Source organism: Paenibacillus sp. FSL M7-0896, assembly GCF_037975415.1.
Lineage (GTDB): Bacteria > Bacillota > Bacilli > Paenibacillales > Paenibacillaceae > Paenibacillus_AQ > Paenibacillus_AQ silagei.
Genome location: NZ_CP150250.1, coordinates 2,363,644 through 2,421,314, shown reverse-complemented (window position 1 = coordinate 2,421,314; position 57,671 = coordinate 2,363,644). Strand labels below are relative to the sequence as shown.

Here is a 57,671-nt window from a genome sequence, read left to right as displayed (position 1 = left end):
AGGTCGCGGCATCGAATACACTTGTGCCTTCTCCCGACAGCACCTTCTTGGTGAACGGGGAAGCATACTTTTCATATAAAGCTGTCATATCCTCAAGCTGGTCTGAATCGGCCAACTGCTTGAGCTGGGTGGCGTTGACCGGCGTTACATCCGGCAGATCCCCGGAGGCCAGGGTGACATTGATTTTCTGCAAGTATTGATCCGAGGTCTGGCTGCCCTTCACAATCCAGTTATATTTGATCTTGATGCCGAGCTGATCCTCATACAGCTTGGTCCAGCGGTTGTTATCAATCGTCTCATCCTTCAATACGCCAAGCACGTTATTCTCTACCACATCGCTCAGATCTCTGACGAACGATAGCTCAATCGGAGGATCGTATTTGCCGAGCGGACTCTCATCAACAGCTGCGCTTGGCTTCGGATCATTACTGGCTGCCGCTTCCTTGCCGCCGTTACCGGATTCCAGCTTGCCCGAGCAAGCGGACAACAGCAGTGCAGACAACAACAGGATGGAAGTACTCTTCAGTAAACTCTGACCTTTTCTTGTACCTGTGTTCATAGTCAACCCCCAGTTCAATTATTGTGGTCTTTATTTGGTTACGCTTTCATTATGGGGGAGGCACCTATTTATTGACAACGCTCACATTTTTACTTCACTTATCCGGCATTGACAAAAACACAAAAAAACCATGCTATAATTAAGCATGTTTGCCGGGAGGAGGATGGAAATGGCCCTTATTCACTATGTCGAGTGCAATACAACGCACGCTTCGAATTTCGTTGTAGATGTTCCAGCTGGTGCGCATTGGCTCCTGGTCATTACCAAGACTCCGGCGCTATTCTGGGTGCATGGCGGACTCAAGCAATACCCTGCGCACAGCGTAGTTCTCTACCAGCCGCAGCAGAAGGTCTATTATCAGGCCTGCACCGGCCAGTTCATCAATGACTGGATTCGTTTTGAATCAAGTGAGCCTTATATTACGGAATCACCGCTTCCCTTGGGCATTCCTTTTGCGCTTAGCGACCCTGATTATTGCCAAAAGCTGCTTGAGCTGCTGGCCAGCGAGCATCATATGGGCGGGGACTGTAAAGCCTCTTCCATCGATCTGCTCCTGCGCGCACTGTTCAACAAGCTGTGGGAATCCTATTTCCAGGACAATATTACCCCGCAATATTACAAGCTGCTGAAGCTGCGCACGTCTATTCAGACCAATCCCGGGGAGTACTGGACCGTAGCCAGGATGGCCGGTGTGCTGGAGATCAGTTCAGGCTATCTTCAGAATATCTACAAAAAAACCTTCGGACTCTCCTGTATGGAGGATGTCATTAACAGCCGCATCCGCATGGCCAAGGAATACCTCATCCACAGCACAGAGAGCATCGCTGATATCGCAGCACGGTGCGGCTATCCGAATGTAGAGCATTTCTGCCGGCAATTCAAGCAGGTGACCGGGTATACACCGCGAAATTACCAGCGGCAGGCCAAGGCCGGGGCTTCGCCGCCGTAACTCCAGAGCCTATCGGGGCTTCCGGCCGTTGCGTGGACCAGTCATAATGCTTGCTGAAAAACGGCCGCCAGCACTTGGCCAGCACCGGTGCGAACTCGTGTTCTTGCAGCACACCTTGCCGGTTCATGTCAAAAACCCTCTCCGCCCGGAGAGGGTCTAATTGAAAGGATTGTTAATAGCTACTGATTAGAAGACGAGGCTTCATCACTCTTCACACAATCAATGGCGACTACTATCGCGATGATGATCGCCTCCAGCTCCTCATTCCATACTTGCACGCTGTAGCTGTCGCCCCAGGTGAACCACTTCTTGCTCACTTCCCCGACGACCGCCCCGCGCTGCAAGACCTGGAAATCCATATCCCACCAGTTCCCGTGCACCTCAATATCCGCCGAATCTATCGAATAACGCGCCTTGAAGAACGACAGCTCCTTCTTAATGGTGAGCACCTCACGGCCATCCGCTTCCACGAAGAACTTGGGCAGGAAGCTGAACACCTTCTTCGTAATCTGTGCAACTTCCCTTCCGCCTGCATTCATAATCGAGAAGGTCTTTGGAATCCGCATGAAGCTGCCCTCCACGTAATACACATCCTGTTCCCGCTCATCCTTCACCGTGAACTTCTCGCCTATGCTGAATACCTTTTGCTTGATGTAGAGTTGTTTCATGGTGTGTCCTCCGCTATCGTAGTTTGGTAATTATATCAATCAGTTTCATTTTATCCATGTTTCCCAAACATGTTCCATATTCCCCAGACCGATACTCTATTCATTTTGGAGATCGCCTCCACAATCGGAATGTCCATGGGGCAAACTTCCTGGCAGGCAAGAGATTTGGAACAGCCATCATATACTCTTTGGGTATATTGTTTTTTATAGGCTTTGTCCTCACTTAATAAGGTCAGATTAGTCATCGACATCGCAGAGGACATTCCAGTAAATAACTCACCCAGGCTGTAATTGGGGCAGACCTCCAGACAACTGCCGCACATCAGACATTGGGACACTTCATATTGCAGCGTTAAATTGGCGGTTCTAACCTTTGCCGGTTCTTCCAGCCATAGCTTCATGTCCTTCATCACTTCGAACATTTGACTCCGGTCCACTGCCAGATCGCTTATGACCGGGAATTTACTTAGGGGATGAATCGTAATTTCATTGTTCTCTTGTACCAGATCATCGCAAAATAATTGGCAGGACAGTACCGGCTTCTCATTAACTACCATTGCACATGCTCCGCACAGTCCCTGTTCACAGCTGCAGTCAAAGCGGATCGGCCGTTCTCCCTCGTCCCTTTCCAGCATTTCACTATTCAGATTATTAATTAGAGTCCCTATGGATACATGTAATTCACCCGAGTATTCAAAGCTCTGCCAGTAGGCTTCCTTCGCCCCATTTTCCTGCCGCTTGATATTAATCCTGATACTCATAGTACTGCCTCTTTTCTTAATTAAACTCAATGCAGATACTATTATTCAGAAATACTGCATTCGTAGATTTCTTGAATTGTGTATCATTTTTTTCACTATAATCGATTCTCTGATGTGCCCCCCGGCTCTCTTTTCTGGCCAATGCCGACTCAACCATTCCCCTTGCCAATAAAATATTGGCTGATAATGTTTTGTATTCATAAAAATGATGATGATACCAGGACTCTGCGGTGTCGTTGTTCATTTCCTCCAGCCTTTTTTTGGCTTCCAGCAGCTGTCTCTCTTTTCTATATATACCCATGGCGCCATACATAAGCTCTGATAATTCTTGTTTGATCTGAAAATAGCCTTTTATAGAAGTATTCGCCCTCTTCTCCCAATGCTGCAGCTCCTGATTTGCTGTCTCCAGCTGCTGTTCACCTATTTTTTCTGCGGCAGCAGTATTCATTGGGCTGACCATTAGAGCGCTTTCGGCTGCAACCCATCCTCCACAAATCGCGCCTAATAACGAATTTCCGCCCAGTCTGTTTGCCCCATGATATTGAGCGGAGCATTCTCCTGCGGCAAAAAGTCTCGCTAGATTCGTTGTGTGATTCTTATCCGTCTTGATTCCCCCCATAAAGTAATGAATCCCTGGAGCAACTTGAATGGGTTCCTTATACGGGTTGACCTTTAAGAATTTCGAACAGATGCTGACAACTTCGTCTAACTGTACATCAATAATTTCCGGGGACAGATGAGAGACATCCAAATAAACCTCCTGGCTCCCGTTAATGCCCAGCTTCATCTCATTACATACTTTATAGATACTCTGACTCACCACATCACGCGGCATTAATGCCCCATATTCCGGAAACCACTCCTCCATGAAGTACCAGGGCTGCCCCTCTTTGATGACGTACAATCTTCCTCCGACGCCACGTGCAGCCTCCGTAATCAGCATACGTTTGGAAGGGGTATGTACTGTCGTAGGATGATATTGAATCATCTCCAGATTCGAAAATTCGACCCCTTGTTCAAGCAGCATTCCCGCGGCATAGCCGTCATTTAATCTGGAGCCGGTAGTTTTTCCGAAAACGCCATTCGGCCCTCCGACGGCCATAATCACAGCATCGGCAACCAGGCTTTGCAATTCGTTCGTGTTTTCGTGCAACAGAACAGCACCCGCACATTCCTTACCCTCTATTAACAGGGAGTGGAATCTCCATCCCGTCAGCCGCTTGATTTGGCCAGCAGCTTCATATTTCCGGGATTTAGCTATGATAGCTGTGGCAATTTGTTTACCGGTACGCGCACCGGCGTAGGCAGTACGTTTCTTTTTTTGTCCGCCGAAATTCCGTAGATCCACTCTGCCCTTCTCATCCCGGGTGAAATTCACACCGATTTCTTCAAGCCAGCGGATGATCTCCGGAGCCCTCTGTACCAGATTAGCCACGGCTTCAGGGTCATTAAGATCACTGCCTCCCCGCATAGTATCCGCAAAATGCTCATCTACCGAATCATTTTCTTGCTTGGTATTCAAAGCAGCATTAATTCCGCCCATGGCCATTACAGACTGTGCTCTCTCTGAATACGCCGGTGACACCAAGGTAACAGCTGCTCCTTCTTCCACAAGCTTCAGCGCTGCCGTCATTCCGGCCAGGCCACTGCCCATTACAAGTATATTCTTCATCCGAATGCTGACACTCCTCTCTCTCCCTCAGACAACAAGGTTCACCCGGCTGTCTATGCTGCCCAGAACATAATTTGGGAACCCATATACATCACCAGCACCAAGGCTAAGAAGACATAGGTCCCTCTGATGAAGAGCGGGTAATTTTCCCGTTTTTTAATGACTCCCATGGATATAAAGAGCTTGGGCACGCTGATGGCCATATGCAGACTTACAGTTAAGAGAAACAAAAACTCTGCTGAAACATAAATAATATTAAACACAGTCCCGTCTATCCTTTTACTTAATTCAATCACCAGGATATGCACCAATAAAAATATCCCTGTGAAAATACCTGTTGCGGACTGGATTACAGTGCCCATATTGAGCTGCGGATATTGCTTGGCTTGTTTATCTCTTTGGCGATTTTTCACCATCAGGAAGATAGCGGAAAGCATATGGACGGACATGACAATGGACAGAATGCCGCCGATGGTCATATGAATATATCCATACGGCATGATTCCTGCGTAATAGATACAGGCCACTATAAGATGTATCAAAAAAAACAAAGTGCTTAATGCTCCGGAAATCGCAACTATTTTCTTCATGCCAGGAACTCCTTACCAGATTTTATCCATTAACTTTCACTCATTAATATAGGCTACAAGGTCATGAAGTGATATTTTTTCCATATGGATAAGATCAGGTGTGCTTACACAAACGGCAAGCCTGTAATTATCCTGTAGCAAGTAACGGTGAAAATAAACTGTATGGTCTTCTTGGGAGCAGAGCTGTACGGTTTCTCCATTAATCATGAAATAAAATGAGTTCAGCGGCTTACTCAGCCCGACTCCCAAAAACTTAATATAACTTTCTTTTAACGTCCAGAAATCATACAGCGAATGAGCTTGCTCTCTTATTTCCCGAGAAATGATATCCTCATATTCTTTGACATGGAAGAAGCGTTTAGCAATATCCAGGTCAATGTCCCGAATTTCTTCAATATCTATTCCAATATCCTCAGTATCCAAGCCGCAGACTACATACTTTCCAGAATGAGATATATTGTAAAATATCTCATTCTGATCCTTTACATAAGGTTTTCCGTATGAATTTTTGTCAAATTCAATGTCTTTCATCGTTACTCCAGTTTTCTTTGTAATCATGAATCTGGCCAGCACTTCCCCGTACAAGGTTCTTTTCCGATCAGCCTCAAATCTGAATTTGTGTATGGCTTCCCTTTTGTCTGAGGCACATGTGCCCAGTAACGTCTGATAATCTTCAGCACTTATGGGGTCTTCGATATTCATATAATAGAGTTCTGCCATAGTTATATTCCTATCCTTGTCTAGTTGAATTAGTTGCCACTTAGGAAAGACTTCTGAATTTCTTTTCCCGCTTGCTGGTTATGATTACCGACACGGCTAGAATCACCGCTGCCATTCCGCCAAGTAAAAACGCGTTTCCAGCTATATCTCCCAAGGTTAATCCTTGCTGTAAATCCAGTATACTTCCCATTGCCCATCTTGCCGGTGAAATATAGGAAATGGCATTGATTAATTTAGGAAACAGCTCCACCTGAATAAAGCAACCGCCCAGGATAACAATCAGCAGGTTCGCAAAATTGGAAATCATTGAAGCCGCATCCGCCTCTTCCGTAATGGAAACATAGAACGTCCCCAAGGAGACCGCCACCAACGCCGTCAGGAAGAGAATCAGAAACAGCACACCGGGCTCCACGCCAATGGAGGTATTCGTGAAATATTCCATACTCAGGACTGCGGCCAGGATTTGAAAGGCGACGATGACCAGATTGCAGAGTACATTAGACAGATAATACATCCATACTTTGGCCGGAGAGAGGAAGATCCTGGCGTAAATATTGCGCTCCCTATCCGTATTGATTACATTCGCTATAGCTGATGAATTGAAGAAAATGAACAGAATCAAAAATCCGACAAAGATATTGGAATTGTTGTATTCCGTATACAAATCGTTAAGAGAGGTTTTCTCCACAAACTCAGAGCTGGCGATATAATTGCCTACCGCATTCTCGAATACAGCAGCATCCCCCCCAGAAATCTTGCCCAAGTTACGTAAATTCAACAAATGATTCTTGAGGATGGCCTGTAGCAGGGTATAGACGTTCTGCTCTTCATTTCCTTTCACTACTAGCTTCTCGATCGAATTATTTAACAATCCATTCTGGAATCCGCTGCGGATGACCAAAGCCGCATTGATTTTATTACTTTGAAAATTAGCCTCCACTTCATTCTCATCCATATAGAAGACCTTAATGCCCTCAAGACCGCCGACAATTTGGGTTACGGCTTCCGAGGCCCGGCTATGATCCCCATCCGCAATGCCTACGTTAACAAAGGTTGTGGAATAGCTGACCAGCTTACTGGCAATAATCAGGACGATGATCGGAGTAATGGTCATTAACAGAAAAGAAATCGGTTTATGCATTATCGAAATTCTTAAGTTATTTTTTATTAATGCATAAAATGTTCTCATGCTCTTAATTCCTCCTTCTTTTCTTTAGCAACCACAATAAAGAGACAGATGAATATTAAAAGGAGAAATATGGCAGAGCTTACCCAGATAAGTTGACTATCCTGCGCGTAGACACTTTTGAAAATGCCGACATTCACCCATCTTAACGGGGAGACCAGCAGGATCTTGCCGAAAACACCGCCCATATCGTAAGGGAAGGGTGTATACGATCCCCCGAGAAAGGAGAAAATCGGCAGGATAATCACAGACAGAATCACATCCACTTTGCCGCGGGCTTTTAATAACTGGGCCAATAACATGCCTAGCGCCACATTGAATATGGCAAATAAAACGATATACAAGTACATGAGCACAGAATAATTGCCCCAGTTTACTCCCAAGTATGTGATAGAGAAGATAAAGGCTGGAATGAACACCGCTAAGGCAAAAATGGAATACGCAGCCAACGAAGCGAAATAATACTTTACCCTGCTAAGTCCTGTAAGTAAAATTCTCTCTTTGATTTTGGTTCTTTTATCCGTAAACAGATCCCCAATGGGAATCAGCATCATATACATCACCATAAGCGTTAATTCCACCACTCCATAATAATCATAGGAGCTCATGGCACTTTTGGAGGGAATCAGCTCTACAGGCACTTCATACGTGGCATTATCCGCGCCAATCAATTCAATCGCTTTTTCCCCGTCTATTTTATAGGCTTCCTTAACCGTCTGAATGCTGCTGGCCACGCTGCGGAATAAGGCTACCACTCTCGCTGTATTTAACGGCTCCGATTCATTTCCGTAGACCAGGATCTTCTCCTTATCCAGGTGCACGAATACTTTTTTGTTCACCCGTGCCTCTTTTTTGCCTTCTTTCTCTGAGTCGGTGTAGCCCATTTTGATCCCGTAATCTTTTTCGATGGATACAGAAGCTGTGGTTAAGGCATCAATAACCTCGGCTGCCATTCCTTCCGATTGATTGAGCAACGCAACGTCAACCTTGGTCAGGTTTGATTTATCGGAGAAAGCACTCGTTAGAATCGAACCGATCAGAATCATTAAAAAGATAGGGAATATCATCAAGAATAATAACCACTTTGGATTTCTGATTTGATTTTTAATGATTTTCTTTATGATCTGAAACATATGATCTTCCTTTCCTCTAGACTCTATGGTCAGTCGCGTAATTTGCGCCCTGTCAATGTCAGGAATACGGTTTCCAACGTAACATCTGTGGTGCCGATACTTCTGATTTTCACATTTTTGTTGTTTACGTATGCAATAATTGCATTCAAATTATCATTTTCTTTTAACGACTCCACCTGGATCAGGTTGTCATTGATTTCCACATTAACCACGCCATCAATATGGGAGATTGCTTCCTTATCCAGTTCAAGAGCATCATCAACGGTTAACTGCAGAGATTTCTTATCACTGATCAGATCTGTTAATTCTTTCTTTGTACCCGAAGCAATGACCTGGCCTTTGTCAATAATGGCTATGCGATTACAGATCGCTTCAACTTCCTCCATATAATGTGTTGTGTAGACAATCGTCACGCCTTTCTCATTTAGCCGCTGGACAGACTTCAGGATGTGGTTTCTGGACTGCGGATCAATCCCGACCGTTGGCTCATCCATAATAAGAATCTGCGGTTGATGGACCAAAGCAGTGGCAATATTCAATCGTCTTAACATCCCGCCGGAGAATGTCTTCGCTTTTTTACGTTTAACATCGGACAGACCGGTGAATTCCAAGGCTTCATCAATTCCATTCTCCAATTCTTTCCCCTTCAGTCCATACAGCTCACCGAAGAACTTCACGTTCTCATACGCAGTGAAATTGTCATACAGGGCAATGTTTTGCGGGACAAAGCCAAGCTTTCTTTTCTCATCCTCCACCTTATTTCCGAATAGCCTGATGTTCCCCGATGTCGCATGCAGCAGGCCGCATACCAGATTAATCGTGGTACTCTTGCCGGCTCCATTCGGGCCTAACAGACCAAACACCTCACCTTTTTCAATGGACAGATTGAGTCCGTTTACTGCGGTATAGTCACCAAATTTTTTGACCAGGTTATCGATTTGAATTACATTCATCTTTCATCCTCCACTCTTTATGAGTTTGATCCGTAACCTTATTGCCTATATCCATTAATTTATTGCGCAGATGGAACAGAAGCATATTGGGATTATCCATGAAATAAAAATGGTTCCCCTGAAAGAGGGTGAGTGCATATTTTTGGGTGGTGTATTTCTTCCATCCCTCTAGTTCTTTCTTAGTAGCAATGCTATCGCGGTTCCCGCCATAGATATCAAATGACACCGGGACGGCTTGCGCATTCTCAGGATTATACGTTTCACACATTTTCATATCTTTTCTAAAGGTAGGCAGGATTAATTCCAGAAACTCTCTGTTTTCACTGAAAGCGTCCGGGATTCCGCCAAGACCGATGATTGTATCCATAAATTCAGCATTGCTCTTCAGATATAATTTGTCATTTCCGTCTTCGGTCAGACTCTCCGTGAACTTGTTCATATAGTTGGGTGCTTTCATGCTTGATATAATTACATATTCCGGTAAGTTAAGCCCCTGCTTATATATTTTTTGCGTCAGCTCATAGGAGACCAGCCCTCCCATGCTATGCCCGAACAACACGTAGGGCACATCCGTGTACTCTTTCATTTCCTGGAGCAATAGATCTGTAAGTATATCCACATTATCAATGGCCGGTTCCGTTATTCTGGCCCCTCTGCCCGGCAGCCTGACCAAGCAGGTCTCCACATCTCGCGGCATCTGCTCTTCCCAGTGCAGGAAGGTTGACACATCCCCGCCCGCAGGAGGGAACAAAAACAAGCGTAATCTGATTTCGGACTTTTCGGCGTTTCTTTTGAAAAAAAACCATGGTTTAACCTCTTGTTTCATGTTACCCTCCACTATTCTCATTAAGCTGCAAAATTCAGATAGGTGTTAAGGGTATGGAATACCCCAAAGGTAATGGCGATCCCCACTCCCAAATGATCCCCCAGCCATTTCTCTGCTAAAGCGAAATACACGGACGGGAAGATGGTCATCCCCATGAATACGAAAAAAGTCCCGCTGATCAAGGTATAGTCCATCCCGCCCGCAAAATAACGAATCCATAAAGCGTAATAGAGCAGTAAAAATACGGCCATTCCAAACACATACCTGCTTTGCAATGACGGGGAACTTTTATTTACGCGGAAAATTAATACAAGCATAAGTAACACTTGGCTAACACGTTCAATATAACTAATCATTTCAACCCTGTTGTTAAAGGCCGCCCCGGTTCCGGCAGTTCCGTTTATCGCAAATGCGTAAAATAGCAGATTAGGAAGCAATACCAACAAAAGAATAATAAGGCCTTTGAGAGAAAAACCGAGCCTGTTTTTAGTTAGGATGGGTTGCATGTGTTTATGCCGCACTCTTTTTTTGCTCCAGCAAGGCAGTCATGCTTTTTTCGAACTGCGCTTGATTCTTTCGCATATCAAAGAACATCCAGATGTGATACACAGCCCCCATAATACCGCCGAGGAGAGCCGTAATCTGCATAACAGTCATCTGACCGCCATCGAAATAAATGATTGTGTCCGTCATGGCAAAAACCATGGTGATGATCAAATCCAGTCCTACGATAATGCCCAAGATGTTGAGCTTGGAGGAGAACACCTGATTTCTTTTGGCCAACAGCGAAGTTACCAGATACCATAATCCAAAGCCGCCAAACATCCAGATAAAGTCAGGGTCGAGCGGGAAGGCTGCTACTTCCAAGGCTACCCGGTACATTTCATTGCCTGTGGAATACAAAGTCATAACCTTCATAATAAAAATTTCTCTCATCCACTCCAAGGACAGCAAGCCGGCGCCGCCATAACCAACAATGGTTACCCATTTGTAAAAGCCTTCCCATTCATAGCTTTTGGATCTCAATGTTGAAACTGCTGCCGATATCCAGTAGATGGACAAGAAGCCGATCGCTACGAAGATATATCTCCATAAATGCGGAATAAACGGATGGGCGGCAATTTGCTCATAGAATTCTGTTCCTCTGTATTTCTCCGCCGGATCAATAGGCATCAGAATACCTATTCCCACATAGAGCAAGCCTATGAGGAGAGAGACCCACATCCCGCTAGTGTACAGGCTCATTTTTTTTGCTGTCATTACATCCAATCTTTCCTTCATCATTGTTCCTCCTATAAAATCATATAATGTTAACTTTTCAGATCATTCACTTGCCCTCAGGGTGTTAACTGAAAATACTTTGTCTTCACAAAGTAATCCAAATAACGGTTGAACACCTCCTCTCCTACCTCTGGGCAAGTGATGGTGGTTTCACTCAAGCCTTTGGTAACATTGGTAGTGTCATACATAATTTCCACATCCCATTCACCCATATCTTCCGGAATGAACGGCAGCATAGCCTTGGTGGTATTCAGATTAGGATTCTCGGCAACTCTGTCCACCAATTCATCCTTCCACTGCTCATAGGGCATTTTTTCAACTTTGAACCCATACGAATTCATCCAGGTATACACTTGGTTTAGTGTGTTCATTTTACTGGCGACAATATGGAAGTTTTTGTTGCTTGATCCCGCTTGGAGGGACAATGCTACAATAGATTTGCTGACATAATCCACTGGAATAAATTCTATATTCACATTCTCCTCGAACAATACTCCTGCCTCTACACAGCTTTTGATCATAAGCCACATGATATCTCTGGTTTGACATGCCCCTGTGGTACTGGAGCCGGATATTCTGCCGACGCGGTAGATACTTAACGGAATGCCTCTCTCTTTGGCCAGAGCCATTATTCTCTCGCCAACCCACTTGCTTTGCTGATATCCCAGTACAAGCACCTCATGATCGGACGGAATGGTATCCTCGTATGCGATATAGCCGTTTTCGTGTGAGAGCGTAGAGAATACATAGTGAGTTGACACGTAATGTACCTGCTTTAACTTATGAGTGGATGCCAGACGTAAAATCTCCTGAACTCCCTGTACGTTAACATCTTTAATCTTGTTATACGGTTCCAGGAAATTAGTGATAGCGCCCGCATGATAGATGGAATCGATTCGGACTGCCAATTCGTTGAAATCCTGCAGCTGTTGTCCGAGCAAAGGTCTGGCAAGATCGCCCGTGCAGACTTCTATTCTGCTTCTGTAAGCTTCGTCCCATAAATTGTACATTTCCATATTAGCCACAACTCTCTCGTAGCCGCTCTGCACACTGTCCGCACGGACCAGCAGCACCATATGATAATCTGTCATAGCGATAAGCTCCTGCAGCAGAAATGCCCCCAGGAATCCCGTCACACCGGTCAAAAGGACGTTATGGATCCGGGTATGATCCCACGCTTGAAGTTCCTTTGCTCCGGTAATTTCCTCGTCCAGCCACACCTCATTTTTCAAGAATTCCCGGGTCTTATAGCGAAAATTACTTACCGCGGATTCATTGATATCCTGTTTATTTTGCTCGCTTTTGACCGCTTCAATATACATCGCCATTTGCTCAATGGACGAACTGTCGAAGAAAATCCGCACCGGCAGCATCATATCAAAGGCATTCTTGAACTTTACAATGAGCTGGGCCGCCATGATGGAGGTTCCGCCAAGTTCGAAAAAGTTATCCAAAACTCCTACTTTGTCAACGTTAAGAATATCTGCCCACAGGGCGGCAATTTTTTGCTCCGTTTCCGTTCTCGGCTGCAGATATTCAGCCTTAACGCCTGTTCTTGTTTTCATTTTCGAATCCGCAATCGCCCTCATTATTTCTTCAATAGACTTTGTATGACTAACCAGATCGTTAATTTGATCTTTTTCGGCTTCATCCAGCTTATTCCATCTGTTGAAAATGAACTGGTAGGGGTCGAAGCTGCGGTCTGCCTTGTGCGGTTTGTCTGGCATATCCGGTTCTTGGTCTGCTTTGTCAGGATGAAGTGCTTCATTCGCATAATCCTCGAGCTTTTTACAAGAAATTGTCAGGGCTTCACCTGTGTGAACACACTTCAAGTCGGTGCGGGTAATCCTGGCCAGAAATTGAGCCGCACTCTCATTCCTGCCGCTGGATTGATAGTGGAACACTATAGAGTCACACTGATGTTCTCTAATTCTATTGGCTAATTCCTTCATTAAATGATATTCAACATTTTTACCGAGCACCCGGCAATTTAAGAGCAGAGCGTCAACCTTGAAGCTCTTCTTATCAACTGTCCCAATGATGGTACCGGCCATGCCGTAATCTCCAAATCTGTCTTGTACCTTTACGGAATAAATCAATTGATTATCCCCGTTAAGCGCTCCGATGATTTCCTCCTGTGTCCATAGTAATCCTGTCAGGTTGAAATCTTTGGTATTATGGAGGATATGCTCGATCTGTTCGGCCTGCAGCTCATTGATTTCCCGTAGAGTGACTTCCAGCTGGATGGATTGAAGGAATTCCTCCAGACTGTATTCCTCAGTGTTGTCTGCCAAGACATCTTCGCCATTGCTGTAACGGGAAGCTTCAGCGGATATATAATCCAGAATCCCCGAGGCCTCTACGCTCTGCATCCAAAGTGTAGAATCCTCCGGCAGCAGCAGCTGGCGTATTCCGTTTAGGTACAGCTCTTTCGTATCCAGTACAATGAATTGATCCAGTAAAACGCCATGTTCTCTATGTATTTGCAGGATTGCTTCTGTTATCGTTTCACACTCACAGCTCATATACTTACATTCTTGCTTGGTGAGGATGAGATCTTCCCTGTCCAATATGGCATTCAATTGTCCTGGAGCGGATCTTGAACACAGCATGATTTCATTTCCCCAGCTTACAAGTTCCTGCAGATAGCGCTGAAATAAAAGGTAGGAATCATCCGTAACCACTCTTTGCTCATCCAATTCATGAAGAACTGCGTCTCCTGCTTGTTCCTCTTGCTCACACAATAGGACATCCGCATCAAAGACAAGGATATTGCGCTTATTGCTCAGATCCAGCTTGATGAGCCGGCTAATCTGTCTTGCAGCCTCTTTGTAGATGCTATTCACATAAGGAGCTTTGGCAAAAGCATACATGCCCATGTGATAGCTCTGATCTGCGCCGTATCTGCGGACCAGCTCTTCCCCGTCTGCCAGGTATATGCCTTCAACGAATCTAAGCTTATCCATCATAAACTTTCGCAGCATCATGGACGTTTCCATTGCACCGTACACAATTTGCAGGTCACCGACTCCCAGCGGTCTGTTCTCATAGACAGGAGGGAGCATAAAAATCAGCTTGCAGCGGAGTGCCGCCTTGGCCTGCAGAACGGCTTCGATCAACATCGACAGATCAGCCTTGCATGAATTAAAGCTCTCTTTCCGATAGAAATCTTTCCGGCCAATAATATCTTCCAACCGGGTCCAGATGACTAAATAATCCGGTTTCTTCTGAAATAATAAGCTGTCCGGGTCCATGCACTGGGATATGATCTGATTATAAGGTCCGGTTTCAATTTTGGACTGAAGCCCGAGTTCCTTGATATCTACTTCAAGATAGTCTTCCAGTAAATCAGCAGTGAAGCTGGACAATACATAAATATTGTGCGGCATGTCACTCACTCCATCCTCCTCCTTCACTCTCCACTTCCGGGCTCACACCTTACACATTGATCTCAAAATGTTCAAGCTTGCTCTTCAGCCGCGCCAAAAATTCGACCGCATAGAATCCGTTCACTACACGATGATCGTACGCCAGGCCAAGATTGATATAGCTTCTTTCTGCCACTGTCCCTTCTTTCAGGACCAATTCCTTCATTACAGCACCCACGGAGATCATCCCGGTCTGCCCCGGCAGAATGATGGGAATGACGCTGACAACATCGGCGCTTGTGTTCAGACTAATCGTTATCGTTCCGCCCATCAGATCCGTTTCGGCAAAACTGCTTCTTAAGGCTTTATATTTATATTCCATCATTATTTCTGCAGTATGCTCAATACTTCCAGCGTGTTCAGCTTTAATTACCGGAATGTAGAGACCTGTCCCCACATCGATGGTCACACCGACGTTGACTTCAGCAGCAGGAATAAATGTATCTTCATCCTTCAGCTTTCCGTACATTAACGGGAATTCATCCTTGATCGATACCAGCAGCACCGGTAATACTTCTCCAAACCCCACAATGACCTCAAGCTGCTCACCGATTTCCCGCATTCCGGTTAGAGCTTCATCACAATATACTTTCATTAATAAAAATGCGTTTGGAATAGTCGTATGCGATTCGGCTACTGTTTTAGAGACCTGTTTTTGATTCTTACTCAAGAGAATCCCGGCCTCATCCCCATCGATTCTTTGCTTCAGCAGCTCTTCCAAGTCACTTAATTTAATCAATTTCTTATTTAAGGCTGACAGCTCCTGCTGCGAAAATTGGTGCAATGCGGCAAACGCTTCTGCCTGATTGGAAAGTTTGTAACTGGCCGTGCTTTCTGCTGTGGCACTGCCCACGGATAATTCCTTGTATGTATTCATCTCTTGGAGGGACTCAAAAACAAAGGCAATAACCTCGCCGGTTCTCACATCGGTTTGTTCTTTAGCCGCAGGATAAAAATAGCCGTCTGCTTCACATTCGATATCAATAGCTGCCTTGGAGGTCTCCAGGGTGGTAATTAGATCACCGGAATGAATGAATTCGCCCTCCGCGCAATAATAGTTCTGGATCAAGCAGCTGTTATCATTCGCATTTAATTGTGGAACAACAATTGGTCTCATACCCGCCTCCGTTATCCTTCTTTAGCGATTTTCATCAGCTTCAGTACACTTTCATAAATGTCCTGTTCCCCTACCAGTACCTGGCTTTCGTAATACTTGGATGCAGGAATAATGCTGTCAGAAGAACTTAAGAGCTCAATGGCTCCATCCTTCTGCTTATTGAGATATGGATATAATTTGACCGCTATCCCTTCGCCCCAGGTATGCCCGCTGGTCCCCTCTTCCACAATGAGAATCTTGCCGGCTGCAACCGCATCTTCAATAATGGCCTCGATTCCGCAGGGATACAGCTTGGAAGGTACCGCTACCTTAACTTCAATTTCATCCGCCATAATCAGCTTTTCAGCCACTTTCATGCACATGGAAGCCAAGCCTCCGGGGCAAAGGATCAGAACATCCGGTACACTGTTTTCTTCTATACTGGCAACTGCCCAGTTCTCATGGTCACCTTTAAAGGAATAGTTGAAGAGTTCATCGATTACGCCATTTTCATACCTGTACTGGGAATATATTATTTTTTCTTCAAAAAAAATACAAGGATTTTTCTCACTAAACATCCGGTTAAACACATAATAATTATCATGAAAAGGAGACAGCTCATACACGCTTAGATTCGGAATGCCCATGAAGTATTTTTGCATGCTTTGGCTGTGTGTGGGTCCGTACCCCCTGTAACCGCCATTGGCACATCTGACAATCATGCTGAGATCCAGCTTGTCCCCGTACATGGTTACGGACTTGGACGCAAAATTGAGCAGAGGGTCAAATGACAATGTAGTGAAATCCGAAAACATCATATCCACGATCGGTTTGTGGCCCATGATTGCCATTCCGCTTGCCATGTTGACAAATCCCTCTTCACTTATCGGCGTGCCAATCACTCTGTCCGGAAAATCATCAGATAATCCCTTGTTGATTTTGAAGGCACCCCCATAAGGCTCACGTACATCTTCCCCGATTACAACGACTGCCTCGTCCTCACACATCAGTTGATGAATGGCATGTCTCAAATTCTCATTTATTTTTTCTTTTTTCATAGTCCACCCATTTGGCTCCCTCTCTGTGTATGACAAGTTCCTGCAGCGTTTGCATTTGATTCCGGACAGCTTCTTCAAGCTTTTCTACCCTTGCCTCATCGCTGGCTTTCATTTGGTTGTACCAGTAATTCTCCCGGACTCTTTCAAGCTCATCAGCACTTCTAGTATCATCACCTTTACTGTGGGACGCGACCCGATCTGTTATAAATTCAATGACCAGGGGTTTGGATTCTTTGCGGACACGGTGTATAGCGTCACCAGTCTGTTCTCTTATTTCATTAACAGCTTTGCTCCGGATGCACAGATAATCAAGATCGAACCCCCGTACCCGGCCTTCTATGCTTCCCGACATGCTGTAGCTTTGCTGGGTTGATATTGCTATTCCATTGTTCTCTACAACGATGACCATCGGGAGATTCCATATGCCGGCAAAGTTCAAGCTTTCGTACACGCAGCCCCTGCCAAAGGTTCCGTCTCCAATATAGACAAATACCAGATTATCTTGTTGCTTGTATTTATAACTCCAGGCGATGCCTGTGCCTACCGCTATGCCTTCGGCCTGAACCCCTGTAGATATAAAACGGTCTCTGCGAATGTGCTGGCTTCCTCCGATTCCATTGCATACGGCGCCTTGTTTGCCCATGACCTCTGCCAGCAAGCCCTGGGCATCCCCATATCTGGCAATATAATGCCCATGCCCCCGGTGATTGCTGATCACAAAGTCTTCTTCTTCAATGAACGGATTCAACGCTACCGGGATATATTCTTGTCCCATGCAGGTATGAGTGGTCCCTGTGACATGTCCGCTTGAAAAAAGCCCGAGGACCGATAGCTCATATTGACGGATCAACAGCATTCTTTCCAGATCATGATCACTAGTGCTTCCCGCCAGAACCGCCTGCCCGGCAATGGCATTATTCAAAGATTTCATTGCTTACTCCTTTGCTCTTCAAGACCGTTATAAAGGCGGCAAGATTTTTCAGGCTTTTTACTTCCTTGAAGGAGAACTTCACCTTATAGGTATCTTCAATAGTTGTGATTAACTTGATATGCTTCAGGCTTGTCCATTCTGGAGCATTTTGCGGTGACAAGTCTTCGTGAATCGTTTCTTTGTCCGGTATGGCCAGAATATCCGCAACAATCTCTTTTAATGTCATAACTTCAGCATCCTCTCATCATTCAGCCCGTTGACTGCAGTGCTGTATTGTAAATACTCATGACCAGTTCTGTGCCCATCGCCGTGTAATACTCTCTTAAATAAGGAACATGCCCTTCTTCATCACCAAGACCGTCGTTATACTCACTAAGCTTATATTTCACAGCGATTTCGTCTCCATGAAGTACAGAAATATTCCCGTTTTTCGCACATTCCGCAGCTATTTTTTGCTCCGACTGTTGAATGAGCCGCTTTGTTTCATTCATCTGATTGACTTTATCCGATGCCGGACACAGATATAGGATGACCTTGGACTGATGCTTGTTCACAAAGCTACAGGCATATTGGATGAACCGGTTCGCATTGTCCGTCAGCACGGCTTCAAGCCTAGCATCCTTAGCATCCATGCCTTGAATCCAGTCTTCCAAACGGAGTAACAGGATTCCGATGCCTTGACTGCCTCTGCATAAAAGTCCCGTATCATCAATCAATTGCTGGAACACCTGGCTATATGGTGCGAATTGCAGCTTATAGTCGATCCGGAGCTTATCCAGCCAGAATTCCATCGGCTCTCCTACCGGCCCGGATTCGAAGGAGGAGACGACCGTCATCACTACTTTCTTACGCGATAGAGAGGAGACGAATTCACCGATGGTCCGGTCAGGATTCTCAGTAATCAACTGGATTAATAGCTTGAAATCCTCAATCATCTGCAGAATGGTATCCTGGGCGAACAGATCCGTATTGTACTCGAACCCTGCAGATATTCCATTCTTCAGAATGGTTGCGTACAACGACAAATCGAATTGTGCCGTCTCTACCGACACTGGGAGTACTTCAACCTCAATTCCCGGAATACTAACACTCAGCATCGACTCCTCGGTCTGAACATATAGCACCTGGAACACTGGTGAATGCTGCATCTGACGTTCAATATCTAGGCCCGTTACCACTTGTTCAAACGGAATCTCCGCATGATTAAAGGCTTCCATGCAATGGTCTCTAACCTGGGTGAATAACTCTGCAAAGGTCATGCTGCTGGCTATTTCACTTTGGATCACTACCGTATTAATGAATAGGCCGATTAATTTCTCCAATTCAAGCTGGTTTCTGTTGGCAACCGGTGTTCCAATACAGAGCTTATTATCCAGACTGTAGCCATGCATCAGAAGGGTTAGCGCGGACATCATCATATGGTACATCGAGCCATTCATTTGCACACATCTGTCGCTCATTGCCTTCACTGCTTCTTTTTCAATGAAAAAGTATTCCGTCCTTCCCCGATAAGTCTGAGTGCTGCCTCTCTTATAATCGTAGGGTAAATGAATGTCCTTTGGTGCATCTTTAAGCTTGCCAATCCAATACTCCAGCTGATCATCCAGCTGGCCGCCTTCAATTCTTTTACGCTGCCATTCCGAATAATCGACATATTGTACCTGCAGCAATGAACGGGTAACTTGTCCGTGAAGCCTGTCCCGATAGGCACTGGCAATTTCATTCATGATTACACCAAAGGACCAGCCATCACAGATAATATGATGAAGGGAAAGGGTCAATACGATTTCTTCTTCAGACAATATCAACACATAGAACCGCCATAAAGGGCCTACGGTCAAATCAAAGGGCCGTCTTGCGATTTCGCTGTTCATCTCCTTGATCTTGGCAGCTCTCAAAGAAGGGTCGGGTTCTTCCAAATGAATAATATCCAGCCGGAATCTTTCATACGGTTTGATAATCTGTGACGGGATATAATCTATGGTGTTGAACACTGTCCTAAGACTTTCATGCTTCTCAACGACTGCATTGAGCACATCTTCCAGAATATCAAGTCTTATATCGCCTTTGAGCAGATAGGACTGCGGGACATTAAATACGCCACCGTTCATGAACTGCTCCATAAACCATTGTCTTTGCTGTGCAAAGGACTGGCTGAACGCATTTGAGGTTCTGGCGACCCGCTCAATATCACTTTTCTTGCTGTCTCTGGACTTTGTAATTAGTCCTGCGAGCTGTTCCCTTGATAAGGATTTGATTTTATCCTTCTTAGTCTCCATATAAGTACTCCTTACTTATCTTTTCAAAAGCTCCTTAAGGCGCTTCCTCTTTACCTTCATGGCTTCCTTCTCTGTCTCCATCACTTCACTTGCAGAAGCGACTTCGGCATAGCTGCTCGTTGTCTCCTCCAGATATTCACATAGGCTGCGGATGGTTGGGTATTTGAACATATCCACCACTGTAATATTCGTATCAAAGCTCTCCTTGATCTTGTAATAGACCTGAACCACAAGCAGCGAATGGCCGCCAATATCAAAAAAATTATCATTGACGCCAATGTTCCGGGCATTCAGGACGGCTTCCCATATTCGCTTGACCTTAGCTTCGTTGTCATTCGCTGCTTCTACAAATTCATTCATTACGCTTCTTCTTAACCTTCCAGGCTCCGGAAGCATCTTCTTATTCAGCTTGCCATTTGGCAATAACGGCATCTCAGGCAAGACAATAAAGAACGATGGAATCATATAATCCTGCAACTGACTTCTGATATGTTCTCTGATGACAGGAATGTACTTGTGGTTATCTTTCCACTCCAAAGGATTGGTGAAGTATACACTTTGGTCCTCATTGTAGCGGATGAAATTCGGCACTTCATAATCATAGGCACAGGTGTCCGCTCCATATCTATTCTTATGGAACAAGATCAGTTGATAATCTCCGCTCTCGCCATGACCATTCCACAAAGCGCGAAGCCGGTAATTTCCGCCATCCTGCACGAGCAAATCATATAAGCTTGGAGCATACAGTTGAAGGTCCTTAACGTCTTCTCTCAGCTCACGGACAGTTGCAGCTTGTATCGCATCGTCATTCAGCAGCGACTCAACCTTGTTCTCATGAACCAGCTTATCGAACTGGACATCATGGATTACAATAACGTCATCCTGCCGCCCGGTGAGTATATCCTGGAGCCCCTGCTCTGATTGTATATTCCGCCAGCTGAGCTGAACGATATTCTCCAGTTGCTCCGCTTCTTTCGTCCGGATCACTACCTGATAGCGGAATTTACTCATCTCATTCTCGAACTTTGTTACTTTAGGCAGAATGGAGACATGTTGAACCTGCTCCAGGGAATCCTTAAGACTCAAGAAATATTTGGAGTCTACCAGCAGCTCATTCTCCGCTGTAATGGAATTCTTAATCCGGTCGTTTAATTCTTGCACGGTAGTGTCCGCAGGAGCCTTATACCATTCCACTGAAGTATGATAGCTCTTCAGCAGCGGCAGAGAACGTACATCACCGATAAAAAGGGTTCCCTCTTTATTCAGCATGCCTAAAAGAGTAGTAATCACCTCATTCAGGTACGCTCCGCTCGGGAAGTACTGAATGACAGAGTTGATAATAATGGTGTCGAACGTCTCATTCTGCAGCTCGCCAAGCTCATCAGCCGATTTCTGATATAGTCTGACATTCATGGAGCTGTCCAAATTCCGTTCGATATAATCGAGGCCTATCCTCGATAGATCAATACCCACGTACTCTTCGCATAACGGGGCGATTTTGAACAGAATCATCCCTGTACCGCAACCGACCTCCAGTACTCTCCGCGGCTTAAAGCTCTTAATCAGATCTACGGAATCGGTAAGCCACTCTTCCATTTCCGGGATCCCAAGCTTCTCCCCGGTGTAGCTGCTGTTCCAGCTGATTGTATTTAAGCTGAAATCTTGAATCGTTTCCTCTTTGTTGTAGGCATTATCGAATATCGACTCCCACTGGGTGACCTGTTCCTTGCTCTCCTCCATGACATCCTGTTCTCTATAATTCACATCACGGACAATATAGGACACGATTCTTACATCATTTCCATCCTCTAGGTTTATAACTACGTTATCCTTAACGGAAGGATGGGACTGAATCACCTTTTCGATTTCCCCTAATTCAATGCGCAGTCCTCTTACTTTGACCTGATTGTCAGCGCGTCCTATGAAGTTGATGTTGCCGTCCGGCAGCAATTTGACAATGTCACCGGTCCGGTACATCCGTGCACCCACATATTTACTGAACGGATTCGGAATGAATTTCTCGGCTGTCAGGTCGTCCCGTTTGTAGTATCCTCTGGCCAGATTCACACCGGCAATGAATAGCTCTCCGCTCACATTGTAAGGAACGGGATTCATGTACTCGTCCAGTACATACAGCTGTACATTGGAAATGGGCTTGCCGATCGGCACTATCTCTTTATCCAGTTGCTCGCTGCAATCGAAGTAAGATACTTCAACGGAGGCTTCGGTAGGGCCATACAAGTTGTATAGACCTGCATCGAAGGTCTGGAAGAACTGTTCCTTTAACCGGTACGGCAATGCCTCCCCGCTGCAGAACACTTTTCTCAGGCTGCTTCCTGCCTGCTTGGCTCCGGGATGCTCCAGGAACAGCTTCAGGATGGAAGGTACGAAATGAGCGATGGTAATCTGTTCATCCCTGATCAGCTGAGCGAGATACTCCACGTCTTTATGCCCTTCCGGCTTCGCTATAACCAGACAGGCGCCTACCGTCAGCGCCCAAAAAATCTCGCTGCAGGATACATCGAAGCTGAAGGGCGTCTTCTGCACCTGCCGATCTCCCGGCTGCATCCCAAATTCTTTTTGGCCCCATACAATACGGTTTCGGATGCCGCTGTGAATATTAATCGTTCCCTTAGGCTTTCCTGTCGAACCTGAGGTATAAATCATGTATGCCGCGTGGGTACCTTCAACCTGTACTCCCGGATTATCTGTACTCATCGGCAGGAACAGTTCCTTATCCCGCAAATCCACCTTCCGGATTCCCGCAAGCGCATCGGTCTCGTCCATGCAGTACAGCACCAGCTTAACCTCAGAATCCTGTAGCATATAATCTACCCGGTCCCGGGGGTATGTTGGATCAATAGGGATATAGGCCGCGCCTGCTTTTAGAATCCCATAGACAGCTACCATCATTTCAATGGACCGGTCTGCGTACACACCAACGAAATCCTCGGTCCCTATTCCCTGCGCAATCAGATAATGGGCGACTTGGTTCACCCGCATATTAAATTCCCGATACGTAAGCGTGTCTCCCTGGAATCTCAGCGCCGGTGCATCCGGTCTTAAGGCAGTCTGTTCTTCAAATAATTCATGGATAAATAATTCATTCTCAAATGTATAATCCGTCTTATTGTGCTCATAGAGGATTTCATTGATTTCTTCTTTATCCATGAAATTGAACTGCCTGATTTTTTGATAGGGATCTGCGCATAGGCTGTTGATGATGTTCTCCAGATGCCGCATCATCTTCCGTATGGTGCCTGTTTTATAAATATCCGTATTGTATTCACATAAGGTGTGAACTCCGTCTTCCAGCTCTCTCATGGAAATCCAGAAATCGAACATTGCTGATTTATTGTCTGTTTCCACTCTGGTAATCGCAAGATTCGGCAGCTTGAAATCTGGCAGTGCCTCATTTTGAAGGGAGAACATCACTTGGAACAACGGGTTTCTGCTTAAATCGCGTTCCAGCTCCAATTCGTCCACCAGCATCTCGAACGGCATATCCTGCGCATCATAGGACTCCAGTGCACTTGTCTTTACCCGTTCAATCAATTCCAAGAAGGAAATATCTCCTGACAGATCATTGCGGAGCACCAGGGTGTTCACAAAGAAGCCGATCGTATTCTCTGTTTCCATCCGCGTACGGTTGGCAATCGGAGTTCCGATGGCGATATCCTCCTGTCCGGTATATCTTGCGAACAGGACATCGACCGCCGCCAGATAAATCATAAAGGGTGTAGCGCCCGTAGTTTCTGCCAGTTCATTCACCCGGTCCATCATGCTCTTGTTATATACGAAGAAGTCCTTTTTCCCATTAAATGTTTGTACTTTGGGTCTGTCGTAATCCGACGGTATATCCAGGGTAGCAACATCCTTGAGCTTGTTCTTCCAATATACGAACTGGTCTTCTTTAACCTTTCCGGTGAACCAGTCTCTCTGCCACTGGGTATAATCCGCATATTGCCATTCAATTTTGGGTAATTCGGCCGGCTTTTGATTCACTAAGGCATCATATAGCTCGACGAATTCATGTACAAAGACTCCCATTGACCAGCCGTCGGAAATAATATGATGCATGGTGAGGAAAATAACATGCTCATCTGCGGCAAATTTAAGCAGCTTACATCTGATTAATGGTCCGTTTTTGAAATCAAATTCCTGATGTACTTCTTCATCTGCCAGTTCGGTAATTACCTGCTCTCTTGCCTCTTCTTCCACATGCGTTAGATTCTGCAGAGGGATACAGACGGCATCCACATCATGCAGAACCTGCATAATTTGCCCTTCAATGTTGTCGAAGGTCGTTCTGAGTCCTTCATGGCGCTTGACGATTTCTGTAACAGCCTGCTGCAGGCAGGAGACATTTAACTCGCCTTTAAGCCTGATGGTCTCCAGAATATTGTAAAACGCGCTTTCTTCATCATATTGTTTTAAGAACCAAAGTCTTTGCTGGGCATAAGAAGCCGGTATGCCCTGTTTCTTCTCTTCATCAGATAATTTTGAAAGGGGACCTTCCCCCTTGGAATCCGTAACCGGGCGAACTCTCTCTTCCACAAGCTTAGCCAGCGCCCCAACGGTCGGATGATAGAATAAGTCATTGATGGCAAATTCGATCCCGTATTCTTTTTTAATTCTGGAGACGACCTGGGTTGCCTTTAAGGAATGTCCTCCAAGCTCAAAGAAGTTATCATTCATCCCTATCTTCCCGGCGGCTAATACTTCGGACCAAATGTTGCTTATGATTCTCTCAGCATCTGTAGACGCTTCTACATATGGCTCTGCTTGTTCCTCTTCGATCACTTCGCCATCCCTATTGACCGTGAGCATCTTCAGCGTGCTTACCGCGCCATAATCATCTAGGACCTTGGCGTTCTCAAGCTGGAGAAGAGCCTCTGTATCTTCCTGCCTGTAGACAGCAATATATTCTTTGGCATACACTTTCTCATCGATTCTGTGGCTGATATGCACATTATTCTCGTCAATTCCTACATAGACCATGTCGTCACCAAGGTTCAGCAGGGCTTCAAAGAATAACAGGCCATCCTGCTCACTGATTACATGCTGCCCGATGGATTCACTGAGACTGTTAATGGATTGCAGGCTGCCCGCAGTCATTCCGATCTTATCCCACATCGTCCAAGAGATACATTTCACTGCGTACCCTAATTGGCCGGCTGCATACTTACAGAACATTTCCAGAAAGCTGTTTCCTGCCGCATAGGCACTGAAGGTCGCACTTCCGAGCAGCGAGGTCACCGAAGAGAAAGTGATCAGCATCGCATCTTTTCTGCTTTTCAAGAGTTCAAACAGATTTAGCACGCCATAGACCTTGGCATTGAATTCTTCGGCAAAAGTCTGCTGTCCGATTTCCGTAATCAGGTATGAATCCCGGTTGTCAAAATGCCGTTGATAGCTTGAATTCCCGGCAAGATGTATAATTCCATCAATCTGAATTCCCTTCGATTGCTCATAATCCTCAACCGCCTGAACGATGGAATCCAGCACACACACATCCGCCTGCCGGTAACTGATGGAAGTTCCTAGTGCAACTAATTGGTTGTAATGTTGAACTCTGCTATCATTATCCTCAAGAGTCCCCAGATCGCTTCTTCCCAGGATCAGAAGATTCGCTTGATAGTTTTTAATGAGTTGACTGCAGATTTTTGTGCCGATGCCCCCAAGGCCCCCGGTTACCACATAATTTCCGCCTTGTTTGATCCTTGTCTTGGGTTCTGCTTTCCGTAAAGGCACATTCCGGAGCTTCCAGGTTAATCTCCCGCCGTCACGGTAACTGATTTCCTTCACGGCAGTCTCTCCGTGCATAATCTCAGCGCGTAATAAGCGGGCGTCCTGCTTGATATCCCTTCCTTCCAAATCGATCAGCAGCGATCGTAAACCCGTATTCTCCGTATCCAGAGTAGCCATGAAGCCGATTAATGCGGCATTATCATAACGGGTTTCCAGGCCGCCTGCATCCTGGAACACATTGCTGCTACCCACATACAGGCTTGTAGAAGCGCATAGGTCATTGTTCGCCAATACCTGCAGTAAGTGGATTAGACTAAAGACACCGAGTTGGTTACTGCTTGAGATATCTGTATCTCCGCTAGCGTTGATTTGATAAGTGGGAAGATAGATCATATGATCAGCCTTCCACCCGATTTGCTTAAAATAGTCAAACAGCTCTTTGCAGCCCTCATAACGGGTATAATCACAGCCATAATGATTCCGGTCATATACCTGGAAGCAGTCCTCTTGCTTGACCGATATGACCCTGGTCTCATCCAGGCCCATACCTTCTATGAATTCACCCGCCAATCCGTGGCGGTCCTCAAACACCAGGATATTGACGCAGGGTACGGTGCCCTCTTCAAGCTTAAAGCTCAGCGGCTTCCATACTTTCTTGAATATCCATGGCTTTACGGTGTTCTTATTTCTGACGATTTCGAGTTTTTTCAGGACAGCATCGTATTTGCCGGCAAGCAGGGAATCTCTTAACAGAATCCGCTGAATTTTACCAATTCCTGTCTTTGGAATCTCTTTTTTAGCCAGAGGGATAATGTATTCAATAACAAGCCCGATTTTTGAAGTGATGACCTTTTGCATCTCTTTGATGATTCCTTTGAGCCTCACGGCATCCATGGATACCGGATGGAAGAATATCGCTAATTCTTCCTCTTGTGAATTGCTTGCTTTGACTGATACCGCAGCCGTATAAGATACTTCAACCCCGTCAATCTCCTCAAGGATGGCCTCAATTTCCGAATTATTATAGTTGACACCATTGATGATAATGATGTCTTTGGCCCTGCCTGTAATAGTAAGTCCCCGGTCGGTTATAATCCCCAGATCCCCCGTATCGAACCAGCCGTCTGACGTAAATGCTTCGGCGTTTGCTTTGGGGTTATTGTAATATCCCTGTGTAATACACACCCCGGCCATCTGAAAGCGTCCCTCTGTATAGAGAGGCACTAATTCATTCTGAGCATCGACAATGCGGATGCTGTTCCCTGGAAGAGGTCTGCCTACACTTACACTGCTATCCTCCTGCTTCACTACATCTTGACCGAAATCCGTGGAATATATGGAACCCGAACAAGTCTCGGACATCCCGAAGCACGGCATCATTGCCGACTTATCCAGATGATACGGCTTAAGAATCTCATTAAACTTCATTGCGGTCCGGGCCACCACCACTTCTCCGCCGTTGGTTATAAATCGCAGGGCAGACAGGTCAATATTCAGTTCTTTGATTCCACCCTCAAGGCTGTTAATCAAATTAAAGGCGAAGTTGGGTGCCCAGGTATTCGTAGCTCTAAAATCACTCATCAGCGTAAGCCAACGGAGCGGAGCTTCCAGAATATAATTAACAGGTGCCAGAATCTCCTGGCAATGCAGATAGATGTCTCTTACATTACACATTACAATTCCGCCCACATGGTCCATAGGCATCCAGTTAAAGGTCACTTCTTCTGGACCAAACCCGTTATTTTGGCAGGCGGCAATCGTGCGTCTCAGAATATTTCTGTGGGTCTGCATAACTCCTTTCGGCATTCCTGTGCTTCCCGAGGTAAGCAGCAGCAGCGCTACATCATCCGGCTTCACCTCGTAGGTGATTTCTAGTTCCCGGCTGTTCATCAATTGTTCAGCGGAATAGACGGTGAACTCTTCTTCGCCGCCAAGAACTCCGGGAACACTGCGAATACTTTCAGCCAGAGCTTCATCCGTCACAATCACAGGCTGTTCAAGCATTTTCCAAGCATTCAACAGTTTGCGGATCACTGCATTATCTTCTTTATAAGAAGCAGCTACCGTAGCCGGAATCCCGATAAAGCCGCCTAACATACAAGCCCAGAAGGTATTTACATAATTCCGGTTGTTATCCATCTGATAGATGACCTTGTCCCCAGGCTGCAATCCTCTTTCGATAAGACCGCAGCAGATAGCCTTGGCTTCACTGTAGACCTGCTTATAGTTAGCAAACTCAATGCTGCCATCATAATTAACGAACCGGATGCCATAATCCTCAGGAGCTTGATCGGCAGCCCGTTTGATGTAATAACCCAGATCAAAGACGGTATTCTCAGGAATGATCACTTCTTCTCCAACAATGAGTGATAGCTGTGTGTCAGCGCCGCTCTCTTCCTTGCGGGCTTCAACCACTTCAACGTTATCCGTTTTGCCGGAGCTCTTCTTCTTAATAAAAGAAAAATGCTCGGCCAAATCAGAGATATGCACGTTATCCCGGCTGATTCTTACGGCCTTGCGCACGAACTTCACAGGAGATTCACTCATAGCGCTCTGCTCATCCGGGATCACTAAGTTACTCCAGCGCTGAATGAGGTTGTCATTAATAATTTCCAGTTCGAGCAGATCATTGATTTTGACAACGCCATCTCTGTAATAAGGAATGTTTGACACAGGAACGAACTCTGTTGCTGCCAGACAATCCTTTTTATTGAAGTCAAGCAAGATGCACAATCTGTCGGCGATTGCACTTCTTATGGCTCCGGTTCGCTCTTCATCGAATGCCGCTTGTTCCACCACAACATCCGTTACCGGTTCCACATAATAGACAACAAGCTTGGCTTCACCCTTCCTGTTATAACGGTGAAGCATCTTCACGTCTTCTACTAATGATTCTGCTCTTAGGGCACGCTCCAGCACAGGCAAATCACGTTTGATTCCGCCAATTACCATGCTGGTGCTTAAGGTCTCATTAATCATTAACGTTCCATCTGCATAATAACGGCCCATATACCCGGAAGCGGTCTGATCCGGCGTCCATACACTGCCTTCGAATCCGTCCGGAAGCGGGTGCCCATATGTATCAACAATCAGAACGCGCGGTATAGCGGAAGCTGATATCTGAGGGATAGGCTGGTTATGCAAGTTCACAACGGCGGATACTGCCTTCCCTGCTTTGAAATCTGTATTCTGCTCAGATGGAAGCAGTTGAATCGTGCGGATAGCTTCATTTATTTTAAGGACCATTTCATCCAAAATCGTTATGAAGCTCCTTTGAAATTCTTCAATAATCCTGTCGCTGAAATAAGCGGAATTATAAATCGTCTCCACAAGGATTCCGTGATCCGGCTTAACCACCCAGGCCAGCGGATAATTGATTTCTTCTCTTAATTGCAGCTCTGTTATCGAGAACTCTGTGATATCCTTATAAGCCTGAGCGTTGGCATAATTCTCATATACAAAAATACTCTGGAATAACTGAGGCAGATTATGGGCGCTGCTGATCTCAGCCAACGACATATATTCATGGGGACTGCGGCTGATTTGATCCTGTGTGAGGTTCTCCAGACACTCCAGCAAGGTAAGGTTACCATCCAACTGAACACGAACCGGAATGGTATTGATAAAGATGCCTACGGTTTGATCGATACCTTTTAATTCCGCAGGTCTTCCCGACACAGTTGTCCCATAGACAACATCTTCTTTTCCACTGTATCTACTCAGCAGAATGGCAAAGGCAAGATTATACAGTTGATAGGAGCTGAACCCATTACTTTTAGTGATCTGCTCGATAGAATGATGTATATCCTCTGGAAGCCGTAAGGAGAGTTTACGGGTCTCACCCTTCTGCTCTTCCACTGCAGGTTCAGTATAGAGAGGCAAAGCTTCCTCAAAGCCCTTCAGCTTGTCTTTCCAGTACTGTCTGGAGACCTCGGCATCCTGTTTATGCAACCAATGGATATAGTCCTTAAATGATGCGGATTTGTGCTTCGCCGGTGCTTCCCCTGTCATGAACGCTTTATAATTCCCGAACATTTCCTCCAGTACCAGAGGCAGTGACCAGCCATCCATGATGATGTGGTGAAAGCTCCAGACAAAATAATAGCTGTCTTCAGTAATTTGAATTAGAGCAAACCTCATCAGCGGGGCCTTGTCCAGTTCAAAACCCATCATTCGATCATTTTCAAGAAACATGCTATAATCATGCTCGATTTCTTCAAGCGGCAGATTGCTCCAGTCATACTGAATGTAGCTGCATTCGCATTGCTTCAGAACTACCTGAACAGGTTTTTTCACACCTTCCCAGACAAAGGCAGTTCTTAGAGCGGAATGATCGTTAATGACCTTCTGCCAGGAATCCCAAAAATATTCGAAATTAATCTGCCCGTGTAATTTGCACGAGAATTGCTCCAAATACATGCTGCTGCTTTCACTTTTCAAGCTGTGGAACAGCATGCCTTCCTGCATGGTGGATAATCCATAGATATCTGCAACGTTCCTCTTGTTCATGTATTCTCCTCTTTCTTGTCCCTGAGTGACCTTAATTGAACTTTGCCAAGATGAAATCTAAATCTTCCATATCCACATCGTCAAAATCTGCAGCGGAAACTCCATCATCCTCAGATTCAATACAGTAGCTGATCATCCCCCTAAGCGTATCCGTGAAAGCATTGCCCTGCTGCACGATGTTCTCCCCGGAATGGATATTCGGGTTATATCCCCACTCGAAGGTTAAGCGGTCTTGCTGGATATACCCGTTGACTTCAAGCAGACTGACTCTTGTATTCTTCAATCCCCTGGTATACAGCGGTTCTCCGGTAATCAGCCGGAAGTGTTCATGCTGCGGGTTCTTGTTATCCAAATGCCCCATGTAATTAAAAACAATATCCATAGCTTCACGGGGGTAATCACTAAGCAAGAACTCGAACTTACGCTTCTGCACGGCAGCTAATCTGTCTTTCACTTTTTTTAACGTAGCTCCAGTAGTTGAAATATCATCTGCGGAGAAGTAAAAAGGATACAGGTTGGTAAACCAGCCTACCGTTCTTGACAGATCCACCTGATCCGCAAGCATATCTCTTCCGTGACTTTCCAGATATAAGGTATGGTCTGCCCCATCCCATTCATGCAGCATCGTTTCCAGGGCGGCAATCATGACCTCAATCGGCTGAATGCTGTAATGCTTAGGCACTTCAATCATTAGCTTGGCGGTATCTTCTTCCGATAAGGAGAACTGGCAGTGCTCTGCTTCTCCTTCAAGATTGTCTATGCTGGAGCAGCCTCTTTTGGTTTTTCTTGAATGAGCCGCAATTTCTTTGGTCCACTCCTTTTTTTTGCTCACTGCTTCATGGCTGGCGGCATATGCATCTGCTGCGTTGCTCCAGCTTATGAAGGATGAGGTTTTCTGCGGAAGCCTGACTTCCCGCTTGTCTATTAAGGCTTGATAGCCATTCAATACATCCTCAGCGATGAACCTGAAGGACACCGCGTCGCATACCAGATGATGCGCTGTCAATACCAGTCTGCTGCTTGACCATGTATCGGACACAATAAGCAGCCCTTTAAACACTTCTCCCGCTTGCAAATTAAGAGATTGCTGAAAAGCCGTCAATTCCTGTTGCATCCGCTGTTCATAGTCATCACAAGCTGGAATCTCTACTGTCTTCAAGCGTTCGCTGTAGGCAAACGGCAGGATATCCGCATACCTTGGAGCCTTTCCGGGAAGTACACGGGTTCTTAACAAATCATGCTGCCGGCACACTTCATTGAGCGCTTCATTCAATCGCCCAGCATCTACAGTCTGCTTCAATTCAAAGCTTACAGACTGATTCCAATGGTTATTTTCCGGGAAATTATTGGTGAAGAACCATTGCTGGATAGGTGTCAACAGGTACGAACCTGTAACCTCTCCCTGATCACAGCAGATGTGTTCAACTGCCGCAGCCTTTAAGGCCATTTGTGCAATACATTTATCATCGTAAAAAGACTTTAATTCGAGCTTAATTCCTGCCTCTGCCGCCTTGGCGATAACCTGCATGCTAATAATGGAGTCTCCGCCAATTTCGAAGAAATGATCATGGATACTAACCCGCTCAACTCCTAATAGCTCACACCAGATTCGTTCCAGCGTTCTTTCAATCTCTGTGGACGGTTCAGCGAAATCGTTCTCTGTTTCCATAGGCTGGCCCAAGGACGCTAATCTGCTGTTATCCGGCTTACCATTCATATTAAGCGGAATGGCCTCAAGCGTATAAAATGCTGATGGGATCATATACGAAGGTAATCCATCGTTCAAAAAGCTTCTGATTTCTGTCAGAGTCACTGCTGCATCCACAACTAAATAAGCTGCCAGATAAAGATTGCTCTTGTGGTCAATCTCCGGGATAACAACCGCCTCAATCACTCTGTTATGAGAAGAGAGCTTATTCTCAATCTCTCCGATTTCGATCCGGTGTCCCCTGATCTTGACCTGATTATCTATTCTTCCGGTAAAAGCAATATTTCCGTCGTCCAGCCAGCTTGCGTAATCCCCCGTCCGGTACAATTTACCGGGACCATAGGGATTATCAATAAATTTCTCCGCTGTCAGTTCCGGCCTGTTCAGATACCCCCGGGCAATGCCTACTCCTGCTATACATAATTCTCCAATAATTCCTTTTCCACATAAGGAAGTATAATTCATAATATAGATTTGCATATTGGCAATTGGCTTGCCGATCGGAATTCTATTCGGGATTTGAACAGTCCTTTCGTATTGCCAGTCCGACGCACAGACCGTAGTCTCGGTAGGTCCATACGCATTGAAATATTCAATCGGCTCTGGCAAATTCTCCACCAGATTGACGCTTGCTGCTGATCCCGCTGTGATCAACAGACGGATTCCGATGGGTCTATCCGCTATTACATTCCAGTATGGCGGAGGCAAGGTGGCAACGGTTACGTTATGCCTTTTCAGCTCCAGTTCCAGCAGATTCACATCCAGCGCTACTTCTTTGGTAATGATGCATAGTCTTGCACCGGTGAGAATTCCCATAATCATTTCCCAGACAGAGGCATCAAAAACAAGATTGGCAAATTGCAGGATCGTATCATCCGTGGTCACTTTGTATTTATCCCAAAAATAATCTCTCAAGTTAACAATACCGCTGTGTTCCACCATAACGCCTTTGGGCTGACCTGTAGTTCCCGAGGTATAGATTACATAAGCAAGATTATCCGGATTGCTGTGGTCCGTAAGATTGTCCGTGGACTCGGTATCGATATGCTTGTCACCCATTGAAATCTGCTCAATGCCTGCATAATCCTGATGGATGCCGGAAGTTATCATATACCGGACATTGCTGTCTTCCAGAATATACTCCATCCGCTCCCGGGGATAAGCCGAATCCACCGGCATATAAGCTCCGCCAGCCTTGGTTACCCCCAGTATGGCAATGATGGCCTCAATGGATTTATCCAGCATAATGGCAACCAGACTCTCGCAGCCCACACCGTATTTCCGCAGATGATGTGCCAGTTGATTGCTGCGGTTATTCAGTTCTCTATAGGTAATCCGCTCATTGCCGCACACTATGGCTACTGCCTCTTCCCGGAGCGCCGCCTGGGTCTCGAATAACTGCTTAATGGTCTGTGGCTTATAGTCCGTAACCTTTTCGTTAAAAGAGTAGAGTATCTCATCCTTTTCTTCTTCCGGGATCATTTCAATATTTTTTATAGGCTGATTGTCATATTCAGCAATGAATTGCAGAATATTCAGATAATAATCCTTAATCTTTTCAATCCGCTCCCGGGAGAATTTATCCGATTTATACTCAAACCAGGCGCTTAACCCATCCTTTTCATCATTGACTTCCAGCGCCAGATCAACCTTGGCCGTTTTTAAATCCAGTTCTTCGAACTCTATGTAGAAATCCTTTGTTGTAATATCCTTTAACGCATTGGTCTCATAACTGAACACCACCTGATAGATCGGGGTGGACAGCAAATCTCTTTCTACCTTCAAGTCCTCTACTATAAAATCAAACGGCAAATCCTGATGCTTCAAGGCCTGCATCACCTGGGCATTCTCCGCCTGGATATAATCGAATAATTGTTGCTCTTCACCAATATTACTGCGGATCGGCAGCATGTTCAGGAAGCACCCGATGATGCTCTGGCATTCCTCTTCATTTCTGCCGGTAACCGGGACCCCGACAATAATATCGTTTTGGTGTACATACTTATGCAGCATGATTTTGAGTGCGCTCATTAACAATACAAACAGTGTAACCCCGTGTTTTTTTGCAGCAGCTTCCAGTTTTACTTTCATCTCCTTGCGGATTGAAAAAGCTACCCGTTCGCCATGATAGGTAAGCCCATGACCGGCCGTGTAATCCGTTGGAAGCATACAGCTCATGCTGCTGCCCGACAATTGTTCCCTCCAGAACTTAAGCTGATGATCGAACTCGCCTTTGGCAATCCGTTCATTCATGTGGATGACATAATCATAATATTGCACAACGGGCTCCTGTACAGGTACCATGCTTGCGCCTGTATAGGCTTCATACAGTTGAAGCAGTTCTCTAATAAAAATGCCGCTTGAATAGCCGTCCGATACAATATGATGCCAAACAATTTGTCCAATCCATTCGGTCTCACTAAGCTTGTAACAGATCAGGCGAATAAGCTTGCCCTCAGCTAACCGGAACGGCTGTATTCCTTCCGTATACATCCTTTGCCTGATATCGTCAGGCGATGTTTCCATCCCTGCCTGGGAGCAATCATACATTCTGAAGACCGGCTCTTCGGTATCTTCGCTGAGCTCAACCTCAAGCTGTCCTTGTCCTCCCTTGAATTTGGAACGCAGCACCTCCTGCTGCTTAACCACCGTTCTGAAGGCCTTGTGCAAAAGCTCCACTTGAAGTTTCCCATGGAATTTCACATAACCCGAAACATTATACGTAATCGATTCATTGAAGAGTTGTTCGACATACCAAATTTTCTTTTGCATATAGTTGGAAGGCAACACTGTCAACTCCGCTGCTCTCTTGCTGACCCTATGCAGCCCTTTGTCTTGCAGGATAATCTGTCTTTTCTTTTTTCTTTGTTCCTCCAAGAGACTCTCCAGCAGCAGTCTCTTGGCGTCCGACAAGGCATTCACTCTGTTTTTCACGCTTCCGCTTTCGTTGTTCTGCATCTCTCCACACCTCTAACTGTCCATATTTAGACTGCATCCAAATCGAGGCTTTCTGACAACTCTTCCAATACAAGGTCAGCTACATTCTTGACAGTCGGTGCTTCGATAAACAGTTTCAACTGCAATTCAATCCCATAGAGTTCCTTAATTCTCAGGACGACTTGTGTGATCATCAGAGAATGTCCGCCAAGCTCAAAGAAGTTATCGTTGATTCCAATCGGCGTGATCCCCATAATATCCTGGAGGATTTCCACTATACTCTCTTCAATCGCATTGTCAGGCTGTTCATATTCCACCGATATATCCGGCCGGTTATACTCTATCGTGTCCGCTTCTACAGTACTGTCTGCTGAGAGCTCCCTATCCCAGCCGTTGCTTCCAGCCGCTTCATAAGTCTTCTGCTTGCCAGCTTCAATCCAATGTCTCTTCCTTTCAAAAGGATACGTCGGCAAAGGGATTCTGAATAAGCTTTCATCTTCGTAATACTTTGCAAAATCAATGGTTAGTCCGCTGATCCAGGCCTTCTTTACGAACTCCGCCAGAAATTTATTATCATTCATCGTATTTTTAACGCCGCGGACCGTTTGGAACAATAGGCACTCCGCGTAGTCTTTCAAATTATCCTGCATAAAGACAGAGAGCGTTTTTCCCGGACCCACTTCGATGAAGTATTTATAATTTTTCTGTGCCAAATGAAGTGCAGCATCTTTAAATCTGACGGTGCCCAGCATATGCTGTATCCAATAGTCAGCACTCATCGCCTCTTCCGGCTTCAGCCACTCTCCCGTGACATTGGACATGATCGGGATCATCGGCTTGTTGAACGTCACCGTCTGGAGCACCTTCAGCATGTCCTCCACTGCACCCTGCATCATATAGGAATGAAAAGCATGGGAGGTGTGAAGAATTCTGTACTCCCGATGCTCTGTAATCTGTTCGACCACTTCCTGCAGCGCTGCGCTATCCCCGGCCAATACCACCCGGTTCTCGGAATTAATCAAGGCCAGTGAGACCTTCCCGTTAATATAGGCCTGCGCTTCCTGCTCGTTCATATTCACATACAGCATTTCGCCCGCCGGCAGACTTTGGATGATCCGGCCCCGCATGACCATTAATCTAAGACCATCCTCGAGTGAGAATACCCCGGCCAGACAAGCGGCTACGTACTCTCCAACACTATGCCCCAGCAGAGCTTTGGGAGTAATTCCCCAATGCATCAAAGTCTTGGCCAAGCAGTACTCAACGGCAAATAGAGCAACCTGTGTATTACGGGTTTCTGTGAGTGTCTCCTCACCCTTAGCATCCGCTTGATCTGCAAAGATAAGCTGTCTTAAATCATAGTTCAACTGCTTCTGAAGGATTTCGAAGCACTTATCCAGCTCATGCCGGAATACAGGCTTCGTATCGTACAGTTGTTTTGTCATATTCACATACTGCACGCCTTGTCCCGGGAACAGAAATACAATTTCCTTTTCGTTCTCATTTGGAGATTTTACCGCAGGAAGGCTCCCGCCCAATTTATGAATCAGATCTTCTCTGCTGTTACAGACCAGACCGCCTCGATAGGGCAGTCTCTTTCTTCCGATATTCATCGTATACAGGATATTACGGTAATCAATATCTTTATTATTTTGCACAAAATCCAGCAATTGCCCGGCAATCTCTTCATAAGCGGTCTTTGTCTTTGCGGATAGCAGCAGCAATTGGAATTCCTCATTACTCTCGACTTTGCGGGTGTCGATCGCTTCTTCCAGGACTACATGAACATTGGTCCCTCCAATACCAAACGAGCTGACGCCTGCTCTTCTTACCCCGCAATCCGGGTTCCAGTCTCTGAGACGGGTATTGACATAGAAAGGCGAGTTCTGCAAATCAATGTTAGGATTCGTTTCTTTATAGTTAATGCAGGGTACAAGCTTCTGCTTCTGGAGCATCAGACTGGTTTTGATTAACCCGGCCGTACCTGCTGCAGAATCCAAATGTCCGATATTGGCTTTCACTGCACCCAGGGCGCAGAAATTCAGCTTGTCCGTGGCTTCCGAGAAGGCTTCTGTAAGTGCTTGTACCTCTATGGGGTCCCCCATGGGAGTCGCTGTTCCATGAGTCTCAATATAAGTAATCGTTTCTTCATCTATCTCACTTAGTATCTGGGCGCTCTTAATCGCATTGCGTTCGCCTTCAATGCTTGGTGCCGAATAACCAACCTTTGCCGAACCGTCATTATTAAAGGCGGCTCCCTTAATGACAGCGATGATATGATCGCGGTCGTTCACAGCATCTTCCAATCTTTTCAGCAGCACGGTTCCTACTCCGCTGCCGCTTAATGAACCGCTGCAATCTTTATCAAACGGCCGGCAATGTCCGTCCTCCGCAAGAACCTCTCCTTTGATGTAGAGATAACCGCTAACCTGAGGAAGCGACAGGGAGCTCCCTCCGGCAATGGCCATATCGCATTGATAGTTCAGCAGAGCCTGACAGCCCAGAACTACGGCGGTCAGGGAAGTGGAACATGCAGTCTGCACGTTCACGCTCGGTCCCTTCAGATTCAGCTTGTAGGAAATCATGGTCGAAGCATAATGAACATCGTTCCCAATCCATATTTGTCTGATCTCGGGAGTGGAATCCAGATCCATACTGGACATAATATTCTTCAATAAATACTTGCTGGTTCCCGTTCCGACGAATACGCCCACCTTCCCTGCATACTGGTCCGATTGGTACCCGGCACTTTCCATCAGCCGCCATGAGCTCTCAAGCAGAATTCTTTGCTGCGGGTCCATCAGTGCCGCTTCCCTGGGCGTGAAGCCAAAGAACGCCGCATCAAATTGCTCAATATTATTTATTTTGAAGCCGCACTTCCTGTACTCGGGATTGCTGAGCAGTTCTTCCGGTACCCCCGCTGCCCGAAGCTCCTCATCGGTGAAGAAGGTAAGCGACTCCGTCCCGTTGCACAGATTCTCCCAATACTGCATTACGTCATCTGCTCCCGGAACCTGGCAGTCCATTCCGATAATGGCAATATCGAGGTCTCTAAGATCATCATTCTGAGCGGATATTTCCATGCTTCTGTATCCTCCTTTCCGTTTTTATTTAGATAATAGAAGTGCAGCCTCTTCTTCTGTCAGATTCTCTAACTGGTCCAATAATGCTTCCAGGTCTGCTTCGGATTCGTCTTCAATAATTAAGTCGTTAATGTCATTGAAGTGTTTTCCGGCCAAGTCAGCAATGCTGATTCCGCCCAGAAGGTCAACAATGGAAATGTTAATACTGCATTTCTTATTTATTTTATTTCTGATCTCTGCAGCGATAATGGAGTCCACTCCAACCGAACTGATCGGCTCATCAAGAACAAGCGCATCCTTCTTGGCATGAATGGTCTCAGCGATGATCTCAGCGAAGAAATCCATGATAACTGCACTTTTTTCTTCCATGCCGGAGGCTTTGGCCAGTATGCTGAATAAGTCGGTCTCCTGCATGTCCCCTGCAGTATCTTCGCTTTGCATGGCGAGGTGATTATACAATGCCGGCTTGCCCGGATAATTATTAAGCGCAAGCGGCCAGTCCGCTTCACCGATTACAGCATGGCATAGCTGTTGTCCGAACACTCTTTCCAGCGCCTGCATGCCATTCACCGCATAGATAGGGTTCATGCCTCTTTGATATTTATAATGATCAATCAAATTCTTTTCTTTAACCATCCCTACACCCCATGGTCCCCAGCCCAGACTCAAGGCAGATTTGCCTTTACTGCGGCGGTAGCAGGCCAGTGAATCCATAAAGGAGTTCGCTGCGGCATAATTCACTTGTCCAACCGCCGTAACGACTGATCCTGTGGAAGAGTACATAATGAAAAAGTCCAGTTCAACCTCTTCAAGATATTTATTCAATAGCCATGCGCCTTTAACTTTGGTGTCATAGACCTCATCGAACTCATGCTGCTCCATTTGCATCATTAATTTGTCTTTGACTACACCGGCAATATGGATCACACCGCCGATCGGCATGGTTTCTTCATGAATCAATCTATGCGTAAGCTCCCCGACTGCTGCTTCATTAGCGATGTCCAGCGCGGCTACTTCAACGGTACAGCCTTTCCGTTCAAGCTCATTGATAAATTGCACCTGGCTGTACAGCTTATGGGATGAAGTCATCACTTTTCGTTCTTTTTTACCAGGAAACGGGGTACGGCCTATCAATACAAAATGTCTGGCTCCCTTATCGTACATCCAATTCACAGTGATCTGCCCGAGTGAGCCCATTGCACCCGTGACCAGATAAATCTTATTGTCCGCCATAGTTACCGGGATGTTCCCGTCCAGATCGTAGATATGCTCCAGTCTGGCAACATAACGGACACCGTTTCTATACGCCAGCTGATCTTCACGTGTATAGTTCTCCAGATCATTGATCAAAAGATCGACAGAGGCGGGGTGATGATCGATATCCATACTTGCTCCCCAGCTTCCAATGCACTCGGAGTGGCTGATTACTCTGCACATACCGATAGCCGCTCCCTGCAGCACATCAACTGGCTCCTTGCCGTCAACACTGACTGCCCCTTGGGTAACTGCCCAAGTACGATATTTCACGGAGTGCTCATTCAAAGTATTCATAACATGGCGGATACTGTTGACAGCCTTCTGCTTGGAAGCCTCAATAGCATCCGTGTCCATCTGATCATGACTTGTAATGTCCATACCCCACAGGTGGATAATGCCGTATTCCTGCTCTTGATCCATGTGCTGAATCAGCTTGATATAATCCGCTTGATTATTGCTGACAATAACACTGCCTGCATCCTGGTTGCCGGGATTCTGATAATCCGCGTAGAACCGTTTGCAGTTATAGCCTCTGCCGCTTAGGTTCCCGGCAATCCTGTCACCCGTGCCGGAAGCATCACACAGCACAACCCAGTTCGTATACGAATGTCGAGCTGCGATCAGCTGCTCATCGTTCTCTACCTCCTGAGCCTTCCATTCAATGCCATAGAACCATTCTTTCAGATTCTTCTCGCTAAGCACGGCAGCTTCCGGACTTTTCTCTACGGATCTGGCCACAAAGTTGTCTACAATGACAACAATGTTGCCTTGCTCATCATAGATTTCAATATCCCCGGCAATGAACTCCTTACCCGATTCCTTCACTATAGAACGGACCCGCAATGGACCGGACGTGTTACCGTATACGACGACTGAGTCCACCGTATCCGGCAGCTTAATATCAACTTGTCCGTGATCTCTCAGCTCATCAAATTGATTAACGAGAAGCGACTGAAAGGCAGCATCAAGAATAGCCGGATGCAGGATATTATCCATGTCCTGGATGCCTAACTCGTCCAGCGTGCAGATCTCAGCCAGAACTTCATTATGATTAATCCATACCTTCTTAAGTCCCTGGAACATAGGGCCGTAGGTGAAATTCATTTTCTCCAGCAGCCCGTAGCATTCCGCCTGATTCAGAATTTCCTTGGCACTGTGCTTAAGAGCCTCCAGATCGGCTGTCCGGCTCACACTCCAGGTCTGTTTTCTGACAAATTCCCCACGGAAATTCTCGGTAGTTCTGGATACATCGCCATCTGCCAGGCTTCCGATCTTCACCACACCATGCTGCGGATCATAGTTAATAGACATATGGCCGGCATTGTTCTCATCAAGGAACAGCGCTCTTTTAAAGTGAATATGATATAAACCATACACCTCATCAATGCTTAATTTGCTGTAATCACGGAGCATTTGGAACGAGGCTTCAATGAAATGGGCTCCGGCCAGCAGTACACTGCCATTTACACAATGGTCTGAGACGAACGGCATAATATAATCATTGATTTCCGCTTCCCATGCCGGAACCACGCTGTTCTTGCGGTATCCGATAAAAGGATGCTCTTTCTGTCCAAGGCGTCTCTTCATATGCTCTTTGGATTCCTTCCAGAACCTCTCATGCTCCCATTGATAATGCGGCAGCTTCACATACTTAAAGGTTCCTCTGTAGATCCGGGACCAGTCAATTTCATAGCCTGCACAGAATAGCTCAGACAAGGTTCTAAGCATTCTTGGTATTTCCGGATCATTTCTGCGGAGGGAGGGCGAGATCAGAACTTCTATATCCTTCTCACTCGCAAGCTCACTGACTGAATTCGCCAGTACCGGATGAGGGCCAACCTCAACAAAACAGGAATAGCCTTCCTCCAAAATCTGTTCCATGGCCTTGGCAAAGTACACGGAACCGGATACATTCAGCCACCAGTATTCATTATCCAGCTCCGGCCCTTCCGCCAGCTGGCCATTTCCGGTGGTATACGTTCTGATTTTGGTTGGTTGCGGATGAATATCGCGCAGGGCTTCCAGCAGCTCCGATTTAATCTCATTCATAAACACACTATGATAAGGTACCGTTACTCTTAAGAACTTGTTAAAAACACCGTCAACTTCAAGCTTGCTGCTGATCTCTGTAAGACAGGCCATATCTCCGGACAGGGTTACGCTTGTGTTGCTGTTGATTGCCGCAATGGATACTTTGTCGTTATTGTCAGCAATCAGCTCCTTGGCCTGTTCTTCATTCAAGCCAACCGCAAGCATACCGCCTTTACCCGTCAGCCGCTGCTGGAGCATACTGCGGTAATACGAAATCCGGACCGCATCTTCAAAGCTGTAGACACCGGCAGCATACAATCCTGCCACTTCACCCACACTGTGTCCGATAATCAGATCCGGGACAACCCCCATGCTCTTCCACATCTCAACCAAGGCCACCTGCACCGTAAAATTCAACGGCTGGGAGACTTCGGTGAACTGCATGCTGGATTGTTCCTCATGAATCAGGAATTCATCCATCAATGACCAGGACAAGTATCGGGAGAACTCAGCGTGGCACTTCTCGACCGTATTGCGGAATACCGTATTCACATGATAGAGCTCGCGTCCCATCGCGTACCATTGAGGACCCATGCCGGTGAAAATAAACACCAGTCGCTTGTCTTTACCTTCATTGCCCACAACCACATTCTGCGGCAAAGTATCCTGCTGATAATCTGTCAGACCCTGAATGATCTCCTGTATATTCCCTCCGAATAACACAAGGGATTTCGGGAATTTCTCACGTTTGGTAAGTGCGGAATAACAAATATCCGGTAAGCTTTCGGCGGTTTGATTCAAAAATTCAGTGTATTCTGCGGCAAGAGCCTTTAAGGATTGTTCTGTTTTTGCGGAGATGGTTAATACTTGAGGCAGTTCTTCGTTGACTGTTCCATCGTACTGTCTGTCACCCGTTATTCCCTGTAAAATCACGTGCGCATTGGTTCCGCCAAAACCGAACGAATTGACACCGACGATGGCATCTTTACCATCCTGCGGCCAGCTTTCATTGGTTAAGGGAATTCTTAGCCTCAGCTTGTCCAGATCAAGCTCAGGATTAAGCTCTTTCATTCCGATATGCGGCACAATCTGTCTATGATCAAGAATGCACGCCGCCTTGATTACCGATGCTACGCCGGAAGCTGCCTCCAGATGACCGATGTTCGGTTTGACCGAGGCCATGATACATCTGTTATCTTCCGTCCTGTGCTCTCCAAAGAATTCACCGACCGCATTGACTTCAATGGGATCACCCAGTGCTGTTCCGGTTCCATGCAATTCGACATACTGAACTTCATCGGAGGCAATCCCTGCTCTCGCATATACATCCTGCAGCAGCATCTTTTGGGATTCGCCGTTAGGAACCGTAATACCATTCGTTTTTCCGTCCTGGTTCACAAGGCTCTCTCTGATCACGGCATACACATAGTCGCCGTCTTCGAGCGCTTTTTCCAGACTTTTAAGGACAAGGATTCCGCCCCCTTCCCCCCTGACATAACCGTTCGCAGCAGCGTCGAAGGTCTTGCAGCTTCCGTCCACCGACAAGAATCCGCCTTTGGATTCGGCTATGAAATATTCCGGGGCATAGATCAGTTCCATGCCGCCTGCCAAGGCCAGATCGCATTCACCGTTGTGCAGACTTTTGCAGGCTTCATGAACAGAAACCACGGAGGACGAGCAGGCTGTGTCTATGGATAGAGAGGGACCCATTAAATTGTATATGTACGAGATTCTATTCGATAACATCGTCATCATGCTTCCTACTGCAGCATGGGTTCCAATTTGTGCAGCGTCAGCAAATTGCAGAATTTTATAATCGAGCGTAAATCCGCCGATAAACACACCGGTGCGGGAACCGCTCAGACTGCCGGGCTTAATTCCTGCGTCTTCTAGAGCCTCCCAGACAATCTCCAGCATTTGCCTCTGTTGCGGATCGATTTGATCTGCCTCTCTGGCATTAATCCCAAAGAACTTTGCATCAAATTGATCAAACTTATCGATAAATCCTCCACGCCTGGCGTGGCTTTTTCCTTTTACCTGTTTGTTAGGATGATAATATTCTTCAACACTCCATCTATCCTCGGGAATATCCGTAATCGTATCCTTGCCTGACTTCAAGATGTCCCAGAACTGTTCTACATTATTTGCGCTTCCCGGGAACCTGCAGCCCATCCCCACAATCGCCACTAGCTTGTCCGTCTGCTTATTCATACCTCTCGCTCCTTTTACTATGCTTATCATTCACAACTGTAAATCACAAAAAAATTCCATTGACTAACTATGTATTATTTTGCATAAATATGCATTTTACAACGGATTGGTAGACTTCAGAGTAGTGATAATTAACTATTACCATTAAAGGGGATGAATAGGTATAAAGTAGGGAGAATTAGTATAGGAGGTAATATTTACATTTAACAAGATAAAAATAGCATATATCCCAAAATTAAAATGTGACTTTCTTCACCAAAAAAAAGGCTCACCTTAAGGTGAGCAGCATAATCATATCGATGGTCGCATTGTTAATCAATTCATGAATAATCGCCTCGCGATAGAGACCTTCTGCCTATAGCTCTCCAATCATTTGCAGCTCTATTTGCTTCATACGGTACAAGTAGCCCTGTTGCTCCATTAGCTCCGCATATGAACCTGTTTCGATGACCCTGCCCTGCTCCATGACGATAATCCTGTCCATGCTTTCCAGGCCGGTAAGCCGGTGGCAAATGAGCAGTAAGGTATCTCCGGCAGCTTGTTCGTAGAGACGGGTTAACACGCGCTCTTCCGTTACATAATCCAGCGAAGAGGTCGGTTCATCCAGCAGCCACAACCGCCCTTTGCGGAGCATGACCCGGGCCAGCGCCAGACGCTGCTTCTCCCCGTCGGACAGGTTCTCTCCTTTTTCGAATACCACATCATGTAATGCCACATCCGGCAGTTGGGCCTTAGCGAGAGCTTCTAACAATACTTCGTCAGATGCTTCTTCTCCATTCAGCAGCAGGTTGTCACGGACTGTTCCACGGAAAAAATGACCTTGCTGTAAGACGACATTCGAAGCTTCCCAAATGCCTGACTCATCCAGCTCTTGTACCGGAATGCCGCCCAAACGTATCTCCCCGGATGCAGGTGTGCGCAGCTTGAGCAGCAGATCAATCAGGGTGGATTTGCCGGACCCGCTCGGTCCGACCACTGCCGTTCTGGAGCCTGCCGGGAGCTGCAGTGACAGCTCTGTCAGCGCAGGCCGCCACTCATCATCATATTGGAACGTAACACCGGACAGCTCCACCGAAACCGGATTTCCCGCGGGCAGAGTGCGGTCCGGGTGCACAGGTAAATCAGTGGCAGTCAATACGGTTTCAGTCAGCCTTTTGGCCGCATGCTCACTGTCTTGCTTATAGGCTGGCAAAGTGGCCATGGCTCCAGCTTCTTCAAACACCGTCTGTGCGGCCATCACAAGCATCGCTAAAAACACGCCAGCCAGCGCACCCTCCATAATTAGATAGGCCCCAAGCGTCAGTACACCCCAGGAAATAAAAAAGGTTACAAAGGTGTGCATCGCCTGTCCGCGCAGCAGATGACCTGCTGCACGCTGCTGCTCTGCTGTCAGTGCTGCCGAAGCCGCCTGGAGCTGCTGCTCCCGCTGCGGCAATTGCCCGTACACCTTCAGATCGCGGAAGCCGTACAAGACCTCGGTGACTTCCGTTGACAGCAGCGCCCGCTGCTTACGGACGCGGCCGTGTATCGCCCGCTGGCCCACCAATACGATTCCCGGTACAACCACTGCTGTCAGCAGCATCCCTATTACGAACAAGCAGGCCATCCAGAATGAATAAGAGGCACTGAACACCATGGTTGCCAGAAACACCGTGATGACGATCACCGGCGGATAAGCGACACGCAAAAAATAATTCTGCAGACTCTCTACATCGCCGACAATACGCGCAAGCAGATCTCCGCTGCGGTTCTTGTTCAATATACCGGGCGTTAACGGGATCAGCCTGGCAAAAAAGCCTGTACGCAAACGGCTAAGCATGGAAAAGGTTGCTCTGTGCGAATACAGGCGTTCCCCGTAACGGCTTGCCGCCCGGAGCAGACCCAGCAGCTTGACCAGCGCGGTAAGAACAATCAAGGTATAGAGCGGCGGCATAAAGACCGTCTGTGAAATCAGATACCCGCTTGCGGAAAAGAGGGCCACACCGGCTGCGCCGGCAATAAACCCTCCCAGAATCGACAGGAGAATATCCTTACGCTCTGCTATCATGGCCTTGGACAAAATCGCCAGCTCGTTCATGCTGAACCTCCTTTTCGCTGAATATGGGCCATCTCGGCATATTGAGGCACACGTTCAAGGAGCTCGTCGTGAGGTCCTGCCGCCGCTAATACGCCATGGTCCATAAACAAAATGTGATCCGCTTGCCGGATCGTATATAACCGGTGCGCGACTGTGATCATGGTTGCCTTTTGGGCCAGCGCGGTTATGGAGCTTTGCAGGATTTGTTCGGTCTGCAAGTCGAGGCCCACCGTAGGCTCATCGAACAGGATCAGAGCCGGCCGTTTCAAAAAGGCCCGCGCTAAAGCAAGGCGCTGCTTTTCCCCGCCCGACAATCCCCTGCCCCCTTCTCCGACATTGGTGTCGAGTCCCTGTTCCAGCCCGGCAACAAGCTGTGCAAGTCCCGCATCCTCTGCGGCCTGCCTGATTTCATCCCTGGAGACCTTACGTCCGGCGCCGATGGCGATATTGTCAGCGAAGGTGCCGGCAAAAATATAGGGGTGCTGCGTAATATAGCTGACCTGCTCAAACCATGAGTCTTCCTCCCACTCCGACAGCGGGCTTCCGTTCACCAGCACTGTCCCTGATACCGGCTTCAGCAGCCCGGCAATGAGATGGAGCAAGGTTGTTTTGCCCGAGCCGCTGTGCCCGACAATCGCAACATGCTCTCCCGGTCCTATGGAGACGGGTCCGGCCTTAAGCTCAAATGAACCGGGTGCATAATGGAAATGCACATCATCCAGCGCAATGGATGGCGGCATCTTGAGAAGCTTGGCTGAGGACTGCCCGCCCCCTTCCGGCTGTGCACCGGTGCCGCCGCCTATTTCCGCAAGCATCTGCTCCACCTTACGGACCGCCCCCATACTGGTCCGCCCGCTGTGAAAAGCGGTGCCGGTATTCTTGAGCAGGTTAAAAAACTCGGGAACAAGCAGCAGCACAAGAAAGGCCGTGTGGAACGCCATCGATTTGAATACAAGCAGCTGAATAGCCAATTCAAGGGCAACAATCCCGATGCTCAGCATAACGATCGATTCCAGCATAAACGTATTCGTAAACGCAACCTTCAGAATATCCATGGTCGCGTCACGGTACCCCAGGCTGCTGCGCTCAATCTGCTGTTGCTGGTGGCGGGATTGCCCAAATATTTTCAAGGTCACCAGCCCTTGCAGCGAATCCAGGAAGGTACCCGAGAATTCTGCAAGCTGCGCATATTTCTCTTCCGATTTGTTCTTCGTTTGCAGTCCCACCAGAATCATAAACAGCGGGATGAACGGTGCCGTAAACAACAGAATGAAGCCGGTATTCGCATGTAAAACAAACGTAACCGCCAGAATCAGAACCGGGATGATCGCTGCTTCGGCCATCCGCGGCATGTAGTGACTGAAATAGCTGTCAGCCTCGTCCACTGCATCCAGAGCCACACTGACCTTCCCCCCTGTCTGCCCCCGCAGCGTTGATGGCATGGACGCATGGGTAAGCTTCTGCAGCACGGATGAACGCATATTTGCCTTAGCGGCGGCTGCCATAGCCAAGCCTATTCTTCCATTTCCGTATAACAGCAAAGTGCGGATAGCCATCACTGACAGCAGAAGAGCGAGCAGCAGAGCAACCGAGGATAAGGAAGCCTTCTCCACGAACACCCGCTGGACCGCTTCCGCCAGCAGCCCGGCCTGACTTACAATCGCAATGCCGAGCAGGAGCGACAGGAGGGTCAGCATAACCAGCCGTTTTCGTTGCCCCGACATTTGCTCAGCGATCAGACTTGTTTTGCTCTTCATTTATTTCTTTCCTTTCACATAGTCTGCGTCAAAGAGGAACAGCTTGAACACCAGAATCAGGGAAGGAATGAGCAAGCACATACCCCCGATGAACACAATGACCAGCGCCAGACCCATAGCCGGTGAAGTGATGCTGTTCTCAAGCGTAATGAACGGGTCCAGAATATAAGGATATTGCCCGATTCCGTAAGCGAAGAAGGCGCATAGGAATTGCAGCATGATGCTTATGAACGCCAACCCGTAACGGCGTCCGCTGTACAGCAGCCACATGGCAAGCATGAAGAAAGCAACAGACAGCGCAAGCAGCCACCATAAATCCATCATATTTTGAAAATGCCGCTCATTGTGCTGGCCCAGATAAATAAAGGCCGTCAGCGCGATAACAATGGTCGGCGTGCTCCAGAACAGCGCATAAGTACGCATAAGCTTCAGCGCGGGTTGATCCTCTGCCCGGGAAGCATAAAAGGCCAAAAAGGAGGCGCTGATGAACAACACCGATACAATCGCCAAGCCTACAATGCTCCAGGATAACGGGTTAGTGAACAATGCCCAGTAATCCAGAGACACGGTCTCTCCCCGCTTAAAGATAAAGCCGCCTTCCGACAGGGTAAGTGCCACTGACAAGGACGCGGGAATCAGCAGGCCCGAAGCGCCGTACAGGAACAGATATACGATGTTATTCTTGGAGCCGTAATTCTCGAACGCATAGAACGAACCGCGGATCGCGATCAGGATAAGCGCAATGCTTCCCGGAACAAGTAGCGCCGAGCCGTAATAATAAGCGGTATCCGGGAAGAAGCCGACAAGTCCAATATAAAAAAAGACGAAAAAGACATTCGTAATCTCCCAGACTGGCGATAAGTAGCGGGAGATCAAACGGTTAATCAGATGATCCTGCTTCGTCAGCCGGGCATAAAAGGCAAAGAACCCGGCTCCAAAATCAATAGAGGCCACAATTAAATAGCCGTATAAAAACAGCCAGAGCACTGAAATTCCAACCAGCTCATAACTCATTTTGCGTGCTCACCCTTTACTGTTGATTTGCCGCCGGGATGCTGATTCCACTTCTCCATCTCGGTTTCTGCCGGATTGTCCTTGAACATGCGCCGCAGCACAAGCACACATACCGTGCCTAACAGGATGTACAGCAACAGGAATACAAAAAACAGGATCCTTACGCTCGGTGATGTCGTAGCCCCCTCTTCTACACGCATGTATCCCCTTAAGATCCAGGGCTGCCGCCCGATCTCAGCGTAGAACCAGCCTAGCTCGACTCCCAAAAAGGCAAGCGGTGCGCCTAACGCGATCGCGCGAAGCAGCCATTTGTTATGCTCATTGCGTTTTTTCCAGAAGACAAACAGGAAATACAGGAATGAAATGCCTAGCAGTGCGAACCCTACACCGACCATCAGATCAAACAAATAGTGAACCAGGAGCGGCGGCCGCTCATCCGCAGGGAATTCATTCAGTCCTGTCACTTCTGCATTAAAATCGCCAAAGGCGAGGAAGCTGAGAAATTTGGGAATGTGCAGTGCACCCAGAACCTCATGCTCTGCGTTAAGCCACCCTAACAGAATTAAATCTGCTCCGCTTTCCGTTTCAAAATGCCACTCCGCCGCAGCCAGCTTCTCCGGCTGATGCTCAGCCAAAAATTTCGCCGACGTATCTCCAGCCAGAGCGTTCAGCAATCCAAACACCATCACCACAGCCATCATCAGCTTCAGCGCTTTTTTATGGTATTCCGAGACTCCCTTTCTGAGGAGTGCAAACGCGGCGATACCCGCCAGCAGTGCGGCTCCGGTCAGATAGGCAGAGCTTAAGACATGGAACACCTTGGAGAACGTCGCTGTATTCAGCATCGCCTCCACCGGATTCACCGCTGTGAATTGCCCTCCGGCCATAGCAAAGCCCTCAGGCTGATTCATGAACCCGTTTACGGTCGTGATAAAAACAGCGGACATCCCGGCACCGGCAACAATCGGGATCGTAAGAAGCCAGTGGATATACGGCTTCTTGAACCGGTCCCAGGTGTAGAGGTAAATGCCCAGGAAGATCGCCTCAAAAAAGAAAGCAAACACTTCCATAAATAACGGGAGCGCAATCACGTTACCGGCCAGCTTCATGAAATTAGGCCAGATCAAGGCCAGCTGCAACGAAATCGCCGTACCGGTCACCACGCCCACGGCCACAGAAATGACAAACCCGCGGGCCCATCTCTTGGCCATCAGTGTATAGTGAGGGTCTTTTTTGCGTATGCCCATGAATTCAGCAATGGCGATCATCAGCGGAACCCCAACGCCAATTGTTGCGAAAATAACGTGGAATCCCAGTGTCAAGCCTGTCACCAGTCTGCTCCACAGCACGGTATCGATGCCCATTACGTTAGTGCCTCCTTATAAAAATCGTAGATATTTTGAATTATTATATCTTTAATTTTAACTAAATCGGCTCCGGTCACCTTTTTGCCTTCAAACGTTCATGAAAGCATCAACTCTTTATTACATCTTGGTGAATACAGCCGAAACTACTCTATCGGGCTATTGTTTGATAGAGAATAACATGCTACGGGACTGTCCAGTAATAAAAACAGCGGCAATCTAAGACTCAATAAATAAAGTCTTAAACTGCCGCTGATCCTATCAAGAACAGAATCCCCTCAGACCGGACTGCCAGTCTTCTTGAAGTACTGCTGCACCAGAAAATTCATGATCTCGCCGGGTTGTTCTCTGGAGAACTCCGCCTTGTCTGCGAACAGCATCCCGTAAGGTGCTTCCGGGGTGTACGGCTCCCAGTGCGGCAATGCTTCGCCTGTCGAATCTTGTCCGTTCGGGTCGCCGGTACGGATGAAGTGGGCGGTATAATTGCACATCTGGCGGGCCAGATCATAATGCTTGCCGACAAACGGCCGCCAGCACTTGGCCAGCGTCTCGAAGAAGAACCACAGATCCACCGAGTGGAAGGTGCCCGGGTTATCCCATCCCGGAATCTCCGCATCGAAATTATAGTAATAGAGCGGGGTTTCGCTTCCGGTATCCGCATTCGCCTGCCCGGCGATCCGGATGGCGTATTCGATTCCGCTTACCGCTGCCCGCTCCGCCGCTTCCTGAACAGCATCCGGCCTTGCGCCGCTAAGCTTCAGGAAGGTCTCCGCATCCTCCCCGAACATGTCCGCCGCAAGCTGCTTGAGCTCCCCGTAGGACTGCACCTTCGGAGTGCTGAAGAACTCGGAGGAGGTATGGCCGAGCATAACCGGCACCTTCAAGCGTCTATTCTGCACGAACAGATCGAACGGATTCCCCACCTGGAACTTCTGGTCCGCAACGGTGCCCCAGAAGCCGCCAAGTGCTACTGCCTTGTCCCGCAGATAGACCGCATCCAGCTTCCGCGCTTCCGCAAGTGTGGATACACCCAGGTACTTGAAGAACTCGATGCCATCCTGCTCTGCCTCCTGCAGTATCCCCCGGAGCGGCGGCAGCAGGGTTCCCGGATACAGGTCGGTGAAGATACCGCTTTCAACAATCGCCCGCTGAAACAATCCTTCGTTCTGCGGAGAGGTAAGCTGGCTCATGACACTGCCGCCGCCCGCTGACTGCCCGCCGATGGTGATGTTGTCCGGGTCACCGCCGAACGCAGCAATGTTGCGCTTCACCCAGCGGGTAGCGGCCTGCTGGTCAAGGTTGCCGAAGTTGGCAGGCGCCTCCGGTGATTCCGCGGTAATCTCGGGATGGCAGAGGAAGCCGAAGATATTCAGCCGGTAGTTAATCGTCACCACCACAATCCCTCTGCGGGCAATCCGTTCTCCGTCGAACTCCATCTCTGCCGGATGGCCCACCTGCAGCCCGCCGCCGAAATACCATACATAGACGGGTAGCTTCTCGTCCGTCTGTTTGGCCGGAGTCCATACGTTCAGGTACAGGCAATCCTCGCTCATCGCAATGTCAGGCTCCACCGCCCACTCACGGGTATAGATATTGTTATCATCCAGCTCCTGTCTGACCTGCATGGAGACCGGTGCGAACTCGTGGGCCTGAAGTACACCCTCCCAGTCTTCGGCAGGCTGCGGTGCCCGCCAGCGGTTCTCCCCTACAGGCGGTGCTGCAAACGGTATTCCCTTGAAGCTCGTAATCCGGGGATCGGCTGCGGGCAAGCCTTTTACCGTGCCATTCTCCACATTGACCATTCTAAGCATATTACCGTCTCCTTTACATCCACATCGTTGCTTACCCCCAAATTCTAATAGACCCCTTGCCCCAAAACAATGATCTAAGCAGGGCCATAATTGATCTATTCTAACATGCTTGTGCTCCATGCTACCGAGAACGAGCCGTTTGGATGATCATGCTTTAATGGCCTTTAAGGCTTCTGATAAGAAGTGATGATTGGGAAGCTTCCAACACAGCTCTTGCAGCCGCGCCTTAGCCGTTATATTTAACGCGGCATCCTTCTGTATATGCCGTGCTTCAATAGCACAGCACCACTGGAACAAGCTACGATAACAGCCTTCTCTACAGATAAACGAGATTCACCCCATGTAACCTGGTTCCCACGCTTCCTATAAAGAATTCAGCGATTAACTATTATTTTACAGACGTTTCCTTGCTTTCTTCCCCCAGCACCTTCAGGTCATCCTGAACGCTTCCCTTCCATAAGGGCACTCCGGAACGGTAGGCAGCCCGGCCATTTAAGTGACCTGCTACCGGTGAAGTGATGAATACAAATACAATCGCCAGCAGAAGCTTGACATTAACCGTTCCGTCTTTGAACCAAAAGTACAGGAAACCTCCTGTCAGTAAACACAATACCCCGAAGGTTGCACTTTTGGTAGCCGCATGTGAACGCAGATAGACATCGGGCAGCCGGACTAAGCCGAAGGCACTTAAGCCGCAGAAGACTGCACCCATTACCACAAGAATAGAGCTAATCAGTTCACCTGTCATTGGGGTTCCCTCCATCCTCTATAACGGCTCCCCGTTCAATATATCTGGCCAGTGCCGTAGTACCAATAAACGTCAGTATCCCGATAACCAGAATGACTTCTATAAAATCCTGGGTATCCAGCAGCATACTGAAGACGGTTATCATAGCGAGTACATGAATGCCGATCGTATCGAGTGCGGCAACCCTGTCGGAGCGGGTTGGCCCTTTCAGGAGACGGAACAGGCAGGCCAGCATCGCCAGAGCCAGAATAATCATGGCCACGGTTAGCATAACTGGGATCATTAACGGGTCACCTCCCTGATCGCTCGTTCGAAAGTACCTCTAATCTGCGTGACCAGCAGCTGTGCATCTTTAATATCAATAGCATGAATGTACAGCGTCTTGCCATCCTTCGACACATCAAGAGTCAGGGTTCCCGGTGTCAGACAAATCAGGCTAAGATTTATGTTTATTTGGATCATTGTTTATCTGATCGCAGGACCTACCATGACATTAATTCATCTATTAGAGCGGCTTTATGTCATCTTAACAACAACATTACGAGGGATACTTTTAGCACTTGTAATACTTGTGTGGCTTTACGTATATCTGTGGTCAGCTTTCGGAGAGCTTAAGAGAACAACACTGGTTGGTTGGAATCATTTATATTCATCTAATCGGATTGAGTGGTGCTGACGATAGTCTCACGGTGCAATTGATTGAAAAGGCTAGAAGCGTTTTGTTTTATCAATTAACGGCAGTTATAACCTTATTTTATTTTATTTTTAGAGAGCAAAGATCAGCATCTGACATAACTACAGCACAAGAGATGCTCATGCTTTTTCTTACGCCCACTATTTAGAATGCAGTGACTACGCAAAGAATAAAAAGGAAATATATTGACATAATAATTGAAAAAGGAGGAATGCAATTTGAATTTAACTAATTTAATAATCTGTACATCGTTAATTTTCGGATCTTTGCTAAGTAATCAGTATTCCATCGTGAATACGAATAGTTTCACAAATTCAACTTCGATTCACGAATCGCTGGATAAAGTTGATGGAAAGACTTCCGATCAAACAGTCGCATTGTTTGAAAAGAAATTCGATCGCAAAGTCTTACTTCCCAAAGAAATTCCTTTTAAAGTAACTGACATTGAAACATCCTTGGATGAGATTCCAAAAACTTTAACAGTTAGTTACCATAATAAAAACTTAAGGAAGGTCCTTGTTGTAACTCAAATGCTAAATATCAGGCCGAAAACTGGTCCAAAGTTCTCTCCAAATCAGCATGAAAAGATAATAAACGTATCGGGTATTGCAGTCACATATATTTACGACTTACCTGATAAAATACCTAATTATGTAAGATTCATAAAAGGGGATATGATTTACTTTATTAACTTCAGACAATTCGAGGATGCCAATGTCGACAACTATATAAAGGTAATTAATTCAATGATACCTGCTCTAAGTTCAAATCAAGCTAAGTAAAATTGAAAAGGACAGACCTTAGACTGGTTGGAGTCATTAGGTTTGTCCTTTTCAATACTTCACTATCTTATAATCACTTCGCTATCCAAGCATACCCAGAACATCCCACTTGGCCTGAACCACCACATTGTACCCTAGCGTAATAATACCCATCTGAAGGTGCTTGTCCATAAAAGTTTAAATTTCCTGTTTCATTATATAAGATTCCCTTCGGACCAACAACCAGAGTGTAGTCTGGATATCTGTAAATGCCAAGCGCCATATTGTGAACACTTCCGTTATTATAAAACCCAAATTGATATCCTTGACCTTGTGTTAGATACACAGCTTGAGTCTGGACAAAACTATCGCTTGATGTAAATGCCGCTGTATAACAGGTTGTTAATGTAGCACATGTCCCTGTAGTATACGCATTAGCTGAAGGGATTGCTGTAATGAATACAAAAACGATACTCAAAAGAACAGCACTAAACTTTTTCTTATTAAAGAAACTTCTTAACATATTAAATTCCTCCTCTTTAGTATCCAATTTTCTATTCTAATTGCTGTGTTATAACTGCTTTTAATGGCTCATAATCTCCACTTACTGCAACTCCATTAACAATAAAAGTAGGTGTCCCATAAACTCCATTTGCAGCAGAAATTTTGAAATCTTCTTTAACATCTAACAAATACGTGTAATTATTTAAATCTTTTTTAAATTGGTCTAGGTTTATACCTTCAATATTTTTCTTAACAAAATTCAATAAAAACTTTTCTGTAGCCCATATACCTTTCTCGTTTCCCTGATTTAAATATAATTTTCGTTTGAACTCCCAATATTTTTCTGGATTTTGATTATAAATGGACTCAGCCGCTAAGGCTGCTTCAATTGAATCTGGTCCAAGAAACGGGAAATTAATAACATAAAATTGCACTTTTCCACTATCAATAAACTCTTGCTTAAAGCGCGGAAAGTTTTCTTTATCCCATTGAGCACAAGAAGGACATTTGAAATCAATAAACTCAATGACTTTTACTTTTGCATCAGGATTTCCTAAAGTTGGCTGCTTCTCCAATTTAAAATCCCCAACTGAGAGTTCAATCTTACCCTTAGCATCCATAAGCGCTGGGAGTGCCTCAATATCTCCTTTTTGAGCTGAACTTATTCCTTTTAAAAAAAACAGTCCAGCCAATACAACAATAATGGCTAACACAGGAAGAATTATTACTCTTTTTTTGCTCTTCATTTCTAACCTCTCAAATTTAATAGGTTTACGGATATTGTGAGTTGATTACCAAGGAAGTAATTATTACTTCTATGCCTCAATCAAAATTGAAATTACGACAGATTTCCATCTTAATCTCAGAGCATCACTTCCATTTCATTGGAATATATTAAAATATATTTCCATAATGTTTTATAGACTCAATATAACATTTCATTTTTGATAGATGCTGTCGTATTTTGACACACCCAAATTTTTTTTGCTTTTCTGACTTACTTAGCACTTTTCAGTTTCCGCTATCGCATACTGTCCAAAGATTCTTGGAATACGCTGTCCTAAATAGCTGGAGCGTTCACGAGATTGAAACCTACAAGACCACTAAGTCATTTCCCTACCAAATAGGAGTGATTCTAGTCCAGAGTAGTATGTCTTTCTTGAAAGCGTTGACGTTAAAACAAAAGAAGATTTTAAGGCCCTTGCTCAGAAAGATTAAAAAAGCTAGCGTCGCTATTATGAATTTTGTGAATCTTCTTGGAATGTCGTAGGTTGCTCTTGCTGAAGTGGTGTACAAATAATCAGGTTTTTAGTGTAACCGTCGACCTTCGACTTTAAATAGTACATTACGACATACTCCATCCTCTATATAATGAAAAGCACTACCTTTGAATTAAGTTATAGAAATACTGAACCTTCGTTGAGTAAATGGGAAAAACACTTCCAATATGTGTTAATGTTAGTTTACTATATAATGGGAAGCAAAAAAATGGACTAAGGAGTGCGTCTCATGACATCAGTCACACAAAGGATTGCACAAATTAAGCAGCCTTATGGAGGCTACCTGAAACCAAAAGATTTTGATGAAATAATATTTGATGACGGGATTGAACTCTACCCTGAAGAGAACATTAATGCGGTTTTAGTCGGAACAGCAGTTGATTATTTGACTCGTTATACAATGGGGACTCCTGCGGACCAGGCATTTGATATTTCACTATTTGGTGCATCAATTATTGACGAAAAAGAAGATGCTGATTTCTTACTGTCTAGAGTGCGGGGATTGGATGATTTATCAATAAGATCTGCATGCAAACTTGTGGGGTATGATGTATGCGCTAGAGTGGGGATTATTGGATATAAGAATGTGGATGATATTCATGCAGACGAAAAAACAGTTTTCAATATTCGCACCATGGTATATCGTAGTCTTGCCTTTTTCGAACAATATGGGCGAATCATCAAAGAAGGCTTCACTTTTAAATTTGGGTACACACCAGGCGATGGAGACTTTCTCACCGAAGATACCCTATGGGATTTCAAGGTCTCAAAAAATAAGCCAACGACTGGACATACTTTGCAATTATTGATGTATTACATTTTAGGTATTCGTTCAATACATAGTGAGTTTTATGATGTGAAGAAATTAGGTATCTATAATCCAAGGTTTAACAAAGCATATTTGCATGAGATTTCAAAAATTGATTCTTCGTTGATAAATAAGGTGGCTGCTGACGTTGTAGGTGTAGAAGCAAATATTATTTGATGGGGATTCGTTTGAAGAAAGCTCTCATTGTGTTATTGAACGGAGCTTCAAGCTCACGAAAAACCAGTATGCTATGGAACTAAAAAAGTAAAAGAGATGCCCTCTCATCGCCTATTCATGATGCTTTTTTGGGGTAACTATAATGATTTCATCAAAAAACATATCCAGGCATTAAACCTACACGAGTATTGGATGCTGAAGTTGTCTCAGAGATCCTTTTTGATCCCATCAATTCACTGTACTATGTGACTATTAAATTATTCTCATAAATGGGGCTGAATGCTTTTTTAAAATGAATTAAACCGTTCTTACTTAAAGATAGAGAATGAAAGCGAGAGGCCTTTCATTCTTGAATTGGTAGAAGGTACTTAAGTCGCTACCGCCACCATCCTTATTACAATGAAGGAATAACATTCGACATAGAGGAGAAATATAAATGACGATTGATGTATCATATGAACAGTTTGAAGACATGTGGTCAGACTCCCCAGATGTGATTTTAGATACAAACTGTTTTCTTGAAATACACAGGAAGTCCACTTCCGATCAGGAAGCTATTTTAACTATCCTCAGAGGCATCCAAAAATCTGTATGGATTCCCGCCCAGGTTAAAGAAGAATATATGAAAAATTACCGCCACGTAAAAAAAACGGCGGAAGAAAAGTATAGCGAGGTTACCAAACAAATAAAGCAAACTACTGTAAATGCCCGAAACTCTCTAGAAAAACAGTTTATCCAATATAAAGGCAATAATTACCCCAAAATCAATGAACTAAATGCTTTGATTCTAGCAAAATTATCCGAAGTCGATGAAGAAGCAGCTAACTATCAAACAGAAATTCAGGCTGAAATTCAAAAGAATAAGTTAATGCTGGAAACTGACAAAACAACACAATTTTTAAAGGTCATTGAAATATCCGACAGGGTCGGCCCCCCCTTCACCTGACGAAATGAGTTTAGAAAAATATGGAGATCTGCTGATTTGGAAACAAATTCTTCATCATGCAGGATCATCGGAAAAATCGGTTATTTTTATTACTAACGACGCAAAGGAAGACTGGTGGGCTCTCGATGATGACAAAAAGCCTATTGAACCACG

36 protein-coding genes and 1 pseudogene (2 of these 37 only partly in view) are annotated in these 57,671 nt (G+C 46.2%); 5 read left to right on the top strand and 32 right to left on the bottom strand.

The genetic code is table 11. The annotated features are described in order from the left end of the window. Positions 1–559, bottom strand: partial view of an extracellular solute-binding protein gene (locus MKY12_RS10150; protein WP_339313638.1) — the start only. It extends 1,169 nt beyond the left edge of the window; 559 of the gene's 1,728 nt are visible here — the first part of the coding sequence; it begins with the start codon at positions 557–559; its stop codon lies off the left edge, out of view. A gap of 169 nt (positions 560–728) precedes the next feature. Here MKY12_RS10150 and MKY12_RS10145 point away from each other — a divergent pair, with 169 nt between their 5' ends. Continuing rightward, positions 729–1,508 (top strand): AraC family transcriptional regulator, encoded by a 780-nt coding sequence (locus MKY12_RS10145; protein WP_209878068.1) that lies wholly within the window; start codon positions 729–731, stop codon positions 1,506–1,508. A gap of 179 nt (positions 1,509–1,687) precedes the next feature. Here MKY12_RS10145 and MKY12_RS10140 read toward each other — a convergent pair whose 3' ends face one another. From MKY12_RS10140 to MKY12_RS10000, 29 genes and pseudogenes are all read right to left on the bottom strand, one after another. Then, positions 1,688–2,176, bottom strand: coding sequence for an LURP-one-related family protein (locus tag MKY12_RS10140; protein ID WP_209878066.1), 489 nt, complete (start codon positions 2,174–2,176; stop codon positions 1,688–1,690). Positions 2,177–2,226: 50 nt separating this feature from the next. After that, entirely contained in the window at positions 2,227–2,937 is a 711-nt protein-coding gene (locus MKY12_RS10135) for a 2Fe-2S iron-sulfur cluster-binding protein (protein WP_339313635.1), read from the bottom strand. A 16-nt stretch (positions 2,938–2,953) separates the two neighbouring features. Next, positions 2,954–4,609: an FAD-dependent oxidoreductase gene (locus MKY12_RS10130; protein ID WP_339313633.1), complete on the bottom strand. Its 1,656-nt coding sequence runs from the start codon at positions 4,607–4,609 to the stop codon at positions 2,954–2,956. 53 nt (positions 4,610–4,662) lie between these two features. Beyond that, positions 4,663–5,199, bottom strand: a complete 537-nt coding sequence (locus MKY12_RS10125; protein WP_339313632.1) for a hypothetical protein — start codon at positions 5,197–5,199, stop codon at positions 4,663–4,665. Positions 5,200–5,235: 36 nt separating this feature from the next. Beyond that, on the bottom strand, positions 5,236–5,919 hold the full coding sequence (locus MKY12_RS10120; protein ID WP_339313630.1) for a 4'-phosphopantetheinyl transferase superfamily protein: 684 nt from the start codon (positions 5,917–5,919) through the stop codon (positions 5,236–5,238). Between the two features lie 40 nt (positions 5,920–5,959). Then, complete coding sequence (locus tag MKY12_RS10115) at positions 5,960–7,060, bottom strand: ABC transporter permease (RefSeq protein WP_162174685.1); 1,101 nt, start codon at positions 7,058–7,060, stop codon at positions 5,960–5,962. Between the two features lie 44 nt (positions 7,061–7,104). Beyond that, positions 7,105–8,238, bottom strand: a complete 1,134-nt coding sequence (locus tag MKY12_RS10110) for an ABC transporter permease (protein ID WP_339313628.1) — start codon at positions 8,236–8,238, stop codon at positions 7,105–7,107. A gap of 29 nt (positions 8,239–8,267) precedes the next feature. After that, entirely contained in the window at positions 8,268–9,191 is a 924-nt protein-coding gene (locus MKY12_RS10105; protein WP_339313626.1) for an ABC transporter ATP-binding protein, read from the bottom strand. Further along, positions 9,169–10,017 carry an alpha/beta fold hydrolase gene (locus tag MKY12_RS10100; RefSeq protein WP_339313624.1) on the bottom strand — a complete coding sequence of 283 codons (849 nt, stop codon included), beginning with the start codon at positions 10,015–10,017 and terminating at the stop codon, positions 9,169–9,171. The genes MKY12_RS10105 and MKY12_RS10100 overlap by 23 nt, the downstream gene beginning before the upstream one ends. A gap of 20 nt (positions 10,018–10,037) precedes the next feature. Beyond that, positions 10,038–10,523 carry a hypothetical protein gene (locus MKY12_RS10095; RefSeq protein ID WP_339313622.1) on the bottom strand — a complete coding sequence of 162 codons (486 nt, stop codon included), beginning with the start codon at positions 10,521–10,523 and terminating at the stop codon, positions 10,038–10,040. A gap of 4 nt (positions 10,524–10,527) precedes the next feature. Then, positions 10,528–11,298: a hypothetical protein gene (locus tag MKY12_RS10090; protein WP_339313620.1), complete on the bottom strand. Its 771-nt coding sequence runs from the start codon at positions 11,296–11,298 to the stop codon at positions 10,528–10,530. 56 nt (positions 11,299–11,354) lie between these two features. Beyond that, positions 11,355–14,177 (bottom strand): thioester reductase domain-containing protein, encoded by a 2,823-nt coding sequence (locus MKY12_RS10085; protein WP_339313618.1) that lies wholly within the window; start codon positions 14,175–14,177, stop codon positions 11,355–11,357. Between the two features lie 559 nt (positions 14,178–14,736). Then, the gene (locus MKY12_RS10080) at positions 14,737–15,843 is read right to left on the bottom strand and encodes a 2-oxo acid dehydrogenase subunit E2 (protein ID WP_339313616.1); all 1,107 of its coding nucleotides are present in this window, start codon (positions 15,841–15,843) and stop codon (positions 14,737–14,739) included. An 11-nt stretch (positions 15,844–15,854) separates the two neighbouring features. Then, on the bottom strand, positions 15,855–16,958 hold the full coding sequence (locus MKY12_RS10075; RefSeq protein WP_200869535.1) for a transketolase C-terminal domain-containing protein: 1,104 nt from the start codon (positions 16,956–16,958) through the stop codon (positions 15,855–15,857). Continuing rightward, entirely contained in the window at positions 16,858–17,736 is an 879-nt protein-coding gene (locus MKY12_RS10070) for a thiamine pyrophosphate-dependent dehydrogenase E1 component subunit alpha (RefSeq protein ID WP_339314845.1), read from the bottom strand. The genes MKY12_RS10075 and MKY12_RS10070 overlap by 101 nt, the downstream gene beginning before the upstream one ends. Before the next feature lie 58 nt (positions 17,737–17,794). Further along, positions 17,795–18,037: an acyl carrier protein gene (locus MKY12_RS10065; RefSeq protein WP_036725003.1), complete on the bottom strand. Its 243-nt coding sequence runs from the start codon at positions 18,035–18,037 to the stop codon at positions 17,795–17,797. A gap of 22 nt (positions 18,038–18,059) precedes the next feature. Then, positions 18,060–20,090: a condensation domain-containing protein gene (locus tag MKY12_RS10060; protein WP_339313613.1), complete on the bottom strand. Its 2,031-nt coding sequence runs from the start codon at positions 20,088–20,090 to the stop codon at positions 18,060–18,062. 15 nt (positions 20,091–20,105) lie between these two features. Continuing rightward, positions 20,106–30,350: an amino acid adenylation domain-containing protein gene (locus MKY12_RS10055; protein WP_339313611.1), complete on the bottom strand. Its 10,245-nt coding sequence runs from the start codon at positions 30,348–30,350 to the stop codon at positions 20,106–20,108. A gap of 31 nt (positions 30,351–30,381) precedes the next feature. Next, complete coding sequence (locus MKY12_RS10050; protein ID WP_339313609.1) at positions 30,382–35,016, bottom strand: amino acid adenylation domain-containing protein; 4,635 nt, start codon at positions 35,014–35,016, stop codon at positions 30,382–30,384. Positions 35,017–35,042: 26 nt separating this feature from the next. Beyond that, positions 35,043–38,078: a beta-ketoacyl synthase N-terminal-like domain-containing protein gene (locus tag MKY12_RS10045; RefSeq protein WP_339313607.1), complete on the bottom strand. Its 3,036-nt coding sequence runs from the start codon at positions 38,076–38,078 to the stop codon at positions 35,043–35,045. A 24-nt stretch (positions 38,079–38,102) separates the two neighbouring features. After that, positions 38,103–43,577 (bottom strand): type I polyketide synthase, encoded by a 5,475-nt coding sequence (locus MKY12_RS10040; protein WP_339255481.1) that lies wholly within the window; start codon positions 43,575–43,577, stop codon positions 38,103–38,105. A 355-nt stretch (positions 43,578–43,932) separates the two neighbouring features. Further along, entirely contained in the window at positions 43,933–45,654 is a 1,722-nt protein-coding gene (gene cydC, locus MKY12_RS10035; protein ID WP_339255479.1) for a thiol reductant ABC exporter subunit CydC, read from the bottom strand. Beyond that, complete coding sequence (cydD, locus tag MKY12_RS10030) at positions 45,651–47,411, bottom strand: thiol reductant ABC exporter subunit CydD (RefSeq protein ID WP_339313605.1); 1,761 nt, start codon at positions 47,409–47,411, stop codon at positions 45,651–45,653. Before cydD ends, cydC begins: the two co-directional genes overlap by 4 nt. Continuing rightward, positions 47,412–48,425: a cytochrome d ubiquinol oxidase subunit II gene (locus tag MKY12_RS10025; protein WP_209878021.1), complete on the bottom strand. Its 1,014-nt coding sequence runs from the start codon at positions 48,423–48,425 to the stop codon at positions 47,412–47,414. After that, positions 48,422–49,789, bottom strand: a complete 1,368-nt coding sequence (locus MKY12_RS10020; RefSeq protein WP_339313604.1) for a cytochrome ubiquinol oxidase subunit I — start codon at positions 49,787–49,789, stop codon at positions 48,422–48,424. Before MKY12_RS10020 ends, MKY12_RS10025 begins: the two co-directional genes overlap by 4 nt. A 278-nt stretch (positions 49,790–50,067) precedes the next feature. Beyond that, complete coding sequence (locus MKY12_RS10015) at positions 50,068–51,600, bottom strand: carboxylesterase family protein (RefSeq protein WP_339255473.1); 1,533 nt, start codon at positions 51,598–51,600, stop codon at positions 50,068–50,070. Between the two features lie 388 nt (positions 51,601–51,988). After that, positions 51,989–52,348 (bottom strand): monovalent cation/H(+) antiporter subunit G, encoded by a 360-nt coding sequence (gene mnhG / locus MKY12_RS10010; RefSeq protein ID WP_081751132.1) that lies wholly within the window; start codon positions 52,346–52,348, stop codon positions 51,989–51,991. Continuing rightward, entirely contained in the window at positions 52,338–52,631 is a 294-nt protein-coding gene (locus MKY12_RS10005; RefSeq protein ID WP_036725027.1) for a Na(+)/H(+) antiporter subunit F1, read from the bottom strand. The genes mnhG and MKY12_RS10005 overlap by 11 nt, the downstream gene beginning before the upstream one ends. Continuing rightward, positions 52,631–52,783 (bottom strand): annotated as a pseudogene (locus MKY12_RS10000) (Na+/H+ antiporter subunit E); the annotation flags it as partial. The gene MKY12_RS10005 and the pseudogene MKY12_RS10000, both read right to left, overlap by 1 nt. A gap of 477 nt (positions 52,784–53,260) precedes the next feature. Here MKY12_RS10000 and MKY12_RS09995 point away from each other — a divergent pair. Next, positions 53,261–53,824 carry a hypothetical protein gene (locus MKY12_RS09995; RefSeq protein ID WP_339255471.1) on the top strand — a complete coding sequence of 188 codons (564 nt, stop codon included), beginning with the start codon at positions 53,261–53,263 and terminating at the stop codon, positions 53,822–53,824. Between the two features lie 73 nt (positions 53,825–53,897). Here the strand turns inward: MKY12_RS09995 and MKY12_RS09990 are convergent, their stop codons facing one another. Both MKY12_RS09990 and MKY12_RS09985 read right to left on the bottom strand, forming a co-directional pair. Beyond that, positions 53,898–54,326, bottom strand: coding sequence for a hypothetical protein (locus tag MKY12_RS09990; protein ID WP_339255469.1), 429 nt, complete (start codon positions 54,324–54,326; stop codon positions 53,898–53,900). Between the two features lie 31 nt (positions 54,327–54,357). Further along, complete coding sequence (locus MKY12_RS09985; RefSeq protein WP_339255467.1) at positions 54,358–55,053, bottom strand: thioredoxin domain-containing protein; 696 nt, start codon at positions 55,051–55,053, stop codon at positions 54,358–54,360. Between the two features lie 763 nt (positions 55,054–55,816). On the opposite strand from MKY12_RS09985, the gene MKY12_RS09980 reads away from it, so the two are divergent. From MKY12_RS09980 to MKY12_RS09970, 3 genes are all read left to right on the top strand, one after another. Next, complete coding sequence (locus MKY12_RS09980) at positions 55,817–56,572, top strand: hypothetical protein (protein ID WP_339255465.1); 756 nt, start codon at positions 55,817–55,819, stop codon at positions 56,570–56,572. A gap of 436 nt (positions 56,573–57,008) precedes the next feature. Next, on the top strand, positions 57,009–57,518 hold the full coding sequence (locus MKY12_RS09975) for a PIN-like domain-containing protein (RefSeq protein WP_339255463.1): 510 nt from the start codon (positions 57,009–57,011) through the stop codon (positions 57,516–57,518). Positions 57,519–57,522: 4 nt separating this feature from the next. Further along, positions 57,523–57,671 carry the 5' end (the start) of a PIN-like domain-containing protein gene (locus MKY12_RS09970; RefSeq protein ID WP_339255461.1) on the top strand. It continues 472 nt past the right edge of the window, so 149 of the gene's 621 nt are visible here — the first part of the coding sequence; the start codon lies at positions 57,523–57,525; the stop codon falls past the right edge of the window.

Bases quoted from the DNA above. Each gene is read 5' to 3' on its own strand.
- MKY12_RS10055 (WP_339313611.1), bottom strand. From the start codon at position 30,350: ATGAACAAGAGGAACGTTGCAGATATCTATGGATTATCCACCATGCAG.
- mnhG (WP_081751132.1), bottom strand. From the start codon at position 52,348: ATGACAGGTGAACTGATTAGCTCTATTCTTGTGGTAATGGGTGCAGTC.
- MKY12_RS10040 (WP_339255481.1), bottom strand. From the start codon at position 43,577: ATGAATAAGCAGACGGACAAGCTAGTGGCGATTGTGGGGATGGGCTGC.
- MKY12_RS10070 (WP_339314845.1), bottom strand. From the start codon at position 17,736: ATGCTGTTGATCCGTCAATATGAGCTATCGGTCCTCGGGCTTTTTTCA.
- MKY12_RS10115 (WP_162174685.1), bottom strand. From the start codon at position 7,060: ATGCATAAACCGATTTCTTTTCTGTTAATGACCATTACTCCGATCATC.
- MKY12_RS10125 (WP_339313632.1), bottom strand. From the start codon at position 5,199: ATGAAGAAAATAGTTGCGATTTCCGGAGCATTAAGCACTTTGTTTTTT.
- MKY12_RS10015 (WP_339255473.1), bottom strand. From the start codon at position 51,600: ATGCTTAGAATGGTCAATGTGGAGAATGGCACGGTAAAAGGCTTGCCC.
- MKY12_RS10140 (WP_209878066.1), bottom strand. From the start codon at position 2,176: ATGAAACAACTCTACATCAAGCAAAAGGTATTCAGCATAGGCGAGAAG.
- MKY12_RS10090 (WP_339313620.1), bottom strand. From the start codon at position 11,298: ATGAAGGAAAGATTGGATGTAATGACAGCAAAAAAAATGAGCCTGTAC.
- cydC (WP_339255479.1), bottom strand. From the start codon at position 45,654: ATGAACGAGCTGGCGATTTTGTCCAAGGCCATGATAGCAGAGCGTAAG.
- MKY12_RS10005 (WP_036725027.1), bottom strand. From the start codon at position 52,631: ATGATCCCAGTTATGCTAACCGTGGCCATGATTATTCTGGCTCTGGCG.
- MKY12_RS09980 (WP_339255465.1), top strand. From the start codon at position 55,817: ATGACATCAGTCACACAAAGGATTGCACAAATTAAGCAGCCTTATGGA.
- MKY12_RS10120 (WP_339313630.1), bottom strand. From the start codon at position 5,919: ATGGCAGAACTCTATTATATGAATATCGAAGACCCCATAAGTGCTGAA.
- MKY12_RS10110 (WP_339313628.1), bottom strand. From the start codon at position 8,238: ATGTTTCAGATCATAAAGAAAATCATTAAAAATCAAATCAGAAATCCA.
- MKY12_RS10105 (WP_339313626.1), bottom strand. From the start codon at position 9,191: ATGAATGTAATTCAAATCGATAACCTGGTCAAAAAATTTGGTGACTAT.
- MKY12_RS10025 (WP_209878021.1), bottom strand. From the start codon at position 48,425: ATGAGTTATGAGCTGGTTGGAATTTCAGTGCTCTGGCTGTTTTTATAC.
- MKY12_RS10045 (WP_339313607.1), bottom strand. From the start codon at position 38,078: ATGGAAATATCCGCTCAGAATGATGATCTTAGAGACCTCGATATTGCC.
- MKY12_RS09985 (WP_339255467.1), bottom strand. From the start codon at position 55,053: ATGAAGAGCAAAAAAAGAGTAATAATTCTTCCTGTGTTAGCCATTATT.
- MKY12_RS10065 (WP_036725003.1), bottom strand. From the start codon at position 18,037: ATGACATTAAAAGAGATTGTTGCGGATATTCTGGCCATACCGGACAAA.
- MKY12_RS10100 (WP_339313624.1), bottom strand. From the start codon at position 10,017: ATGAAACAAGAGGTTAAACCATGGTTTTTTTTCAAAAGAAACGCCGAA.
- MKY12_RS09975 (WP_339255463.1), top strand. From the start codon at position 57,009: ATGACGATTGATGTATCATATGAACAGTTTGAAGACATGTGGTCAGAC.
- MKY12_RS10145 (WP_209878068.1), top strand. From the start codon at position 729: ATGGCCCTTATTCACTATGTCGAGTGCAATACAACGCACGCTTCGAAT.
- MKY12_RS09990 (WP_339255469.1), bottom strand. From the start codon at position 54,326: ATGTTAAGAAGTTTCTTTAATAAGAAAAAGTTTAGTGCTGTTCTTTTG.
- MKY12_RS10085 (WP_339313618.1), bottom strand. From the start codon at position 14,177: ATGGGCATGTATGCTTTTGCCAAAGCTCCTTATGTGAATAGCATCTAC.
- MKY12_RS10050 (WP_339313609.1), bottom strand. From the start codon at position 35,016: ATGCAGAACAACGAAAGCGGAAGCGTGAAAAACAGAGTGAATGCCTTG.
- MKY12_RS10020 (WP_339313604.1), bottom strand. From the start codon at position 49,789: ATGGGCATCGATACCGTGCTGTGGAGCAGACTGGTGACAGGCTTGACA.
- MKY12_RS10080 (WP_339313616.1), bottom strand. From the start codon at position 15,843: ATGAGACCAATTGTTGTTCCACAATTAAATGCGAATGATAACAGCTGC.
- cydD (WP_339313605.1), bottom strand. From the start codon at position 47,411: ATGAAGAGCAAAACAAGTCTGATCGCTGAGCAAATGTCGGGGCAACGA.
- MKY12_RS10095 (WP_339313622.1), bottom strand. From the start codon at position 10,523: ATGCAACCCATCCTAACTAAAAACAGGCTCGGTTTTTCTCTCAAAGGC.
- MKY12_RS10130 (WP_339313633.1), bottom strand. From the start codon at position 4,609: ATGAAGAATATACTTGTAATGGGCAGTGGCCTGGCCGGAATGACGGCA.
- MKY12_RS10060 (WP_339313613.1), bottom strand. From the start codon at position 20,090: ATGGAGACTAAGAAGGATAAAATCAAATCCTTATCAAGGGAACAGCTC.
- MKY12_RS10135 (WP_339313635.1), bottom strand. From the start codon at position 2,937: ATGAGTATCAGGATTAATATCAAGCGGCAGGAAAATGGGGCGAAGGAA.